This is a genomic window from Arthrobacter sp. AG367, from assembly GCF_007828995.1.
Lineage (GTDB): Bacteria > Actinomycetota > Actinomycetes > Actinomycetales > Micrococcaceae > Arthrobacter.
On record NZ_VIVE01000001.1, the window covers coordinates 115,344 to 173,014 of the forward strand.

Genomic DNA, 57,671 nt, shown 5'->3' on the forward strand with positions numbered 1-57,671 from the left:
CCGTCGTGCTGGTACTCCTGCTCCTGCAGGATGTCCCACCGGGGACCGAACGGCCGCACGCCCGGCAGGGGCTCAAGGCCACCGGCGCCTCACTGGCCCGTGCCTGGAGCCAGCCCGGAACCCGGCTGGGAATGTGGAGCCACTTCACCATCCAGTTCAGTGGCACCGTCTTTGCCATGACGTGGGGCTACCCGTTCCTGATCTCGGGCCAGGGCCTGGACGCAGCCACCGTCGCAGCGCTGATGGCCCTGTACGTTGCCGCAGCCATGGCAGTGGGCCCGTTCATCGGGCGCTTCGTTTCGCGCCATCCACTGCGCCGTTCCACCATGGTGCTGCTGATCGCCGGCGCCACCGCCACGGCATGGGCCGCGGTGCTGCTGCTGCCCGGGCGCGCTCCGCTGTGGCTGCTGGCAGGCCTGGTGGTGGTGCTCGCAATCGGCGGCCCCGGTTCCATGATCGGCTTCGACTTCGCGCGGACCTTCAACCCCGCGCACCGGATCGGCACTGCCACCGGCATTGTCAACGTTGGTGGCTTCATCGCTGCCCTGGTCTCCATCTTCCTGATTGGCCTTGTGCTCGACGTCCTGAACGCCACCGGGTTTTCACAGGGGGTGCTCTACGGCCTGGCACCCTTCCGGCTGGCTTTGAGCGTCCAGTTCCTGCTCCTGGGGATTGGTGCCGCAGCCATCCTGGCCTCCCGCCGGAAGGTCCGCCGGCAAATGGCCGCCCAGGGCATTGTGGTTCCGCCGCTGCGCAGCGCCATCGCCCGGCAGCGCCGTGAAAGTCTGGCCCGCCGCCGCCAGCCGACGCCCACGGACGACTGAGCCACTCCCGTTCGCGGGTTCCCCGCACTCTTCCTCCACGGCACCGGTTACCCACATAGCCGGACTGGCCACTGCCCGCGCCCCCGCCGGCGGCGAATGCTGGAGCCATGACAGGTTCAGAACGATTAATAGTGCGCGGCCCGGAAGACATCCTTGGCTTCATTCCGCATTCGCTCGGGTACTGGCCCGCTGCCAGCCTGGTGGCCATGACGCTGCACGGCACCACGCTCGGAGCCACACTCCGGCTTGACCTTCCGGGCCCGGCGAACCAGGCCGACCCCGCCGCGTTTGGCCGTGCCGTCCGGCGCTACCTTGAATCAGACCAGGACGCTGACGGCTCTTTGCTGGCTGTCTTCACCAGCGACGCCGGAATGGGACCGCCATCCGCCTACGACCTCCTGGTCGACACGGTGCGACGTGCCCTGGACCAGGCCGGGATGCCTGTCCGCGATGCCTGGTTGGTGGGCGATGAGTACTGGCGGGACGCCCTGTGCAGCGACGCCTCCTGCTGCCCGCTTCCGGGACGTCCCGTGCAGGAGATCAGGGACAGCATGCTGAATACGGAGATGGTGTACCGGGGCAGCAGCATTGGACCCGCGCCACGAGCGGGGAGCCAGCCGGAAGCCCCGGTCCCCGCCATGCACCTGGCGGCCGTCCTTGAGGCACAGGCCGGCTGGGAGGACGAGCTCGGCGGGCAGTCCCGCAGCAGGGCACAGTTCAACGCGGTGCTTGACTTCTGGGAGTTGCTGCTGGAGCGGAGCCATGACGGGCAGTGGATTCCGGACGTTGAACGGGACGCCTTCCTGCGCGCCACGCTGCTCGTTCCCACCTGGCGCGACGCCCTGCTCGTGATGGCTGCGGCGGGACGGGCCGCCGCGGAGGCAGGCGCAGAACAGTTCGGCGTCCTTTCCGAGGACGGGGGCGACGTTTCCGCAGTGGCGCTGCCGTTGCTGCCTCCGCCGGGATTCGCCGGCCGGCAGCAGCGCCGGGCGGGCGGTGCCGCTTCCGGCGCTGTTCCTGCCGGCTATGGCGAGGTCCTCATGGGCCTGGCGCCGGCCGCGCCGGACTGGGCCGGACTGGACGCGCTGGACCGGATTCTGGGGCACCTGGCAGTGTTGGGCGGACACCCGGCCGCAGCAGCGCTCACGCTCCGAGGATGGGTGGCCTGGTCCCGGGGACGCGGCTCCTACGCGGCTGCCCACTTGGGCCGGGCGCTTGAGCTCGAACCGGAGTACCGGCTTGCCGAGCTCCTGCTGGATATCGTGGGCAGGGGGACGCTTTGTGGCTGGGCCGCCCGGAAGGAGGCGGCCTGGCAAAAGTTCCCGAAGGATCCTGCTGGGGAGAAGGAGGCGCTGTGAGCCGGACCCGGGCGTCGTGAAGCCGGCCGGACATGCCCGGGCCGGGCCGGGCCCGCCGGGGCAGCCGTAACGGATGGCGGCAGGGGAGGTTGGATCCGGGCAAATCGTGAGACAATGGATGCCGAGACCCGGTTGGGTCCGTGTATCGAGTGCTTGTAAGCGTCCCCGCAAGGGAACATTACAGCCACTCCGGGAGTTGTCTTAAGTGACTCTGCCGGCCGTGGTGGTGCTTGGTTTCCACCACGGACTTGACAGGGTCATAGTGGTGTTGCCCGTATGGTGATTCCACAGACCACCGCTAGAAAGGTTTTCTGTGACCCCGTCTTCCACGAAGAAGGATTCCGCCGCCCAGGATGTCTTGTCCCCTGAGGAGAAGCAGGCCGCGACCAATGCCAAGCGGGCAGCTACGCGGGCAGCCAACAAGGCTTCGGCCGGCGAGGCTGCAGGCGACAGCAAGCGCGAGCCCAAGAAGCGTGGGCCCAAGCCCGGCGCCAAGGCCGCAGCCGAGGCTGCGGGAAAGTCCGCCGCCGGTGACGTTGACCCGGACGAGGTCGAAGACGTCGAGGAAGACCTCGACGACATCGTCCTCGAAGGTCCGGACGCAGCAGAGGACGTCGACGCCGACCCCGTCAAGGGTGCCGCCGGCAGCGGCAAGGGCTTCGTCTACTCCGATGCAGACGACGACGACGCGCCCGTGCAGCAGGTTATGTCTGCCGGCGCCACGGCCGACCCCGTCAAGGACTACCTGAAGCAGATCGGTAAGGTGGCGCTGCTCAACGCGGAGCAGGAAGTCGACCTTGCGCTGCGGATCGAGGCCGGGCTGTTCGCCGAGGAAAAGATCGCCGCGGACGACGGCTCCATGGATCCGAAGTACAAGCGTGAACTCGAATTCATCATCCACGACGGCAAGCGCGCCAAGAACCACCTGCTGGAAGCCAACCTCCGTCTGGTGGTCTCGCTGGCCAAGCGCTACACCGGCCGCGGCATGCTGTTCCTGGACCTGATCCAGGAAGGCAACCTTGGCCTGATCCGCGCCGTGGAGAAGTTCGACTACACCAAGGGCTTCAAGTTCTCCACCTACGCCACCTGGTGGATCCGCCAGGCCATCACCCGCGCCATGGCCGACCAGGCCCGCACCATCCGTATCCCGGTGCACATGGTCGAGGTCATCAACAAGCTGGCACGTGTACAGCGCCAGATGCTGCAGGACCTGGGCCGCGAACCCACGCCCGAAGAACTGGCACTGGAACTGGACATGACGCCGGAAAAGGTGGTCGAGGTCCAGAAGTACGGCCGCGAGCCGATTTCGCTGCACACCCCCCTGGGTGAGGACGGCGATTCCGAATTCGGCGACCTGATCGAGGACTCGGAAGCCGTTGTTCCGGCTGACGCCGTGAGCTTCACCCTCCTGCAGGAACAGCTGCACTCCGTCCTGGACACCCTTTCCGAACGCGAGGCCGGCGTGGTTGCCATGCGCTTTGGCCTGACTGACGGACAGCCGAAGACTTTAGACGAAATCGGAAAGGTCTACGGCGTCACCCGCGAGCGGATCCGCCAGATCGAGTCGAAGACCATGTCCAAGCTCCGGCACCCCTCCCGGTCGCAGGTGCTGCGGGACTACCTGGACTAACCTCTTCCGCACGACAAAACAGGGGCCGTTCGGGAACCCACTGCACGGTGGATTCCGGAACGGCCCCTGTTTGTTTATGAGCTCCCTCCGTGCGGCTAAAGGCCTGCGGGGCCCGTTAAACGCCTGCGGGGCCTTTCCGTGGTGGAAAGGCCCCGCAGGGTTCGTTGTTACCGATGCCTCATCTAGTCGATTTCCACGGCAGCTTTCTCGTGAAGCTTTCCCGTCTCGTCGTGCCAGCCAGAGCTCAACGGCTTGAGCGTCGCCTCCACTGCACGGGCGTGGTGGCCGCAGAACAACAGCTCACCGCCGGAGGACTCGAGTACAACCCGGACATATGCCTGAGCTCCGCAACGGTCGCACCGGTCGAGTGCGTTTAGTGTGCGGTCTGCCACTGCTGTTGTCATGTCGGCCTCCTTAGTAGATCAGTACATCTATATAACCAGTATTCGTATCCGATCCATCGCAAGGATGGGGCAAGTTCGCTGTCCGCGTATCCGCAAGGTTAGGTCAAGAATTTCCCAGTTCCGCGGATCACGGAGGCTGGTGGCGCGGCGCACAAGGCGCTGCGGGTGTGGCAGACGGCTGTCGCCGCTGCCGCCGACTACCCTAGAAGGTGCGGTCCCAGCGCCGCTTCCACGTCCCTGAAGGAGTTCATCACCAGTGGCACCAAGCTCTGAGTACACCGCCCGGCACCTTTCCGTACTGGAGGGCCTCGAAGCCGTCCGCAAGCGTCCGGGCATGTACATCGGCTCAACGGACTCGCGCGGCCTCATGCACTGCCTCTGGGAGATCATCGACAACTCCGTGGATGAGGCGCTTGCCGGGTTCGGCCACGACATCCGCATCATCCTCCACGCGGACAACTCCGTGGAGATCCACGACGACGGCCGCGGCATCCCCATCGACAAGGAACCCAAGACGGGGCTCACCGGCGTCGAAGTGGTGTTCACCAAGCTGCACGCCGGCGGCAAGTTCGGCGGCGGCTCCTATACCGCCTCCGGCGGCCTGCACGGCGTTGGAGCGTCAGTGGTCAACGCTCTCTCGTCGCGCCTGGACGTCGAGGTGGACCGCGGCGGCAAGACCTACCGGATGTCCTTCCGGCGCGGCGAGCCCGGACGCTTCAAGGACACCGGGTCCCGCCCGGACCCCGCAGCGCCGTTCACTCCGTTCGTCGATGACTCGGTACTGGACATTGTGGGCAAGGCCAAGCGCGGAGTCACCGGGACCCGGATCCGCTACTGGGCGGACCGGCAGATCTTTACCCCGGATGCCAAGTTCTCCTACGAGGACCTTGCTGCCCGCGCACGCCAGACCTCCTTCCTGGTGCCCGGCCTCAAGCTCACCGTGCGGGATGAGCGCAAGCTCCCCGGAACCCCGGGGGAAGCCGGCCCGCACGAGGAGGTCTTCCACCACGACGGCGGCATCTCCGAATTCGCCGAGTTCCTGGCCGCGGACCCGGCCGTGACCGACGTGTGGCGGCTGCATGGATCAGGGAAGTTCAAGGAGACCGTCCCGGTCCTTGACGAACGGGGGCACAGCCAGCTGGCCGAGGTCGAACGTGACTGCGAAGTGGACGTTGCACTGCGCTGGGGCATCGGCTACGACAGCACCGTGCGAAGCTTCGTCAACATCATCGCGACCCCCAAGGGCGGCACGCACCAGTCAGGGTTTGAGCAGGCGCTGGTCAAGACTTTCCGGAAAGCCGTGGAAACCAATGCCCGCAAACTCAAGGCCGGCAACGACAAGATCGAAAAGGACGACATCTTCGCCGGCTTGACCGCGGTCCTGACCGTACGGCTCGCCGAACCACAGTTCGAGGGCCAAACCAAGGAGATCCTGGGCACCAGCGCCGTGCGCGCCATCGTGGCCCGGGTGGTGGAGCGGGAGATCTCCGCCAAACTGTCCTCCAGCAACCGGAACGACAAGGCCCAGTCGGCCCTGCTGCTGGAAAAAATCGTCAACGAGATGAAGTCCCGCATCTCGGCCCGCGTGCACAAGGAGACCCAACGGCGCAAGAACGCGCTGGAAACGTCCTCGATGCCCACCAAGCTCGCTGACTGCCGGACGGACGACGTCGAACGTTCCGAACTGTTCATCGTGGAAGGCGACTCCGCGCTGGGCACCGCCAAGCTGGCCCGGTCCTCCGACTTCCAGGCCCTGCTGCCCATCCGCGGCAAGATCCTCAACGTGCAGAAGGCATCGGTGGGGGACATGCTCTCCAATGCCGAATGTGCAGCGCTCATCCAGGTGGTGGGCGCGGGGTCCGGCCGCAGCTTCGACATCAATGCGGCCCGGTACGGCAAGGTGATCCTCATGACTGACGCCGACGTTGACGGCGCCCACATCCGGACCCTGCTGCTGACCCTGTTCTTCCGCTACATGCGGCCCATGATCGTGGAGGGAAGGGTGTTTGCCGCGGTTCCGCCGCTGCACCGGGTGGAGGTCATCAACGCCGGCCAGAAGGCCAACGAGATGATCTACACCTACTCCGAGGCCGAACTGCACGTCCTGCTGGCCCGCCTGGCCAAGGAGGGCAAGCGGTACAAGGAGCCGATCCAGCGGTACAAGGGCCTTGGGGAGATGGACGCCGAGCAGCTGGCGGAGACCACTATGGACCCGCGGCACCGCACCCTGCGCAAGGTGGGGATCGAAAACGCGCAGCAGGCAGAGGAGATCTTCGACCTGCTGATGGGCTCCGACGTCTCCCCGCGCAAGGACTTCATCATCGCCGGCGCGTCCAGCCTGGACCGGGAGCGCATCGACGCCTGACCGGGCGCAGGGTCGCCGGGCGCTGGGATGGGTTCGGCGATCCCGGGGCTTTGACAAGCCCACCCGCCGGGTTGAAGCGCGACGGCGGCGTCAGCCCAGCAGCCCCGGAACCACCAGCAGTGCCGTGGGCAGCGCCAGCAGCAGGACGGACCCGGCCAACACGGCGCTGCGGACGGCCGCAGGAAGCTGGGGCTGGGGGGTCAGGAGGCGGCTGACCCGGGAGGCCGCGGTCCTGACCGCGTCCGAGCCCGGTCCGCCCGACGCCGACTCCAGCCCGGACAGGGCCAACGAGGGCGAGGACGGGCGGATGTCGCCGGCGCCCGCGTTTCCGGTCGACCCGCTGGCAACGATGGCTATCGCCTTGATGAGGGTGGCCTTGCTCTCCGTCCGCAGTGCGACGTCGTCGGCCAGCATCTCGATCAGGGAGTTGACCGATTCCTGTGCAAGCCGGGTGGTGGGCAGCCACGGGAGGGCCTGCCGCCAGGCGGCAAAGGCCCAGAGCAGCAGGTGGTGCCGCTGGCTGAGGTGCGCGTTCTCGTGAATCAGGACGGCCCGCAGCTCGTCCGGTTCGAGGGCGGCCATCAGGCCGTCCGACAGCACGGTCACGGAGCGGGCGCCCCCCGGGAGGCAGTACGCGACGGGGGAGTCGTGGCTGATCACCAGCGTCCCGGCATCCTGGGCCGATGGGGAGGCCAACAGTGCGAGCAGTTCACGGTGCCGGCGCCGCTGCCGCTGGATCTTGTAGTACGTCAGCAGCAGCGTGAACACCAGGTGGGCCGTCAGCAGGGCAGCAGTGGACAGTGCGAAGATATGCCAAAAGCCCAACGCCGTGGTGGGGGCATTGAACAGCACCATTCCCGCCAGCGCGCGAAGCCCTGCGATGAGGTTGTCACCGATTGGTTCCAGGCCATAGACCAGCATGGCGCCGATCATGGAGAGTCCACCCGCGAGCGCGATCGCCTGCCACAGCAGCATGGCCGTGAACGGCGACCTTGCCGGCCATTGGGCCCGTGACAGGAGAATTGGCACCGGCCAGGCCAGGATTATCGCCAGGACCGCCAGCAGGTATGAGGCCCAGAACATGGTGTGCTAGAGGTGGCCCAGCAGTTTACGCAGCGTCTCGGCTTCACCTTCGGAAACGGACCCGATGAAGCGGGCCAGGACGGCCTCGCGGTCCGGGGCTGATCCGAGGACCTCATGCATGAGTTCGGCGGTGTGGTCCGCGCGGCTGGACACGGCCTGGTACCGGTGCGGGCGGGTTCCGCGTTCGCGTTCCACCAGCCCCTTCTTTTCCAGGCGGGAGAGTACGGTGAGCACCGTGGTGACGGCCAGTTCCTTGCCTTCGTGGCCCGGTCCGCCCTGCGCCGCGGACGTGCGCGCCAGCTGATCCCTCAGGGTATTGGCCGTAGCCGCTTCCTGGCCCGCCCAGAGCAGGTCCATGACTGCCCGTTCCAGTTCACCAAGACTAGCCATTTCACTTTTCCTTTTGTTTCCCCGCACCGCGCATTCTAAGGCGCCCGGTGACGTCGCGCGGTTGTTCAACTACATAACCAAATCTACCCCGAAAACCGCCCGGGTTCTACATCGGGTAGAACATGTGGCGCGCCGGCCCCTGCCGCGCCATGCTAGGGGAGGGCGATTGGTTTTCGCCCGCCACTGCCAATGTTCTACACTTTGTAGAAGTTACAGTTCTACAAAGCGTAGAAAACTACATTGGCTAAACAGTAGGGACTGCCATGGACGCCTTGGAAATCGCACGCTGGCAATTCGGCATCACCACCGTCTACCACTTCATGATGGTGCCGCTGACCATTGGCCTGGGCCTGGTGGTGGCCGTCATCCAGACCGCCTGGTACCGCACCGGCAAACCCGAGTACCTGCGCATGACCAAGTTCTGGGGAAAGCTGTTCCTCATCAACTTCATCATGGGCGTGGCCACCGGAATCGTGCAGGAATTCCAGTTCGGCATGGCCTGGAGCGAGTACAGCCGGTTCGTGGGTGACGTCTTCGGAGCCCCGCTGGCCCTCGAGGCCCTCCTTGCCTTCTTCGTCGAGTCCACCTTCCTGGGACTGTGGATCTTTGGCTGGAAGCAGCTAAAGCCCGCCATCCACCTTGCCTGCCTCTGGGTGGCCGTTATTGGATCGGCCCTCTCCGCCTACTTCATCATCGTGGCCAACAGCTGGATGCAGCACCCAGTAGGGGTGGAAATGATCAACGGCCGGCCCGTCATGACCGACGCGTGGGCCGTCTTCACCAACAACACCGCGCTCGTGGCCGTCCCGCACACCCTGTTCGGCGCCCTGGCCGTGGCCGGCGGCTTCCTCCTGGGCATCGCCTGGTACCACCTGTGGCGGAGGCGGCACGACGGCGTTGACACGGTGGGTGCCGACGGCAAGGTCATCCCCGGTGAAGACGTCCGCATCCCCGGCCGTGACCGTACAGACCACAGCGTATGGATCCGGTCCCTGCGGATCGGCGCCGTGGTGGCCATGATCTCCTTCGCCGGCACCGCGGTCACCGGCGACCTGCAGGGCAAGCTGATGTTCCAGCAGCAGCCCATGAAGATGGCCGCCGCGGAGGCGGCCTGCCACGACGGCACCGGTTTCTCCGTCCTGAGCGTCGGAAACGTGGGGTCCAGGAACTGCGACGACGTCGTGGCCGTCATCGAGGTTCCGGGCATCCTGTCCTTCCTTGCCAAGGGCGACTTCACCACCGAGGTCAAGGGCGTCAACAGCCTGCTGCCCGAGTACAAGGCCAACTACGGGACCAACCTGCCGGACAACCCCATCTACGGTGAGCGGGCCGGCCAGGAAATCGAATACGTGCCCGTCATGGAAGTCACCTACTGGGGATTCCGGATGATGATCGGATTTGGCGGACTCGCCGCCCTGGCAGCATTTGTGGCGCTGTGGCTCACCCGCAAGGGGACCGTGCCGGAGTCGCACTGGATGATGCGGCTGGCAGTCTTTGGCATCCTGGCCCCCTTCGGCGCCAATGCCGCCGGCTGGATCTTCACCGAGATGGGCCGCCAGCCGTTCGTCGTGGCGCCCAACCCGGATCCCAGCGGCATCGACCAGGTGTTCATGTTTACCGCCGCCGCCGTATCGCCGGGTGTCTCCGCAGGGGAACTGATCGCCTCGCTGGTGGCCCTGACGGCCGTCTACGCAGTCCTGCTGGTGGTGGAGGTGAAGCTGCTGGTCAAGTACATCCGCGGCGGCGTGGTCTCCGCAATGCCCGAACTGGTCCACGCGCCGGTGGACGAGAACGAGGACGCCACCCCGGGACCCGGCGGCCCCGGGGACGCGAAACACGCAGACGACGTCCTGGCCTTCGCCTACTAGCCCGAAACCAAGCAGAGGAAACAAACAATGGAACTGCTTCCCACCATGTGGTTCATCGCCATCGCGGTGCTGTGGACCGGATACCTCTTCCTGGAGGGCTTCGACCTGGGCGTGGGGATGCTGATGAAGCTCTTCGCCCGCGACAATACCGAGCGCAGGGTGCTGCTGAACACCATCGGACCTGTCTGGGACGGCAATGAGGTGTGGCTGCTGACCGCCGGCGGCGCCACCTTCGCAGCCTTCCCGCTCTGGTACGCGTCGCTGTTCTCCGCGCTCTATCTCCCGCTGCTGGTCGTCCTCCTGGCACTGATCTTCCGGGCGGTGGCGTTCGAATACCGCGGCAAGGTGGACACGGACAGCTGGCGGAACCGGTGGGACTGGGCCATCGCGCTGGGTTCCTTTTTCGCCGCCTTCGGCGTGGGGGCTGCCCTGGCCCTCACTACAACCGGCCTTCCGTTGAACGCCAACGGCGACCGCGAAGGTGGGCCCATGGCCTGGTTCAGCGGATACGCCCTGCTGGGCGGTATCGCCGTGGTGGGGTTCGCGCTGCTCCACGCGCTGGCATTCCTTGCCCTCAAGACCGACGGGGAGGTGCGGCACCGCGCCCGCCAGTGGTTCGTGCGGCTCCTGCCGGTCCTGCTCCTGCCCATCGCGGCGTGGGCCCTCGCCATCCAGTTCATGGACGGCAAGCCGTGGACCTGGGCCGCCGTCGTCCTGGCAGTTGCTGCCGCCGTCACTGCCTGGCTGCTGGCCCGGAAAGGCTCCGAAGGCCGGTCGTTCCTGGCCCTGGGCGCCTTCCTCGTTCTGGGGACGGCTTCCATCTTCGGGGCCGTGTTCCCGGTGGTGCTGCCCTCCACGCTGGACAGCGCGTTTGACCTCACCATCTCCAACGCCTCTTCCTCCGACTACACCCTGGGTCTGATGAGCATTGTGGCAGCCTTTGGCCTTCCCCTGGTGATCGCCTACCAGGCCTGGACCTACTGGGTCTTCCGCCGCCGCGTCAGCGCAGCCCACATCCCCGAAGCCCACAGCTTCCTCCCGGCGGTGGCCGCCAGGGCGTTCACCACCAAGGGCTGACGTGCGGCCAACCTTCCCTGCCGGCCCGGCCACCCGTTCAGCGATCTACTGGCTGGGGCTGCTGGCCGCGCTCAAGGCACTGTCACTGGTGCTGATTGGCCAGGCCGTGGCCTCCATCCTGGCCGGACTCGCCGCCGGGAACCCCGCCTGGGCAACCCAGCTCGCTGCCGGGCTCGCCGGCGTCGTCCTCCGCTCCCTGACCGTCTGGGGCCAGGCCGTCGCGGCCCGCCGCGCAGCGCTGGGGGTCAAGGAAGAACTCCGGGGAGAACTGCTGGAGCGTGCCCTGCGCACGGGCGTCCGGTCCACCGGCCCGGGTGACGGCGGCCTGGCGGTGCTGGCCACCCGCGGCCTGGACGCCCTGGACAGCTACTACACCCAGTTCCTTCCCGCGCTGGTCAACTGCGCCGCCGTGCCGCTGCTGCTGGGGGCGCGGATCCTGTTCGCAGACTGGGTGAGCGCGCTGGTCATTGTACTCACCGTGCCCCTGATCCCGCTGTTCATGGTGCTGATCGGACGGTACACCGAGGACAGTGTCCGCCAGGCCCAGGCGTCGCTGGGCCGGCTGTCCGCACACATGCTGGAACTCGCCAAGGGCCTGCCGGTCCTGGTGGGACTGGGCAGGGCCACCGCGCAGCGCAAGGCCCTGGAGGAAATCTCCGAAGAGTACCGCTCCCGCACCATGGGCACCCTGCGGACGGCGTTCCTTTCCGCCCTGGCACTGGAACTCATCGCCACCATTTCGGTCGCCGTGGTGGCGGTCTTCATCGGCGTCCGGCTGGTCCACGGCGACATGCCGCTGGAAGCCGGGCTGCTGGCGCTGCTCCTGGCACCGGACTGCTACCTTCCGCTGCGGGAACTGGGCACCGCCCACCACGCCAGCGACGACGGCAGGGTGGCACTCGCGGAAACAGCCGCCGTGACCGGCGCAGCCGAGGCAACACCCCTGCCGGCGGCCAGGGCCGGCAGGCCCGGCGCTCCACTCGAGGTCACCGGACTCACGGTGACCTACGCCGGACGGTCAGGAGCCGCCGTCGGCCCCCTCACCTTCACCGCCCCCCAGGATCGGATCACCGCCCTGGACGGACCCAGCGGTGCCGGCAAGAGCACTGTCCTGGGCGTACTGGCCGGAACCATCGGCGCCGGTGACGGGACGGGCATCACCGGATCCATCAGCGGCCTGGACCGCAGTTCCGTAGCCTGGGTGCCGCAGCATCCCGTCATGGTGGCCGGAACCGTGCTGGAGGAGGTGCTGCTGTACCTCTCGCCGGACCCCACCCATGGCCCCGACCGCTTTACCGGCGAAGAGACTGCCCGCCGCTGCTTGGAGAGGGCCGGAGCCGCCCACCTGGCAGCGAAGCACCAGGCGGAGCTGAGCCCGGGCGAGCTGCGCCGCGTGGCACTGGCCCGCGGACTGGCCAGGATCGAGGCCGGTGCCACCCTCCTGCTGCTGGACGAGCCCACGGCACACCTGGACGACGCCTCCGCACTCATTGTGGAGGAGGCCATCCGGCGGCTCCGCGGCCAGGCCACCGTGATCCTGGTGGCCCACAACCAGCGCACCCGCCGGCTCGCAGACCTGCTGGTGCCCGTCGTGCCGGCGGTCCGGGCTGCCGCAGCACCGCACCACGGCGGCGGCGCAACCGGCATCCTGCCCGGCCCCGGCGGAAGCGGCTCCACCCAACCCGGCTCCGCAGACCCCGCTTCCACCGGCAATGACAGCGCATGCGTTGACGACGCGGCGGAAGCCGGCATCAGCGGGTCCGTCAGCCCAAGCGTTCGCGCTGCCCCAGGCGCGGCCCGCCTCCTGGCGGCACTCCTGGCGCCGGTGCGGGGCAGGTTCGCCGCCGCTGCTGTCGTGGGCACCCTGGCGGCCGTCTTCGCCGTCGCGCTTTCCGGCCTTTCCGGCTGGCTCATCATCCGGGCCAGCGAGCAGCCGCCCATTCTCTACCTGCTGACGGCGATCGTCGGCGTCCGGTTCTTCGGCATCGGCCGGGCCGTTTTCCGCTACTGGGAGCGGCTGCTGCTGCATGATGCCGTCTTCGCCGCGCTCACCCGCCTGCGCGGCCGGCTCTGGGAATCTCTGAGCCGCAGGGCGCTGTCGCTGCGCCGGCTCCTGCAGGGCGGCAACGTGCTGGGGACGGTCATCGACGATGTGGACACGGTCCGCGACCTCCTTCCACGCGTGGTCCTGCCACCCCTCACCGCGCTCGCGGTTTCCGTCCTGGCCGTGGCTGCCACCGGCGTGCTGGTGCCGGCGGCCCTTCCCGCAGTGGCCGGCGCGGCCATCAGCGGCCTGCTGCTGGCACCCGCGGCCGCCCTGTGGGGAGACCGCAAATCCGCCAACGCCGAGCAGTCCCTGCGCTCCGGGGTCCTGCGCCGCGTGACGGCAGCCCTGGACGCCAGGGCGGAACTGCACGCAAACGGCGTGGCAGCCCATGTGCTTGAGGCGCTGCTGGCGGAGGACCGCGACGCCACGCGCGCATCCCAGCGCTCAGCCTGGGCCGACGGGCTGGGACACGCTGTTGCCACCGCCGCCTGCGGCACCGCCGCACTGGCCGCCGCATGGCTGGCGGCTCCCGGGGTCCTTGCGGCCCAGGTTGCCCCGGCCACGGCAGCCGTGGTGGTCCTCCTGCTGCTGGCACTGGTGGAACCCTACGCAGCGATGACGACGGCGGTCCGCCAGTTCCCCGCGCTCCGTGCCGTGATGCGCCGGGTGGGGGAGTCGGGCGCCCTTGACGGCCGCCTCGACGTGTCTGCTGGGCTGCAGTCCGTTCCCGGCCGCGCCGGCGGCACTCCGGGCCTTGAACTGGTGGACCTGGCCGCGGCCTGGCCCGGAGACGTCCCGGTCTTCTCCGGCGTGTTCGCGGTGGCAGGTCCCGGGCGCTGGCTGGCGGTCACCGGACCATCGGGGTCGGGAAAGTCCACCCTGCTCTCGGTGCTGCTTGGCTTCCTGCCACCGGCCGCGGGACGGGCGCTGGTCACCGGCCGGGCGGCGTGGTGTCCGCAGGAGGCACACCTGTTCGACTCCACCATCCGCGGCAACCTCATGCTGGGCCGGCCGTCCGGGAACGGTGCACCAACCCTGGCGGACGACGAGCTGGAGTCTGTCCTGGCCGCCGTCGGACTTGCCGGCCTGGTGGCCCGGCTGCCGGCGGGCCTGGACACCCGGATCGGTCCCGGCGGTGCCTTCCTGAGCGGCGGCGAGCGCCAGCGGCTGGCCGTGGCGCGGACCCTGCTGACCGGTGCGGAGGTGATCCTGCTGGATGAGCCCACTGCCCACCTGGACGCCGAATCGGCGGCAGCCATGCTGGCGGACCTTCGCACGGGACTCCGGGACCGCACCGTGGTGCTGGTTACCCACAATCCCGCTGACATCAAGGCCGGCGACGCCAGGCTGGATCTTTCGGCCTTCGCCGGACAACCCCGGGAATCGTTGGCCGCTTCCCACTAAGGCGGGACGGTCCCCGGCGTGCCTGCGCCTTTAGCCGCTGACGTCGTGAAGGTGGTGGACGACGTCGTGCAGGAAGTACTGGGACAACGTGAGGACGGTGAACTGCGAGCCGTTGCTGCGCAGCCCCTTGCGTCCCCAGTCGTCCTCATGGACTCCGGCGAAAGACTCGGCGGCCTGGTGTCCTTCCGCCGCCAGTTCGCGGCCCACCTCGGCCGGATCGGCGTTGGCGTAGTCCTTCTCGATGGCGGTCCGGTCCTGGTCCCAATCCTCGAAGCGGGCGTCATCCTCTGCCAGCATCAGGTTCAGCCGCTGGTCGAACAGCGCGAAAACGTCCCGCACATGGCACGCGTACTCCAGCGCGGACCAGGTGTGGTCATCGGGGCGCTGCGCCGCGTCCGGCCGGCGCAGGACGGCGAGCCACCGGGGGATCAGGCTTTCGATGCTTCCCGGTACCGTTGCCGGGGTGGCGCTGGAAGCGTCGAAATGGCATTCCGGGCAGGGGCGGGACAGGACCCAGGTCCAGTCCTTTTCATCAGGAACGATAGGCATGGGAGCAGTCTAAGCGGTGGGCCGAAAGACTCTGGGACCCGTGCAGCGCCCGGCATAGCCTTGCCGCATGAGCCCGGAAGAGCGCGGGGGTGCGGAAAGCGGTGCGGAAAGCGGTGCCGAAAGCATGGTGCGGCTGGCGGGCCTGACCAAGCGGTTCGGCCGCAACACTGCGCTAGACGGCGTGACACTCACCATTGGGCCGGGCGAGGTGTTCGGCTACCTGGGCCCCAACGGGGCAGGCAAGACCACCACCATCCGGCTCCTGATGGGGCTGCTGCGGCCTACCTCCGGTACAGCGTCGGTGCTGGGACTGGACGCCTGGCGGCAGTCCCGGGACGTCCACCGCCTGGTGGGCTACGTGCCAGGTGAGCCGGCGCTTTACGACCGCCTCACCGGCAGCCAGCACGTGGCCTACTGCGCCCACCTCCGGCACCGGGACGACGGCAAACGGGCGGCCGAGGTGGCGGCCAGGCTGGAGCTGGACCTGGGCCGGCCCGTACGCACGTTGTCCCGCGGCAACCGCCAGAAGCTCGCCGTGGTCCTGGCGGTGATGTCGCGGCCGCGGCTGCTGGTGCTGGACGAGCCGACCAGCGGAATCGACCCGCTGGTGCAGCAGGTTTTCCATTCCATCCTGCGTGAACATACTGCCGAGGGCGGCTCCGCCTTGTTTTCCTCCCACGTGCTGGGCGAGGTGGAGCGCGTGGCAGACCGCATCGGGGTGGTGCGCCAGGGACAGCTGGTGGCGGTGGAGCGGCTGCAGGACCTCGCCGCACGTTCACTGCACCGGGTCCGGGCCCGCTTCGCGGCGGAGGTGTCCGCGGCGGAGTTCGCCGGCGTGCCCGGCGTGCGGGACCTGCTGGTGGATGGGACCACGTTGAGCTGCAATGCGCCGCAGGCGGCCCTGGATGCGCTGCTGAAGCTGGTCAGCGCCCGGGAGGTGGTGGACTTCGAATGCTCTGAAGCGCCGCTGGAAGAGACGTTCCTGAGCTACTACGGAATGGACGGACCCGGCAGCGCCAGCCTCGCCGGCGCGGGAACGGCGGCGCGCCATGCTGGCTAACGTCCTGCTGAAGACGCTCCGGGACCAGGGCAGGCTGCTGGTGGCGTGGGCCGTCTCCCTGGCACTCATCGTGGCAACGTACGCGGCCGTTTGGCCCGCGGTGAAGTCACAGCCCTCTATCAGCAGCTTCATCGAGCAGATGCCGGAGGCGTTCCGCTCGCTTTTCGCCACCTCCAGCGCCGACATGTCCACTCCCACCGGATACATCCAGGTGGAGCTGCTGTCCTTCATGGGGCCGATTGCGGTGCTGATCTATGCCATCAGTTCCGGCGCGGGCGCCATCGGCGGGGAAGAGGACCGGCACACGATGGACCTGCTGCTTTCCAACCCCGTGGGGCGGGGCCGGGTGGTGGTGGACAAGTTCCTGGCCATGGTGCTGGGCACCTTCCTGCTGGCCGCCGTGCTGGGAATATCGCTGGTGCTGGAGGGCAGCATGGTGGACCTGGTCCTTCCGGCCGGCAAGGTGGCTGCCGCCATGCTGCATTTAGCGCTGCTGGGCGTCGTTTTCGGTACCCTTGCCCTTGCCCTTTCAGCAGGGACCGGACGGACCGGCCTCAGCCGCGGTGTTCCGGCCGTGCTGGCCGTCCTCGCCTACATCGTCAACGCCCTCGCGCCGCTGGTGGATGCCTTCGACCGCATCCAGAAGGTGTCGCCGTTCTTCCAGTACGTTGCCCATGACCCCCTGCGGCAGGGCGTGGCCTGGGACAGCGTGCTGGTGTCCGCTGCCACCGTTGCCGTGCTGCTGGGGCTTGCCGTCGCCGGCTTCCGGCGCAGGGACATAGCGGGCTGAGCGCCGGACGCGCGGCATCGCCCGTGGCGCCCGGCTATTCCCCGGCTGCCGGTCCGTCCGTCCATGCCATCGCCGGGCCCACTGCTTCGACGGCCTGTGAGAGCGGGACGCCGGAGCCGTCGCGGCGGCCATGCTCCTGCGGCAGCGACCGGGCCACCCCGGCAGCGGATGAAGCCTTGGCCGGGCCGTGCCCTGCCCAGGCCAGCAGCAGCATGTCCTCACCCTTCAGGAACCGGTGCGACCGGACCCCGGCGGTGGCACGGCCCTTGGCCGGATACTCGGAGAAGGCTGTGACCTTGGCGGTGCCAGGGGCCGTGCCCGGCAGGGCGCCGTTGGTCCCGGCGATGGTGACCACGACGGCGGCCTCGTCCTTGGGCCGGACGGCGCCGAAGAAGATCACCTGGTCACCTGCGGCGAGCTTGATGCCCGCCATCCCGCCGGCGGTACGCCCCTGCGGGCGGACGGCGGCGGCGGGGAACTTCAGCAGCTGGGCCTCCCTGGTGAGGAACACCAGTTCGGTGGCATCGTCACCGGCAGGAGCCACGCCCACCACGGTGTCCTTGTCCTTGAGGGTGATGACTTCCCAGTCTTCCCGGTTCAGCGGGTAGTCCGGCTGGACGCGTTTCACCACGCCCTGGGCGGTGCCGATGGCCAGGACCTCATCCAGGCGCACGAACGCCACCAGGGTTTCGCCCTTCACCAGCGTGAGGAAATCCTTTGCGGGGACGCCGCCCGCCAGGTTGGGCAGTCCGGCCACCGGCGCCAGGACCGGCATGTCCATGACCTGCAGCCGGAGCATGCGGCCCAGCGACGTGACGGCGGCGATTTCGCCGCGGGCCGACGTCTTAACCACTGAGGTGTACACATCATGCTTGCTCCGTGGCCCTGCCTCGGCCAGCGGCTCCTGGTTGCCGGTGCGGGCTATCTGGCCGGACGCGGTGAGGATGGCCCAGCAGGGGTCGTCCGCGATCTCCAGTGCCAGCGGCACGGCCTTGCCCTTCTTCCCGTTGGCCCCGGCAAGTTCGGCGGACGCAACGGTGGGGGACACGGCCTCGGACTCCAGCAGCACGGTGCGGCGCGGGGTGCCGTGGTCTTCGGCAATGGCACCCAGTTCGTCGGAAACCACGGTGCGCAGCAGTTCCTCCGAGCCCAGGATCGCCTCCAGCTCCGCGATCTCGCGGCGAAGCTCGTCCTGCTCCTTCTCCAGCTCGATCCGGGAATACTTGGTCAGCTGCCGGAGGCGCAGTTCCAGGATGTAGTTGGCCTGGATTTCGGTGAGGTCGTAGATGGACATCAGCCGCTCGCGGGCCGCGGCGGCCTCGTCCGAGGACCGGATGATCTGGATGACCTCGTCAATGTCCACGATGGCGATGAGGAGGCCCTCCACCAGGTGCAGGCGGTCCTTCTTCTTCCCGAGCCGGAAGGCGGTCCGGCGCCGGACGACGTTGATGCGGTGGTCGACGTAGACACGCAACAGGTCCACCAGGCCCAGCGTCTGCGGCTGGCCGTCCACCAGGGTGACGTTGTTGATGCCGAAGGAGTCCTCCATCGGCGTGTAGCGGTACAGTTGCTGCAGCACCGCGTTCGGGTTGAAGCCGTTCTTGAGCTCGATGACCAGCCGCAGGCCGTGCTTGCGGTCCGTCAGGTCCACGATGTCGCTGATGCCGGTCAGCTTCTTGGCGTTGACGGCATCCTTGATCTTTTCGATCACCTTTTCCGGGCCCACCATGTACGGCAGTTCGGTGACCACCAGGCCGGTGCGGCGCGCGGAGAGCTGTTCCACCTCCACCTTGGCCCGGGTCTTGAACGAGCCGCGGCCGGTGGCATAGGCGTCGCGGATGCCGTCCAGGCCGACGATCCGGCCGCCGCTGGGCAGGTCCGGGCCCGGGACGAACCGCATGAGGTCATCCAGGGTTGCGTCAGGGTGCGCAATGAGGTGCCGGGCGGCGGAGATGACCTCGACCAGGTTGTGCGGGGCCATGTTGGTGGCCATGCCGACGGCGATGCCGGTGGCGCCGTTGACCAGCAGGTTGGGGAAGGCGGCGGGAAGGACGTCCGGCTGGGTCAGCTGGTTGTCATAGTTGGGGACGAAGTCCACCACGTCTTCGTCGAGGTGGTTGGTGAGGGTGAGGGCGGCCGCAGCCAGCCGGGCTTCCGTATAACGGGGTGCTGCCGGGCCGTCGTCGAGCGATCCGAAGTTGCCGTGCCCGTCGATCAGCGGCAGTCGCAGCGAGAAATCCTGCGCCATGCGCACCATGGCGTCGTAGATGGCGGCGTCGCCGTGGGGGTGCAGCTTTCCCATGACTTCGCCCACCACGCGGGCGCTCTTGACGTGGCCCCGGTCCGGGCGCAGCCCCATGTCGCTCATCATGTACAGGATGCGGCGCTGTACCGGCTTCAGCCCGTCGCGGGCATCCGGGAGGGCCCGGGAGTAGATCACCGAGTACGCGTACTCCAGGAAGGAGCCCTGCATTTCGGACGTGACATCGATATCGACGATGTTTTCCGTGTAGTCGCTCTCCACGATGGGCTTGGAACTTTGGCGGCGGGCCATGGGGTTTGGTGAATCCTTCTGGGGTTACTGTGCAGCCTTGGGGGTGTGCTGCGATAGTTTTTGGCTAGGCTAAGCCTATGGTGGATCAGCCCGGGGACGGCGAATATCCGGAACATTGGGAAGCCGATGTCGTCCTGCGTGACGGCGGGACAGCGCATCTCCGGCCCATCCATCCGTCGGACGCGGACGCCGTGCAGGCCTTCCACACCGGACAGTCGCAGAATTCAATCTACATGCGCTTCTTTGCGTTCAAGGCCAGGTTGTCGGCCAAGGAGCTCAAGCGCTTCACCGAAGTGGACTACAAGGACCGGGTGGCGTTCGTCATCACCATCCGCGGCGAAATCGTCGGCATCGGCCGCTACGACCGGCTTGCCGATCCCACGGAGGCCGAAGTTGCTTTCAACATCTCCGACGCCCACCAGGGCCGGGGAATCGGCTCCATCCTGCTGGAGCACCTTGCCGCCGCCGCGCATGAAAACGGGATCCGGAAGTTCACCGCCGAGGTGCTGCCGGAAAACCGCAAGATGCTGATGGTCTTCTCCGACGCCGGCTACGACGTCAAGCGCCATTTCGACGACGGCGTCGTCAGCCTCGAGTTCAACATCGACCCCACCGAAAAATCGCGCGCCGTCATGGAATCCCGCGAGCACCGCGCCGAGGCGAGGAGCGTCCGGGACCTGCTGGCGCCGTCGTCCGTTGCCGTCATCGGTGCCAGCCGCAAATGGGGCACCGTGGGGTACCAACTGCTGGAGCACATCATCGAGGGCGGCTTCCACGGGTCCGTGTACGCCATCAACCCGGAGGCGCTGGAACTGGCCGGGATGATGTCCTACGGCAAGCTCTCCGAAGTCCCCGAGCCCGTCCAGCTGGCAATCATCGCCGTTCCCTACGAGGAAGTGGCCGGCGTCGTGGCGGAGTGCGCGGCAGCGGGCGTCAAGGGCGTTGTGATCGCCTCGGCAGGTTTTGCCGACGACGGCGAGCGGGGCCTGCTGCGGCAGCGCGCCCTGGTGCGCCAGGCCCGGGCCAGCGGAATGCGGGTGATCGGCCCGGCGTCGCTGGGCATCGCCAACACTCACCCGGACGTGTCGCTGAACGCGTCGATGGCGCCCACCATGCCGCTGCGCGGCGGCCTGGGCCTGTTCAGCCAGTCGGCCGCCATCGGCGTCTCGCTCTACGCCGCCTCGGCCCGGCGCCGGCTGGGACTGTCCAGCCTGCTCTCGGCAGGCAACAGGGCGGATGTCTCCGGCAACGACATGATGCAGTACTGGGAAGACGATGCCGACACCTCCGCCGTAGGCCTCTACCTGGAGTCAATCGGCAACCCGCGCAAGTTCTCCCGGATCGCACGGCGCCTGGCCCGCACCAAGCCGGTCATCGTGGCCAAGTCGGACACCATGGGGCTCCGCCTGCCGCCCGGACATGCCGTCCGGACTACCCAGGCGCCGGCCGGGGCGCTGGATGCCATGCTGCGCCAGGCGGGCGTGATCCGCGTGGAAACCGTGGAACAGCTGGTGGATGTGGCGCAGGTGGTGTCCGGGCAGCCACTGCCCGCCGGAGCCGACGTCGCCATCTTCAGCAATTCCCAGGCGCTGGGCAACGTGGTGGCGGACAGTGCCGCCGCGCACGGGCTGGGCGTTGCCCGGGTGGTTTCGGGACTGGACCTCGACGCCGGCCAGTCGGTGGCCCTGCCCGCACTGCGGACCGCCCTCCTTGACGCCCTGGCCTCCGACGCCGTGCACGCCGCCGTCGCCGCGCTGCTGCCTGCCCGCGGGCTGACTGCCGACGCGGTGGCGCAGGTCCTGGCCGAATGTTCAGCCACTGCCGGGAAGCCGGTGGTGGCCGCCTTCACCGGCATCCTGGACCCCGCCATCAACGTGGAGGGCCTGGTGGGAGCGGAGGGCTGTACCGTCCCCTGCTTTTCCAACCCCGGGGCTGCCGTGGCCGCGCTCGCTGCCGTGGTCCGTTATGCGGAGCGGGCCGGCCGCGACCAGGGGCATTTCGTCGAACCCGCCGGCTGCGACCCCCGCAAGGCGGAGGCCGAGCTGGACGCCCTGCTCGGGGACGTCACGGGCGACCAGCTCAAGCAGCTGGACCCGGCCGCGGCTGCTTCGCTGCTGAAGCATTACGGCATCTCAGTCCTGCCCTCTGCAGGATTCACCACACCGGACGAGGCCGTGGCAGCGGCAGATGCGCTGGGCTGGCCGGTGGTGCTGAAAACCACCGACCCCGCGCTGCGGCACCGGCTTGACCTTGGCGGGGTCAGGCTTGGCATTGAGGACGCCGAATCACTGCGCCAAAACGTGGTGCAGATGCGGCGCGCGCTCGCGGCCTACGGTGATCCCGCCCTGGAAGTACAGGCGATGGCGCCGGTGGGACAGGCCTGCACCTTCCGTGCCATCGAGGATCCGTTGCTGGGCCCGGTCATTTCCTTCGGCCTCGCCGGCGACGCCGTCAACCTCCTGGACGACTGGTCACACCGGGTTCCGCCGCTCTCCGCGGCGGACGTGCACGACTTCATCCGAGCTCCGCGGGCGTCCCGGAAGCTCTTCGGCTACCAGGGCCTGCCGGCTGTCGACGTCCCTGCGCTGGAGGACCTGGCCGCCAGGCTGGCCTGGATGAAGGACAACCACCCGGAGATCGCGCTGGTGGAATTCAACCCGGTTTTGTGCGGCACCGCCGGGGCCACCATCCTCGCCGCTGACGTACGCATCGGCAACGCCGCGCAGCGCACGGACAGTGCCCGCCGCGCCATGCTGGGCTGACGCGGTTAGCAAGTGACCGGACGATCTGTGAAAATGGGGGCATGAGCTTCCAGCCTCCCGCTTCGGCGCCCGAAACGCCCGGCAATGAAAACCAGGCACTCCGCCAGCACAGCTCACACAACCACGGAACACAGGGCCAGAGCCTGGAAGACGCGCTGCAGAAGGCCGGCTTCTACCCCCGCCTGGTCTCCGACGTCGTCGACGACGCACTGGACGGCCGGGACTGCGTGGCCCACCTGGTGCACCTGGAAACCCACTTCGACCGGGCAGAGGTGCGCCGCCACATCACCGTGCTGGTCCTCACCGCGGACATGCTGGTGATCACCCACGTGGACGACCAGCAACTGGACGAGGCGGGGGAGCAGATCGTCGCCCAGATCTCCACCGAGTCCGTTCCCGTGGCCCAGATCCGGTCCGTGGTCCTGAGCTACATGTACGCCCAGCCGCAGAACTACAAGCCCTCCGACCCCGTCCGGGAACTCACGTTGTCCATTGCATGGTCCGGTGGCCAGCGACTGGACATGGGTCCGGCCAGCTGCGGCGATCCGCAGTGCGAAGCTGACCACGGCTACACCGGAACCATCGCCCAGGAAGACATCGTGCTCCGCATCAGCGCGGAGGCAGACGGGCTGCAGGCAGTGCAGGACGCCAAGCTCTTCGCCAGGGCCCTGCGGGCGGTCAACACCGGTTCCGCGGCTCCCGTAACCCACGCCCAGTCCATGGGTCCGCGGACGCGGTCCGGGGTGTTCGGAAACCGGCTCAGCCGCGGGCACCAGCAGCGCTGAGATGCCGGAAGACCGCCACCGCGCCATCCAGGAAACCCCAACCATCGGCCGCACGCCCGACCTTCCAGCCCCTCCCGCCTACGGACAGCGTTCCGTGGCTGAAGTCCTCACCAGCGCCGCGGCAAGCCTCGGCGTGGAGGGCTTTACCAATACGCTTGGGCTACCGGACGCGTCCCGGGTCTGCGTTGTACTGGCTGATGGCCTGGGCAGGAACCTGCTGAAGCAAAAAGCGGCCCACACGCCCTTCCTGCGGTCCGTGATGCAGGCGGGGCAGGGCGAGATCCCCGTGTGGCTGGATTCCGCCTTCCCTTCCACCACGGCGGCAGCGCTGTCCAGTTTTGGAACCGGACTTCCGCCGGGCCAGCACGGCATGGTGGGCTACGACGTCCTGGACCCTGACCAGGACAAGGTGGTCAATCTGCTGGGGAACTGGGATCCGGGCGTCGACCCGCCCACCTGGCAGCCTTTCCCCACGGTGTTTGAACAGATCGCCGAACAGGTGGACGTCAGCACCGTCAGCCTCTCCCAGTTCGACGGTTCGCCCATGACCCGCGCCGCGCTGCGGGGCGGCAGGTTCATCTCCGGGATAACCGCGCATGCGCGGACCGCGGCCGCGGCCGAGGCCATGGCGGCCTCCGGCCCGTCCCTCATGTACTTCTACGTCAACGAACTGGACAAGGCGGGCCACCGCCACGGCTGCCGTTCCGAGCAGTGGGAACACCAGCTGGAGGAGCTCGATTCCACCGTCAAACGGCTCAACTCCACACTTCCCGCCGGCACCACCATTGTGCTCACCGCAGACCACGGCATGCTGGACGTCCCGGAATCCCAGCGGATTGATTTCTCCACCGACCCCGGGTTGGTGGACGGGGTGCGCCATACGGCCGGTGAACCGCGGATGGTGCACCTGTACCTGGAGGAGGCGGACCTGGAAGCCGGTGCTGGGGCAGCGAAACGGCTGCTTACCGCCTGGAAGGCGCGGTTCGGCGACCGGGTATGGGCCTTTACGCGCCAGGAAGCCGTTGCCGGGGGACTTTTTGGTGACGTCCGTCCCGCTGTTGCGGGCAGGATCGGTGACGTGATGATCGCGGCGCGTGACGCCGTCGCACTTTATGACGGCCGGCGGATGCGGCCCACCGCCATGGAAGTGGTGGGCCAGCACGGCTCGCTGACGAAGGCGGAGCGGGAGGTCCCGCTGCTCTGCTTCACCGCCGAAGGAAGGAACCGCCGGCGTGGCTGAACTCATCTTCTTCTCCGGCACCATGGACTGCGGCAAATCGACGCTGGCGCTGCAGATGGACTACAACCACCGGGCCCGCGGCCGCGGCGGCGTCCGCTTCAGCCGCAACGACCGCGCCGGAGAGTCCCGGATCTCCAGCCGCCTGGGCCTGGAGACGGACGCCGTGGAGGTGCTGGACAGCACCGACTTCTGGGAAGAAGTCATGCTTCGCCGCACCCAGGGCCAGCGTGTGGATTACCTGATCTGCGACGAGGCCCAGTTCTACTCCCCGGAGCAGGTGGAGCAGCTGGCCAAGGTGGTGGACGAAATCGACGTCGACGTCTTTGCCTTCGGCATCACGGCCGACTTCCGCACCAGGCTGTTCCCGGGTTCGCAGCGGCTCATCGAGCTTGCCGACCGGGTTCAGGTGCTGCAGGTGGAGGCGCTGTGCTGGTGCGGGCGGCGTGCAACGCACAACGCCAGGACGGTCGACGGCGTCATGGTCACCGAGGGCGCGCAGGTGGTGGTGGGTGACGTGGACATGGTGGTTGAGGCTGCCGCCGCCCCGGACGCCGGGCATGTACCCGTAGTGGGCTACGAAACGCTGTGCCGGCGCCACTTCATGCGGCGGGTGACGGCCCACGGCGCCAACCTGATGGCCCAGCAGGACCAGTTGCTGCCGTTCGACGTCGACGCCTGCCTCTGGCGCGGTTCCGGCGGACCCGGCGGGAGCCGAGGGGCTTAGCCCCACCCTCTTCGTCAAAGAAACCCCTGAAGCGGGGCTGCCCTTGAAACTGAGGTGGCCAGCTCTGATTGTCGGACCCCCTTGCCATGATGGGTTTATGGGGAAGTCGGCGGTGGTGAGGGCGTTCGAGGAGATCCGTACTGCCCTTGCGGTGCTTCAGGCTGAGGTGGATGGGGCGGGTTCGTTGCCGTTCTCGGATATTGATCCGCTGGCCGGTCTGGCCGATGGCTGCCTGGATATTCTTGCCGGGGCCCGGGAGGTGGAGGCGCGGGTTGCGGGGGTGAAGGCGAAGGCTGCGGTGGGGTACGCGGAGGCTGCGCATGCTGTGGCGGGCCCGGGGGTGCCGGTGGTGGCGCAGGAGATGGCGGTCGCGGCGGAGATCGGGTGCGTGCTGGCGTTGGGTCCGCGGGCGGCGGCGTCGTTCCTGGCCACCTCCCATGCCCTGACCAGCAGCTTGCCGCGGACTTTGGAGGCGTTGCAGTCCGGGACCCTGTCGTGGCAGCACGCGATAGTGCTGGCAGATGAGACGGCGTCCCTTGATGCGGTGGGAGCGGCGGCGTTGGAGGCGCATTTCCTGGACCCTGAAGCACAGGATGCCGCCCGGGGCTGCCCGGTTGGGGAGCTGCCGGCGCACCGGTTCCGGGTCAAGGCCCGGACCTGGCGGGAGCGCCACCACGCCGAATCGATCGAGAAGCGGCATGCCAGGGGTGTGGCGGAGCGGCGGGTGGAGTTCCGGGCGGACCGGGACGGGATGGCGTGGCTGGGGGCGTACCTGCCCGCGGACCAGGCCCAGGCTGGGTGGAACCGGCTCACCGCTGCCGCACGGGGCCTGCAGGGGCCGGGCGAGGACAGGACCATGCCCCAGCTGCGGGCCGACAGTTTCGCCGCAGCGATCCTCGGCAGCGGCAACATCCGGGGCGGCAGCACCAGCCTCACCAGTGCCAGTGCCAGTGCCACTGCCGGCGCCCTGGCTGCTGCGCGGCCGGGCGCCGGTGCCGGTGGCACTGATAGCGCCGCATCCGGAACTGGCCACCAGCCGTCGCCGGTCCGCGCTGAGGTGCTGGTTACGGTTCCGGTGTTCGCGCTGATGGGCCTGACCGATGAGCCGGCGATGCTGGACGGGTATGGTCGGGTGCCGGCGTCGATGGCGCGGCGACTGGTCGCGGACGGGGCGGGCTCGTTTTACCGGGTGTTGGTGGACCCGCGGGACGGGGCGCCGTTGGAGATCGGCCGGAAGAGTTACCGGGTTCCCAGGGCCATGCGGGCCTGGCTGCGGATGCGGGACGGGAAATGCCCGTTCCCGGGCTGCAGCAACACCTCCCTGGACACGGAGGCCGACCATCTCCTCGCCTGGCACCACGGCGGCACCACCGGAATCAGCAACCTGGGACAGCCCTGCCCGAAACACCACAAACTCCGGCACACCACCGCCTGGAAACCCACCCCGGCCACCACGAACGAACCACCCGGCTGGACCTCGCCCACCGGCCGCCACTACACAAGCGAACACCAGGACTGGGAACCACCAAAGTGGCCACCCGGATTCCTGCCCGGCGAACGGAGCCTCCTCGAAGAGGCACTTCAGGAGTACCTCAGCGCTTGAGCCTTAGAAGCATGTCGCCGTACGGAGACGTTGAGGCCGTCAGTGCACGCGGCGATAGCGGATGTGCGTTGCCAGCGGCGAGTGGAGCACTTCGGCGGGTTCAAAGCCGAAGGATTCAACGCCGTCGAAAATCCGTTCCCCTGACCCGAGCAGCACCGGCGCGATGTCGAGGGTGAGTTCGTCGATTACTCCCGCGATCAGCGCCTGCCGGACGGTAGACGCCCCGCCGGCGATGTCCACGCCTTTGTCCCCGGCGGTGTCACGGGCGGCAGCGTAGGCGGCATCGAAGCCGTCGGTGATGAAATGGAAGGTCGTCCCGCCCTCCATCTGGAGGGAGTCGCGGGCATGATGCGTGAGGACGAACACTGGCGCGTGGTAGGGCGGTTCGGGTCCCCACCAACCGCTCCATTCCCCGTCCCAGTCTCCGCGGATAGGGCCGAACATGTTCCGCCCCATCACATAAGCGCCGCGCGGGCGCATAAGCCATTCGCTGGCCACCTTGTCGGCGTCGTTGGCCCGCGGGTCGCCCAGGTGCCACGCATGCAGTTCCATGCCCCGTCTACCCAAGGGGTTGTCGCGGCTTTGGTCCGGCCCGGCGACGAAACCGTCCAGGGAGATGGACATGTGGCAGGTTGTGTCCGGCACCGCAGACCTCCTGGTGATAGCGCTATGTGAAGCGGCCGTGTGGTGGGGAGCCTAGCACGCGCCCGTGCGTAACGCGGCCAATGCCATCATCGGTGCGGGGAGACAGCTTCTAGTCGCTCCGCGTGCCAAAAACGATTTCGTCCCAGGACGGCACGCTGGACCGCTTGGGCCGTGCGGGCCGTTCCGGCGCCTCAGTCTCCGGCAGCTGTCCGGTGGAGGGGGAAGCGTCTTCCTGCTTCGCCGCCGGGCGGCGGGGATTGCTGCCCAGCAGCTCGTCCAGCCCGGCGCCGCCGGAAGTTCCGGAACCAGCCCCGGGAGTCGGACCGGAGGGCTTCTGCGGGGACGCCGCAATGGTGATTTCCCTCGTGTCGGTGCTGACGCCGTCGTGAAGCCGCAGCGCATCATCGTGGCTGTCACGGTGCGGCGGAAGGATGCTGAGCCTCGACAGCATGGAAGGCCTGGTGTCCCTGCGCCTGATGAAGGAGTCGCCCTGGGCTGCCGGCGCATCCCGCTGGTCATCCTGTGGTTCCGTCTCCCCGGCCTCAGGTTCAGCCGCCACTTCGGAAGGGCGCGGGTGGGCAGCGGGCACGCCATGGGTCAGCAGCAGCGCCAGTGCGTCGTCGGAATCCTCATCCACGCCCAGGCGCTGGCCGCGGCGGGAGCGGAGCATGTCAAGGAGGCCGTCGGATTCCTTGCCGGAATCCTGCACGGGCACTCCCTGGCCGGCCGGCGACGTCCTGGACGCATCCGCGTCCGTCTCGAAATCAAAGGGGCGGTCGGAAACCGCGGTGAGGCGGCGGGCAGGAACGGGCCCGTCCAGCGGTTCAAGTTCGCTCAGCTGCTGCGCCCAGCGGTTGGTGTTCTGCAGGGACTTCCGTGCCGGGCTGAAGGTCCACAGTGCAGGAGGTTCTTCGCCAATTCCCGAGGTACCCCCGGGCTTGGCTTCGAAACTTGCTGAGACAGTCCAGGTACCGTCCTGGCGCCGCCACGAGTCCCACTCCACGGTTGAGGGGTCGATGCCGTGGGCGGACAGGCGGTGGGCCACCATGTCGTCCAGCGTTGCCGGGTTGTCGCCGAAGGCGGACCGGTAGACGTCGTGGCCGGGGGAAGGCGCCGCGACTTCAACTTTCCGCGCCTGCTGGGCAACATATTCGCGCTCCGCCAAGACAGGGCCCTCGTAACGCTCCACCTTGGCCAGCGGCATCCCGGACAGCTCGGCGACGTCCGCAGCCGTGGCACCGGCACGGATCCGTGCCTGGATGTCCCGGGGGGACATGGGAACGGCCGGCCTCTCCGTCCGCGGCCTGGCCGTGGACCGGCTGGCCGTCCTGAGGGCCTCATCGATCGGCAGCTGGAACATCTCGCCGCCGGGCCCGCTTAACAGGAGATGCGTCCCGTCGTCGTGCACGCCTACAAGCCGTAGATCCTGCATACAAATCCTCCACCCTGGCATTACTATCAATCGAAACTCTGCCACCCGGCGGCGGGGAATTGGCTCAAGGAGCAGGGCGCGCCGTCATTTTCCGCTGGAAGCAGGCCCGAAAGGTGCGTGCGGGCGCAAGGACCGGCGGCCCCGGCGGCGTCAGTGCCGCGTCAGGGCTGCCGTCAGCTGGTCCGGATGGCGGGTCGAGGCGAGCCAGTAGGGGGTCCGGTCGGCGGGGTCCGTGATCTCGATTTTTACGACGGGATCGATCCAGCCGCGGATGCACAGGTAGGCGAGCCCGTTGAGCCGGGTGCCCCGTTCCGCGGTCGCCTCCCCGGCCTTGAACTGCTGCACAGCGCCGACGAAACGGCGTTCGATGGTGGCCCTTCCAACGGTGAGGGTGTCAGCCGTGACCGAAATGACGGGGGTGGAAACAACCAGGAGGACCGCGATGATGGCGAAAAGCACCAATGCCGCGGTGTAGCCTGCCGCCATGCTGATGGGGGCGAAAACCAGGATGCCCGCTGCGGAGACGCCGGCCGCGATGATCCAGATCCAGGCGTTGGGCCACAGCTTCTCCCTGTAGACAACAGGTGTCCCGGCAGAGGGTGTGCTGGGAACGGACGCAGGCGAGCTTGAATCGGGCATAGCCCAAGCTTTCCACCTTTGGCCGGCTATTTCACCTTGGGACAGGCTCTGCGGCCCGGCCTCCCCGGGAGTCTCCCTAGGAGTGATTTGGGGGCGCGGGTTAGAGTGAGTGACTGTGACTGATCATCCCGCCACGGTAGACCTTGTCCCGGACGCAGCCTTGCCCGCCACCGCCGCTCCCACCCTGCAGGTCCAGTTGAAGATGCTGGATCCTGAGCTGGAAGCACCGTCCTACGCACATCCGGGCGACGCCGGCGCAGACCTCCGCGCCCGCGAGGACGTGGTCCTGATGCCCGGTGAGCGCAAATTGGTCCCCACCGGCGTGGCCATTGCCCTTCCTTATGGGTTCGTGGCGCTGATCCACCCCCGCTCCGGCCTGGCCACCAAGCATGGCCTGACGATCGTGAACGCCCCCGGGACCGTTGACGCGGGCTACCGGGGCGAGATTTCGGTAACACTGCTGAACACCGATTCGTCCCAGCCCATTGAGCTCCGGCGCGGCGATAGAATTGCCCAAATGGTTATCCAGCGGGTGGAGCACGCCCAATTCATTCCTGTCAGCGAACTGAGCGGATCCGTGCGGGGCACCGGAGGCTTCGGTTCCACCGGCGGGTTCAGCGTCCCCGGAGCCTGACCTTTAGGCTGCACCCGCAGCCACGCCGGCATGCACGACGGCGGAACCTCCAAAGTTTCGCCGGCAGGTTTCAGGACTGGCACTTTTCCAGAATTAAGGAGTCACCCATGGTCTTTGGGTTCGGCAGGAAAGCAAAGAGTGAAGAGCCGGCAGAGCCGGCCGACGAGCTCACGGTTGCGGACGGCGAAGAAAGCGGATCCGCCACCGCCGCCCGCCGCCAGGACGGCCCCTTCGATGAGGCCGAGATCAGCAGCCGCGACGGCTATGTGGATCTTGGTGCCTTGCTGATCACGCCCAGCGAGGGCCTTCAGCTCCGCCTCGAAGTCGAGGAGGCAACACAGCGCGTGGTGGCGGTGACGCTCGACCTGGACGGCTCCAGCCTCCAGCTGCAGGCCTTTGCAGCGCCCAAAACCGAGACCTTGTGGGATGAGATCCGCGAACAGATCGGCCAGTCGGTCGGTGCGCAGGGCGGCCAGGTTGAAGAGGTGGAAGGGGCTTTCGGTACCGAGCTGGTGGCCAAGCTGCCTGCCGGGCTCCCGGACGGGAGCCAGGGCTACCGCGTGGCCCGGTTCATCGGCGTCGATGGTCCCCGCTGGTTCCTGCGCGGCGTCCTGGGCGGACCTGCGGCGCTGGAACGCCCCGCCGCGGAACCGCTCGAAGCACTGTTCCGGCAGGTCGTAGTGGTCCGTGGCGACAGCCCCATGCCCCCGCGGGACCTCCTGCAGCTGAGGCTGCCGAAGGACGCCTCCGCCACTCCTCCGCCCGCCGCGCCCACCCTGGAGGAGCCCGAACGTGGTCCCGAAATTACCCAGATCGGCTGAGTCTCCCTACAACAACCCGGTCCATGCGTCCGGCCGGATCACCCCACTGGGGCAACTTCCTGACAAGGGACGCGTCATGTGCCAGGGGCACATTGAATCGGTGACCTTTGTTCCTGCCGACCGGACCCCGGAATTCAGTGCCATCCTGTCCGAGGATGACGCCGAACGTCCGGGCCCTGGTCCGAAGCGGGGCAGGCCGCCCCGGCTCCGTGTCGTCTGGGTGGGCCGCCGCCGCGTGCCGGGCATCGAAGCGGGCGCGCGGATCCGGGTTGAGGGGATGCTGGCCCGGGGCGAAGACATGCCCACCATATTCAATCCCCGCTACGAGATACTGTCCCGCCAGGAGAACGAATGACCGCGCAAGAGCCCGAACAGCCGTCCGGCCCTGCACATCCGGGCAGAGAACAGCAGGGCAGGCCGCAGGCTCCCGGTCCATCGCCCGTTGCCGGCCTCGCCGCCGGGTACGCCGCCAAAGCGGGACTCCACCGCACCCACGACGGGCAGGTGGACGTGCTGCGCAGCGCCGGGGGAGTGCAGGGAATTGCCGAGAGCATCGTTCCCGGCCTGGTGTTCCTGGTGGCGTTCACCATCACCCGCGAGCTCACGCTGTCACTGGTGGCCGCCCTGGCATCGGCAGCCGTGTTCACCGTTGTCCGCCTGATACAGCGGCGGCCTCTGACCCAGGCCCTGGCGGGGATTGTCGGCGTCGGCATCTCCGCCTGGCTGGCCAACACCACCGGCAAGGCCGAAGACTTCTACCTCCCCGGCTTCTTCACCAACGCCGCCTACATCCTGGCGATGGTCATCTCTATTGCCGTGAAGTGGCCCGTGGCCGGGCTCCTCTTTGGCTTCATCCGCAACGAGGGCGTGGAATGGCGTAAGGAACCTGACCGGGTCAAGGCGTACCGCCTGGGCACCTGGATCATCGTGGGCGTCCTGGCGCTCCGGCTCATTGTGCAGGTGCCCCTCTACCTGATGGGCACCGACGGCCTGGCCGCCCTCGCCACCACACGGCTCATTATGGGCGCCCCCCTGTACATCCTGGGCGTCTGGGTGGCCTGGCTGGTGACCCGGCCTGCCCCGGCGGAGCCTGAAGCCGGCACAGACCAGCCCGCCTGACAGACCAGGCCGCCTGACAGACCAGCCCGCCTGACGGCCAGGCCGCCCCGCCTCTCCCCGGGCAGCGGCGGACCTAGCCGTCGAAGCCGTCGTCCTCCGGGACCGGGCCGTATCCGCTGGCGGTGGCCGGCTGGGCGCTGCTGCCCGCCTGCTCTCCACCGTTGATCCCGGCGGTGTCGATGCTGCCGGGTGCGGAGGAAAGCAGCTCCCGCAGCCGGTCCTCGGCGGCGATGGTGGTGACGAAGAAGAGTTCATCGCCGCCGTCGATCACGTCGTCGCGGCTGGGGGTAATGGGTGCCTGGTCCCGCAGGATCGCCACCAGGGTGGCGTCCTCCGGCCAGTGGATGTCGCCCACGGTCATGCCGATCACGTGCGAATCATGCGGGACGGTGAATTCCACCAGCGACGCCACGCCCGTCTGAAGCGTCAGCAGCCGGACCAGGTCGCCGATCTCCACTGCCTCTTCCACCAGGGCCGTCATCAGCTGCGGGGTGTTCACGGCGACGTCGACACCCCATGAATCGTTGAACATCCAGTCGTTCTTGGGGTTGTTCACCCGGCCCACCGTCCGGCCAACCCCGAACTCGGTCTTGGCCAGCAGGGACACCACCAGGTTCACCTTGTCATCGCCCGTGGCGGAAACCACCACGTCGGCGTCTTCCACCTTCGCGCCCTGCAGGGTGGAGAGCTCGCAGGCGTCACCCACCAGCCAGTGGGCGCCCCGCAGGCCGCTGCGCCCGATCACTTCCGGTTTGAGGTCGATAAGGAGGATTTCGTGCTTGTGCGCCAGCAGTTCGCGGGCAATGGACGATCCGACGCTGCCGGCGCCGACAATAACGACTTTCACTGATACTCCTTGGCGGGGGCTTTGGCGAGGATCTGGGCGATCTGGGCGCTGCGGTCCACCTGCAGCATGGCGTGCACGGTGTCGCCATCCTGGTAGGCGGTTCCGGCGTCGGGCAGCAGGCCCTCGCCGAAGCGGGTCAGGTACGCCACGCGCACATCGGCAGCCTTCTCAATGCTGCTGATGCGGTGCCCGATCCAGCCGGCGTCGAGGTCCAGTTCGGCCAGGACCAGGCGTCCTGAGGGCTCCCGGAAGTCGCCCGCGAGGTGCTGTTCGGGAAGGATGCGGCGCAGCACCTGGTCGGCGCTCCAGCGGACGGCCGCCACGGTGGGAATGCCAAGGCGCTGGTAAATCTCGGCGCGACCCGGGTCATAGATCCTTGCGACGACGTGCGGGACGTGGAAGGTCTCACGGGCCACACGGGTGGCCAGGATGTTGGAGTTGTCCCCGCTGGAGACCGCGGCGAAGGCATAGGCCTCGCCCACCCCGGCCTGCTTGAGGGTGTCCCGGTCAAAGCCAATGCCCGTGACTTTCCGTCCGGTAAAGCCCTGGCGGAGCCGGCGGAAGGCGCGGTCGTCCTGGTCGATGATGGCCACGGAATGTCCGGCATCCTCCAGCGTGTGCGCCAGCGTTGCCCCCACCCGGCCACATCCCATGATCACGAAATGCGCCACCGTATCTCCTCCATATGTAAGTCAGGATCGTGCAGCTAGAACTCTACCGGCACGGCCCTGGTTAGGCCCGGCCGGGGCCCGTCATGACATCGTCCGCGATTCAGACTAGCTTTGTGGGGTGTTGACAATACTGAACGCCGTCAAACGCGTGCTGGTGGGCAGGCCGTTCCGGAACGACCGGCTGGCCCATACCCTGCTTCCCAAGAAGATCGCACTGCCGATCTTCGCCTCCGACGCCCTTTCCTCCGTAGCCTACGCGCCGGACGAGATCCTCCTGACCCTTGCCCTGGCAGGTGTGAGCGCCGTGGCGATCTCGCCCCTGGTGGGACTGGCGGTGATGGTGGTCCTGCTGACCGTTGTCGCTTCCTACCGGCAAAACGTCCACGCGTACCCGTCGGGCGGCGGCGACTACGAGATCGCCAACGTAAACCTCGGCAAGTACGCCGGGCTGACGGTAGCGTCGGCCCTCCTGGTGGACTATGTCCTGACCGTTGCCGTGTCCATGTCCTCGGCAGCGGCGTACCTCACCACTGCTGTACCGTCACTGCACGGTGAGCAGGCCGTCATCGCCACCATCGGCGTCGTCATCCTTGCCCTGGTCAACCTGCGCGGCATCAAGGAAGCGGGCAGCGTTTTCGCCGTCCCCACCTACATCTTCATGGCATCGATCCTGGGCATGACCGCGGTGGGCGTGTTCCAGGCCGCAACGGGGCAGCTGGGGGAGGCGCCGTCGGCGGCCTTCACCATCGTCCCCACGGAAGGCTTCGACCAGGGCCTGGTGGGCCTGGCCGGCGCGTTCCTGCTGCTCCGGGCCTTCTCCTCCGGCGCCGCAGCGCTTACGGGCGTGGAAGCGATCAGCAACGGCGTGCCGAACTTCAGGCACCCAAAGAGCAAGAATGCGGCCACCACCCTCCTGCTCCTGGGGGTGATCGGCGCCGCGATGCTGGCCGGCATCATCTACCTGGCCAACGCCACCAAGGTCCACATCGTGCTGGATCCGGCCACGGAATTCCTGCTCGACGGGAACCCGCTGCCGGAGGGATACGTCCAGAACCCGGCCATCAGCCAGATTGCCCAGACCATCTTCGGCCCGGGCAGCATCCCGTTCTACATCGTGGTGGCGGCCACCGGCGTCATCCTGGTGTTCGCGTCCAACACGGCCTTCAACGGCTTCCCGGTCCTCGGCTCCATCCTGGCCCAGGACGGCTACCTTCCCCGCCAGCTCCGGACCAGGGGCGACAGGCTTGCGTTCAGCAACGGTGTCCTTGCCCTCGCGGCAGGCGCCCTGGTGCTCATCATTTCGTTCGACGCGGACGTCACCAAGCTCATCCAGCTCTACATCGTGGGCGTCTTCATCTCCTTCACCCTCAGCCAGCTCGGCATGATCCGGCACTGGGGGCGCGAGCTGAAGCTTGCCAAGGACAAAGCCGTCCGGCGCCGGATGATGAAGTCCCGCACCATCAACAGCATCGGCTTCGGCATGACCGGGCTGGTGCTGGTCATCGTCCTCATCACCAAGTTCGAACAGGGCGCCTGGATCGCCCTCCTGGCCATGTTCGTCCTCTTCCTGATCATGTGGAGCATCCGGGCGCATTACGACAACGTGGCCAAGGAACTCGCGGTGGATGAGGACTCCTCACCCCGGGCCCTGCCCACCAGGGTGCACGCCGTCCTGCTGGTGTCCCACGTCCGCAAACCCGTCCTGCGTGCGCTGGCCTACGCCCGTGCGTCCCGGCCCTCCCGGCTGGACGCCATAACGGTGGACATCGACGCGGAGGAAACGGCCCACACCATCGCCGACTGGGAAAAGCTCGAAATCCCGGTCCCGCTGACCGTCCTGGCCAGCCCCTACCGCGAGACGGTCACGCCCATCATGGAGTACATCAAGCAAATGCGCCTGGACTCCCCGCGGGACCTGATCGTGGTCTACATCCCGGAATACGTGGTGGGCAAGTGGTGGGAGCAGCTGGTGCATAACCAGACCGCCCTGCGCATCAAGACCCGCCTGCACTTCGAACCCGGAGTCATGGTGGCCAGTGTTCCGTGGCAGCTCAAATCATCCGAAGAAGCAAAGAACCTCCAGGACGTCCAGTGACCGCAAGAACTTCAACAGCCGCGCCGCAGGCACCGGACGCTGCCGGGCATGCAGGCGAAGAGGCGGTCCTCGACGTCGGGCCCGTGGCCCATGGCGGGCACTGTGTTGCGCGGCATGAGGGCAGGGTCATCTTTGTCCGGCACGCCATCCCGGGAGAGAAAGTCCGGGTCCGGCTGACCGATGCAGCGGACGACGCCAAGTTTTGGCGGGCGGACGTCATCGAGGTGCTCGAGGCTTCCCCCGACCGGGTGGAGCACTTTTGGCATCCTGCGGATTCCCGCCGGGCATGGGGCCACGGCCACCCGCCTGTGGGGGGTGCGGAGTTCGGGCACATGACACTGGCCCGGCAGCGCAGCCTCAAGGCGGATGTCCTGGCCGAACAGCTCACTCGGCTGGCCGGCTTTGAGCAACTGCCCGCCGCCTGGGCGGGCAGCGTGGAGGCGGTAGGGGAAAAGTACGACGGCGGCACCGGCCTTGGGTGGCGCACACGGGCCAGCTTTTCGGTCACCCCCGGCGGCAGGCTGGGAATGCACGCTCACCGTTCCAACCAGATCATCCCGGTGCGGGAGATGCCCCTGGCCAGCGACGCCATCAACGCGCTGCGCTTGTGGGACTTGGACCTCCAGGGCATCGAGCGGGTTGAGGTGGCCGCTCCGGCCAACGCTTCCCGGCCCCTGGTGCTCCTTGCGCCCGCGCCCGGGACAAAGGACAAACGGCTGAGGGCAATTGCTGCGGAAGTGCCGGGGGACGTTTCCGTGGCGGCCTTTGATGCGCTGACCGGTGACGTGACACAGCTCCGCGGCCGGACCTGGGTGCAGGAGTCCGCCGAGGGACACGATTTCCGCGTTACCGGAGAGGGCTTCTGGCAGATCCACCGCGACGCGCCCGGGACACTTGTGGGGGCTGTCACAGAATTCCTCCGGCATGGAGACTTCCTCCACCCCGGAGCCGTGGTGGCCGACCTCTACGCAGGAGCCGGGCTCTTCACCGCTGTCCTGGCCGACGCAGTGGGGGAGACCGGGTCCGTGCTCTCGGTCGAAGGGGCGCCCGGCGCCAGCCGCGACGCCCGGAAAAACCTGCACTCCGCGCCGCAGGTGGAGGTGGTCCAGGGCCGCGTGGAACGGGTCCTGCGCCAGAAGCCGCGGAATTTCGACGCCCTGGTCCTTGACCCGCCCAGGGCCGGAGCCGGGAAAGCCGTCGTCGGCCAACTCGTTGCCTCGCAGCCCCGGGCCATTGCCTACGTGTCCTGCGACCCGGCGTCGTTCGCCCGTGACCTGGGTTACTTCCGCCGCTCAGGGTGGGACCTCGCCGGCCTCCGGGCCTTCGACCTGTACCCCCACACCCACCACCTTGAGACCGTGGCACTGCTGGCTCCGGCTCCGTGATGCGGCCGCGGTTTTGGACTACGATGACCGTAGTAGTCCCACGTCGCGCCCGAATTCTCGGCCGGCCGTGTGCAATTTTCGGGCCCTGTAACTACTTAGGGCGTCCTAACTAGCAGGCGGTCAACCGCGCGACAAAGATGAAACTGTTGCGAGAGGAGTCCTGCGATGAGCACTGTGGACAGCTTCGGTTCAAAAGGCAAACTTAATGTAGCCGGAACCGAATACGAAATTTTCCGGTTGAACTCCGTTGAAGGTGCAGAAGCCCTTCCGTTCAGCCTCAAGGTATTGCTTGAAAACCTGCTGAGGACCGAGGACGGCGCGAACATCACTGCCGATCACGTTCGCGCTTTGGCAGGCTGGGATCCGAATGCGGAGCCCGATACAGAAATCCAGTTCACGCCGGCACGCGTGATCATGCAGGACTTCACCGGCGTTCCCTGCGTGGTTGACCTGGCGACGATGCGTGAAGCCGTCAAGGAACTGGGCGGCGACCCCAAGCGGGTCAACCCGCTGGCGCCGGCCGAGATGGTCATCGACCACTCGGTCCAGATCGATGCCTTCGGCAACTCCGGCGCGCTGGAGCGCAACATGGAGATCGAATACCAGCGCAACGGTGAGCGCTACCAGTTCCTGCGCTGGGGCCAGACCGCGTTCGACGACTTCAAGGTGGTTCCCCCGGGAACCGGCATTGTGCACCAGGTCAACATCGAGTACCTGGCCCGCACCGTCATGACCCGCGAAGTGGGCGGCGTCCTGCGCGCCTACCCTGACACCTGCGTAGGCACCGACTCCCACACCACCATGGTCAACGGCCTGGGCGTGCTGGGCTGGGGCGTGGGCGGCATCGAAGCCGAGGCCGCCATGCTCGGCCAGCCCGTCTCCATGCTGATCCCGCGCGTCGTGGGCTTCAAGCTCAGCGGCAGCATCCCCGCCGGCGCCACCGCAACCGACGTAGTGCTGACCATCACCGAGATGCTCCGCAAGCACGGCGTGGTGGGCAAGTTCGTGGAGTTCTACGGCGAGGGTGTCGCAGCGGTGCCGCTGGCCAACCGCGCCACCATCGGCAACATGAGCCCGGAGTTCGGCTCCACGGCTGCCATGTTCCCGATCGACGACGTCACCCTGGACTACCTGCGCCTCACCGGCCGCTCCGAGCAGAACGTCGCCCTCGTGGAGGCGTACGCGAAGGAACAGGGCCTGTGGCACGACGCGTCGCGCGACATCAAGTTCTCCGAGTACCTGGAACTGGACCTGTCCACCGTTGTCCCGTCCATTGCAGGCCCCAAGCGCCCGCAGGACCGCATCGAGTTGACCGAGGCCAAGGACGAGTTCCGCCACGACCTCAAGAACTACGTGTCCCATGACGCCAACGCGGGCACCCTGGACGAGTCCCTCGAAGAGAGCTTCCCGGCCTCCGACGCCCCGTCCTTCACCTCCGGCGGAACCCACGTCTCCGACACCGACCGCGAACCGCCGAAGTATTCGGCGGCCCACGGCGGCGCCGGGCGGATCACCAGCCCGGTTCCCGTGAAGATGGCTGACGGACGCGAGTTCGAGCTGGACCACGGCGCGGTCACCATCGCGTCCATCACGTCCTGCACCAACACGTCCAACCCCTCGGTCATGCTGGCCGCCGCCGTCCTGGCGCGCAACGCCGTCGAAAAGGGCCTCACCGCCAAGCCGTGGGTAAAGACCTCAGTCGCCCCGGGTTCGAAGGTTGTCACCGACTACTACGAAAAGTCCGGCCTGACCCCCTACCTGGAGAAGCTCGGCTTCTACATCGTGGGCTACGGCTGCGCCACCTGCATCGGCAACTCCGGCCCGCTGGAACCCGAGATCTCCGAGGCCATCCAGGCCAACGACCTCGCCGTCAGCGCCGTCCTGTCGGGCAACCGCAACTTCGAAGGCCGGATCAACCCGGACGTCAAGATGAACTACCTGGCGTCCCCGCCGCTGGTCATCGCCTACGCCCTGGCCGGTTCCATGGACTTCGACTTCGAGACCGACGCGCTCGGCAAGGACGAGGCCGGCAACGACGTCTTCCTGAAGGACATCTGGCCCAACCCCGTTGAGGTCCAGCAGGTCATCGATTCCTCGATCGACAAGGAAATGTTCGCCAAGGGCTACGAGGGCGTCTTCGACGGCGACGACCGCTGGAAGGCACTGGACACCCCGGCTGGCGACACCTTCGCCTGGGATCCGAACTCCACCTACGTCCGGAAGCCCCCGTACTTCGAGGGCATGCAGGCGACGCCGGAACCGGTCAAGGACATCACCGGCGCCCGCGTGCTGCTGAAGCTCGGCGACTCCGTCACCACCGACCACATCTCCCCGGCCGGTTCGTTCAAGTCCGACACCCCCGCCGGCCAGTACCTGCTGGCCAACGGCGTGGAGCGCAAGGACTTCAACTCCTACGGCTCGCGTCGTGGCAACCACGAGGTGATGATCCGCGGTACGTTCGCGAACATCCGCATCAAGAACCAGCTCCTGGACGGTGTTGAGGGTGGCTTCACCCGCGACTTCACCCAGGCTGACGGCCCGCAGGCCTACGTCTACGACGCCGCGCAGAACTACCAGGCAGCCGGCACCCCGCTGGTGGTCCTGGCCGGCAAGGAGTACGGCTCCGGTTCGTCCCGTGACTGGGCCGCCAAGGGTACCGCCCTGCTGGGTGTCAAGGCTGTCATCGCCGAAAGCTACGAGCGCATCCACCGCTCCAACCTGATCGGCATGGGCGTCCTGCCGCTGCAGTTCCCGGCCGGCGAGAACGCTGCCAGCCTGGGCCTGACCGGCACGGAAACCTTCTCGGTGGAGGGCGTCACTGCCCTGAACGAGGGCACCACGCCCAAGACCCTGAAGGTCACCGCCACCGCCGAGGACGGCTCCTCGAAGTCGTTCGACGCCGTCCTGCGCATCGATACGCCGGGTGAAGCGGACTACTACCGCAACGGCGGCATCCTGCAGTACGTGCTGCGCCAGATCTCCGCCAACTAGCGGTACTGCCAGCAGGCACCATCCTCCCGAAGCCCCGGCCGGTCACCGACCAGCCGGGGCTTCGGCTTTGCAGCCAAGCCAAGGCGTTAGAGTTAAACGGCACGTCTACCACCCGAAGGAGGGGTCATTGGGAATCTTGGACACCATCCGGAATCCGCAGGACCTGAACGAGTTGACCGAGGAACAGCTGGAACAGCTGGCCTCGGAGATCAGGGAATTCCTGATCACTAACGTTTCCCAGACGGGCGGCCACCTCGGACCCAACCTCGGCGTCGTGGAGCTGACGCTGGCCGTGCACCGCATTTTCGAATCGCCCCGCGACAGCATCGTCTTCGACACGGGCCACCAGTCCTACGTCCATAAGCTGCTGACCGGACGCCAGGACTTCAGCACCCTTCGCCAGGAAGGCGGACTCTCCGGCTACCCCGCGCGGGCCGAATCGGAGCACGACATCGTCGAAAGCTCCCACGCATCCTCCTCCCTGTCTTGGGCCGACGGCATCTCCCGCGCCCGCCAGCTCACGGGAGAAGGCGACAGGCACGTCGTCGCCATCGTGGGCGACGGCGCCCTCACCGGAGGGATGGCCTGGGAAGCCATCAACAACATCGCCGCGGACAAGAAGCGCCGCGTGGTCATCGTGGTCAACGACAACGGCCGCTCCTACGCACCCACCGTCGGCGGATTCGCCGACTACCTTGCCTCCCTGCGCCCCACCATCGACTCCTTCCGCGCCGCGCCGGCGTATGAGGGCGCACTGGACTGGTGGAAGAAGAAGCTCCAGAACGGTGGCCCGGTGGGCCAGTTCACCTACAAGAGCCTGCATGCCATGAAGAAGGGCATCAAGGACTGGTGGGCCCCGCAGGGCATGTTCGAGGACCTGGGCATGAAATACATCGGTCCGGTGGACGGGCACAACCTCCAGGCCATGGAACACGCGCTCTCCACCGCCAGGAATTACGGCGGCCCCGTCATCGTCCACGCCATGACGGAGAAGGGCCACGGCTACGCTCCTGCCCGGGCCCATGAAGCAGACCAGTTCCACGCCGTCGGCATCATCGACCCCGAGACCGGCGAACCAACCGGCAGTGGGGGCGCCCAGTCCTGGACCTCCGTCTTCGCCGATGAGATCGCCGCCATCGCCGACGAGCGCGAGGACATTGTCGGCATCACCGGCGCCATGCTGATCCCGGTGGGCCTGCACAAATTTGCGGCCAAGCACCCCGAGCGCGTCATCGACGTCGGGATCGCCGAACAGCATGCGCTCACCGCGGCCGCCGGCATGGCCTTTGGCGGGCTGCGTCCGGTGGTTGCCGTCTATGCCACTTTCCTGAACCGTGCCTTCGACCAACTGCTGATGGACGTGGCCCTGCACAAGGCAGGCGTCACCATTGTCCTGGACCGTGCAGGGGTCACCGGCCCGGACGGTGCCAGCCACCACGGCATGTGGGACATGGCCATGGTCCAGATCGTCCCCGGCCTCCACCTGGCCGCGCCCCGCGACGCCACCCGGCTCCGGGAGGAACTGCGCGAAGCGGTGGCCATCAGCGACGCCCCCAGCGTGGTCCGCTTCTCCAAGGGCTCCGTTGGTCCGGCGGTCGAGGCGCTGGAGCGGCTGAGCGACGGCGTGGACATCCTTGCCCGCCGCCCCTCCGGCTCCACCGAGAACGACGTCCTGATCGTCAGCGTCGGCGCGATGTCCGAGCTGGCCCTCGACGTTTCCAACCGGCTCGGGGCGCAGGGCATCAGCACCACCGTAGTGGATCCGCGCTGGGTCCTCCCGGTCCGCCGTTCCATCATCGCGCTGGCCTCGCACCACCGGCTGGTGATCTGCATCGAAGACGGCGTCCGCGCCGGTGGCGTGGGATCGCGCATCCGGCAGGAGATGCGGGCGGCAGGCGTGGACACCGCCCTGAACGAGGTTGGCCTGCCCGTCGAATTCCTGGAGCATGGCACCCGCAACCAGGTGCTGGAGCGCGTTGGGCTGACCGCCCAGCAGATCACTCACGACGTCGTTGCGCAGGTCCTGGGAACCAAGGTTCCGTTTGCGCGGCCCCTGCCCGGGCAGCAGCACCCCACCACCGGCAGCCTCCCGATCCTGTGAGGGACGAGGACGAGCTGAAGTATCCCGGCCCCGCCGGGGAGTCCGGACCGGTCCTGCACACCACCACCACGCGCGTTCCCAACGGCCTAAAGCCGGGACAGCTGGTGGTCTCCCGGAACCGGAAGTGGAACGGCAAGGCCCACTGGGTGGTGCCGGGCCGGTACCTGGGCGAAGACCGGCACGGGTGGTGGATTTTCCAGGGCACCAACGAGTTCTGTTCCCGCCCCGGCGCCGCGTTCTACACGCGCTCCGACGCCGTCCTGCTGGTGCCGCGCGAGGGTGACTGGGTGGCCACGTTCTACGACTCCGCGCATCCGGCGGGAGTACGGGTCTACATCGACCTGGCGGTGGGCCACGAATGGACACACATCCGGCCGGCGGTGACCGAGTTCCACGTGATCGACATGGACCTGGACGTCATCCGGACGGCTGACCGCGGCGTCTTCATCGACGACCAGGACGAGTTCGCCGAACACAGCGTCTCCATGCGCTACCCGCAGCAACTGATTGAGGACATCCAAGCCGCAGCGGACGGGCTCTACCACGCCGTGAAGGCACAGCAGGCGCCATTCGACGGCACCGACGTCGAATGGTTTACAGAAGGACGTAAATGAGCGGCATTGTCAGGGTCTACAAGCGCGACGACGAGGGCACCCTCCACTTCCGGGAGGCCTGGTTCGACGATGAGTACTCCCAGTTCGTCATGAACTTCGGCGCCGTGGGGCACCAGAGCAAAACCGAGGAAACCGACGTCCCGGATGCTGCTGCCGCGGAGGGCCTCCTGGACGCCTTCGCAGCCCAGTGCGCGGAGGACGGCTACGCCGAGATCCCCACCGAGGAACAGTTCTGGGTGGTGGCGCAGTTCGCGCTCAAGACCAAGGAGGGCACCGACCGGGACCGCTACCTGGAGCAGAAGGCCACGGACGCCCTGATCAGCCACCTCGCCTGGCGCGGCCTGGGCACGGTGGAGCGGTCCGAATTCACTGACTACAAGCTCAACATCTTCTGCCTCTGCCCGGACGTGAACAAGGCCGTCAACGCCATCAAAGTCTGCGCCCGCGGCGAGGACCTTGACTTCACCAAGCTCAGCATCGGCGCCGCCCCCTACGGCGACCCTGACCACTTCAAGCTCAAGCACTCAGCCAAGCCCGCCAGCAACTTCACCCTCTAGGAGGCGTCCTTGACCAGTTACAGCCGCGTTGGAAAATCCGGCCTGACCGTCTCCACCGTGGGCCTTGGCTGCAACAACCTTGGCCGGGCCAATACCGCCACCGAGACGCAGGACGCCACGGACGCCGTCGTCCACGCAGCGGTGGATGCCGGCATCACCCTCTTCGACGTTGCCGACACCTATGGGCGGGAGCCCGGATTGAGCGAAACCATGCTCGGCAAGGCCCTCGGAAACAAGCGCTCCGGCGTCGTCCTGGCCACCAAATTCGGCATGGACATGAAGGGCGGCAGCGGGCCGGACTTCGGCGCCCGCGGGTCGCGGCGCTACATCATCCAGGCGGTGGAGGCCTCGCTGCGGCGCCTCGGCACGGACTGGATCGACCTCTACCAGTTCCACACCCCGGATCCGCTGACCCCCATCGATGAGACCCTCGCGGCGCTGGACACCCTGGTCCGCAGCGGCAAGGTCCGCTACATCGGCCACTCCAACCGTTCCGGCTGGCAGATCGCCCAGGCGGAGTACGTGGCCCGCGAACTGGGCACGGCCCGCTTCATCTCCACCCAGAACCACTACAACCTCCTGGACCGCCGTGCCGAGCTTGAGGTGACGCCCGCCGCGGAGGAGTTCGGGCTCGGTGTCCTGCCGTATTTCCCGCTGGCCAACGGACTCCTCACCGGCAAGTACTCACCGGGCCATGCCCCGGAGGGGTCCCGGCTCAGCCACACCCGCACCAACATGGTGGACGACGCCGACTGGGACCAGTTGGGCCGGTTCAGCGCCTTCGCGAAGGAACGCGGGCTGACTGAAATCGAGGTGGCCTTCTCCTGGCTTGCCGCCCAGCCCTCGGTGGCCAGCGTCATCGCCGGGGCCACCAGGCCGGAGCAGGTCAGGCAGAACGCGGAAGCGGCGAACTGGGTCCCCACGCCCGAAGACCTGGCTGACCTGGACGGGATCTTCCCGGCAGTGCCCAAGGTCGCGCTCTTCTAGGCCGCCGTGCCCGCCTACCTCCTGGATGTTGACACCGGGATCGACGACGCCCTGGCCCTTGCCTACCTGGCCGCCCTCCCGGACACGGAGATCGTGGCGGTCACGGCCTCTCCCGGCAACGTGGACGCGGACCAGGTTGCCCGCAACACCCTGGCCCTGCTGGAACTGTGCGGCAGGTCCGGGGTCCAGGTGGCGGTTGGTGCCCGCCAGCCCCTGTCCATCCCGCTGCTCACCACCCCTGAGACCCACGGACCGCAAGGGATCGGGTACGCCGTGCTGCCCGAACCCGCCGGGCGGCTCTGCGACCGGGACGCCGTGGACCTCTGGATCGAACATGCCAGGGCCAGGCCAGGCGAGCTCACCGCGCTCATCACCGCACCGCTGACCAACTTCGCCCTGGCCCTGCGCAAGGAACCGGAACTGCCCAACCTCCTGGCCAAGGCAGTAATCATGGGCGGCGCCTTCTACCACCAGGGCAACACCACCCCCACCGCCGAGTGGAACACGCACGTGGATCCGCACGCCGCCAAGGAGGTCTACGCCGCGTACCGGGGAAGGCCGCTGGAGAAACTCCCCATCGTCTGCTCCCTTGACACCACCGAACGCATGGAACTGCACCCGGCCCACGTCACGGCGCTGGCCCGGGCCGCGGGTGCCGGCGTTCCCGAACTGCTGCTCCCGGAACAGCCGGAAGGGCGGCGCAGCACCTCCGACAACACCCTCATCAGGCACCTTTCAGATGCCCTGCGGTTCTACTTTGAATTCCACCGGCTCTACGACCAGGGATACCTGGCCCACGTCCACGACTTCTTCGCCGCAGGAGTCGCGGCAGGCACGCTCGAGTACACGGCGCGGACCGCCACCGTGGACGTCGAAACGGATTCGCCGCTCCTGGCGGGAACCACTGTGGCCGACTTCCGCGGGCTCTGGGGCACACCCCCAAACGCCAGGATTGTCGACAGCAACAACCCGGAGCAGGCGTTCCGCGAACTCGTGTCCGCCATCGGAAGCCTGGCCCGCCGGGTTGGCTGACAGGGCAGGGACGGACCCGTCATGACCGGGCCACCCGGCACGGGACGCTGCCGGACGATGGCCGGTAGAATGGGCCACGGACCGGCCAGGCGCAGTTGCCGCCGGCTGCTGCCGAGGTGACATAGGCAGCCACACTCCGGCCCGGCACTGCCGGGCCACTGCCTGCACCCAAAGGAACATTCCCCATGTCATCGCCCTCTTTGACGCTTCCGTCCCAGGAACGCCCGGCGGCCCGCCGCCGGCTGCTGGAGATCCTCGGCGCCCTGGCCATCGCGGCCACCTATGTCTACCTGGTGCTCAACCAGCCGGCAGACATCACCGGAGGTCCGGGCAGCGCATCGGCCCTGATCGCCCTCACCGGCTTCCTGGCAGGCGCAGTCCTGCTGATCGTCGCCGTCCTGCCCACGCTGCCCGCGTCCACCCTGGTGCTCATTCCGGTGGCCCTGGTCCTGAACATCGTGCTCGGCCAGTTCGTTGGCAGCACCCTGGTTCCCTTCTACCTCGACGCCATCGGCACGGTGTTGATCGCGGTCCTGGCCGGCCCGGCCGCCGGTGCCGCCACCGGAGCTCTCAGCAGCATCGTCTGGTCCTTCTTCAACCCCACGGTGCTTCCGTTCGCAGCCGGCGCCGCGCTCATTGGCTGCCTCGCCGGGCTGGCAGCACGCTACGGCCTCTTCCGCCGCTTCTACCTGGCTCCCGTGGCCGGTTTCGCCACCGGAATCATCGCCGGCGTGGCGTCCGCCCCGGTGGCCGCCTTCGTCTTCGGGGGCACCTCCGGCGTGGCCACGGGGGCCATCGTCAGCGCCTTCCGGGCCATGGGGGACACCCTCCTGGCCGCGATCACCAAGCAGGCACTGATCTCCGACCCTATGGACAAGGCCATCGTGTTCACAGTCGTGGCCATCCTGGTCTATGCGCTGCCCCGCAGGGCACGCCTGCAGTTCCCTTTCGTGCGGCGCCACCGGGTCCTGGCCGGCAACACCCCCGTGGAGGCCGCGGCTGACGCTCCCGCACAGGGGCCCGGGCACGGTCCCGCGCAGGGCACCTCCCCGGATTCTGCACGGAAGGGCTGACCGCAACGCTGTGACGGCACCATCGGCAGGCAGGACGGCAGCGCCGGCCAGGCGGGAACGCCTTAACCCGCTGACGTCGCTGACGGCTGCCGCGGCCACGGCGGCCATTACGACGGCGGCCGGCACCTGGCCGCTGTCCCTCGCCGTGGTTGCCGCCTGCCTTGGCCTGTCCGTGGCGGGCGGCACGGCCCGGCGGGTGCTCCCGGCGGCTGCGGCAGTCCTGGTCCCGCTTGGCCTGTCGCTGCTGTGGCTGCACGGACTGTTCTTCCCGGAGGGCAGGACCGTCCTGGCAGAGTGGGGACCTGCCCGTATCACCCAGGAGGGCCTGGCCTTCGCCGGGCAGCGGTTCCTGCAGCTGGCGGCCGTGGTCCTGGCCCTCCTGCTGTTCTCCTTCAGCGTCCGCGTGCCCGACCTCGTGGCGGCCTTGTCCGCCCGCGGCGTACAGGGCCGGTTCGCCTTCGTCCTGGCGTCCACCCTGACCCTGCTGCCGGCCATCGCCGCCCGGGCGCAGCGGATCCGGCAGGCCCAGGAATCACGCGGCCTGGTGGTCTCCCGCAGCCTGGTGTCCAGGTTGGGCGCGTTCCGGCTGCAGGCCGTTCCGCTGGTCCTCTCCCTGATCGATGATGCCGGCACCCGTACTGCCGCCCTGGAAGCCCGGGGACTCAGCAACACCGGGCCGCGGACCAGCTACCGCGAGGTGGCTGATTCCGGCCGGCAGCGGACAGTACGCATCGTGCTGGTGCTCGCTGCCCTGGCGGCAGTGGTTCTCCGGGTAGTGCAGGCGGGCGCAGGTGGCTGAGCCCATGGTGTCCCGCGGCCAAGGCAATGCCAGTGATGCGGGCAATGACAGTAATGCCAGTAATGCAGGCAATGCCAGTAATGCCAGTAATGCGGCCACGTCAGGCAAGCCGGTGCTGGCCGCCGGGATCCGGCACTTCACCTTCCACGACGGGCAGGTCCCGGCCCTGCAGGATGTCGCCATATCTCTTGCACCGGGCTCCTTCACGGCCATCCTGGGCGCCTCCGGAAGCGGGAAGTCCACCCTGGGCCGCCTGCTGGCCGGGTGGCTGCCTCCGGGCGGCCACGGATCGCTGGCAGGGTTCCTTGAGTTGTCCGGCACGCGCCTGGAGTTTGCCGGCGGCGCGGGGGACCCGCGGATCGATCCCGCCCAGTGGGGCCGCCACGTGGGCTTTGTCCCCCAGGACCCCGGCGCCGTGCTGTCCACCGTCCGCGCCACGGTGGCGGAGGAACTCGCGTTTGGACTGGAGAATGCCGGTACGGGGCGTGGTGACATGCAGGCGGCGGTGCAGCGCACGGCCGGGCTGCTGGGACTTCAGGGCCTGCTGGACCAGGACCCCGGGACGCTTTCCGGTGGCCAGCTCCGCCGGCTGGCCATCGGCTGCGCCATCATCGCCGGACCTCCTGTGCTGGTCATGGACGAGCCCTTCGCCTCCCTGGACGCGGCAGGGGCGGAGGATCTTGCCACCCTGGTCCTGGACCTGCTGAAGCGGGGTACCGCCGTCGTAATCCTCAGCCAGGTGGTCGACCCCCTGCTCCTGGACGCAGACACATGGGTGGTACTCGCTGGGGGCATGGTCACGGCAGCGGGGCATCCCGCCGGTATGGGAGCGGGGCATGCCAACGATGGCGGTGTCCCGCCAGTGCTGCCCCGGGCAATCAGGCGTCCTGCCGTGCCGGAGTCCGCGGTACCGCCAAGGCGGCCTGCAGCCCGGCAGGCGGGGCCGGCTGCCCTGCAGCTCCGCGGCGTCTCCTTCGCGTACCCGGACCCGCAGGTTCGCGGAAAAGAAAGCCGCAGAAGATGGGGCAGGGCGGCACCGGCGGGGGGCCTGAACACAGGCACCCCAGTGCTGCAGGACATCAGCCTGCAGGTCCACCCGGGGGAGATCGTGGCGGTCACCGGGCCCAACGGCGCCGGAAAATCGACGCTCCTGCGGCACTTCAACGGGCTGCTGCGACCCACCGCGGGAACTGTCCTGGTCAGCGGCAGCGACATCTCAAGCGACCCCGTCGGACGGACCGCTGCATCCGTGGGCCTGTTGTTCCAGCAGCCGCGCGACCAGCTGTTTGAACGGACCGTACTGCGGGAGGTCCGCTTCGGGCTGGAGCGATTGGTGGGCCGGGACATGGTTGCCGGCCGCGCCGCCGCGGCGCTTCAGGCCGTCGGGCTGGCGGAGGCCGCCGACGAGCACCCCGCCGAGCTGCCGGCATCCGCCCAGCGCCTCCTGGCGCTGGCCACCGTCCTGGCGCGCAGGCCCGCCGTCCTGGCGCTGGACGAACCTACCGTGGCACTGGACGGGGACGGGCTGGCCCTGCTGGACGCCGCCGTCGGATCGGCAGCAGCGGCGGGCGCCGCCGTCGTGCTGGTCACCCATGACCTGGGCTACGCACGGACGGCGGCGCACCGGCTCCTGACGCTCGACGGCGGCCGGCTGACCCCGGCCTGACAGGCAGCACCCACCGTCCTGGCTGCCGGCCTGGTGCCGGTTACCCTGCGGCGGGGGACGCGACGCCCGGTGCCAGGAAACGCCTGCCGTTGACCCGCTCCGCGGCCCCCACCCGGTCCAGGTACGGCGTGATGCCACCCAGGAACATGGGCCAGCCCGCGCCCAGGATCATGCACAGGTCGATGTCCTCGGGTCCGGCGACGACGCCCTCGTCCAGCATGAGGCCGATTTCCTCAGCCAGGGCATCCTGGACGCGGTGCAGCACCTGCTCCGCCGTGGACGGGCTGGAGCCAAAGGACAGCAGCTCAAGCGTGGACTGGGGGATGGTCCGCGAACCGTCCGGGGCGGTCTCCCACAGTGCTTTGACGTTGTTGTCGATGAGCTTCTTGAGGTTATCGGAGACCGGGAAGCGGTCGCCGAAGGCGGCGTTCAGGGACTCCTGGACATGCTGCGCAACGGGCAGGCCCACCATGGCCAGCAGCGTGAACGGCGTCATGGGCAGCCCCATGGGCCGCAACGCGGCGTCCGCCACCTCCGCCGGGGTGCCCTCGTCGAAGGCCGCCGTGACTTCCCCCATGAGCCTCAGCAGGATGCGGTTGACCACGAACGCGGCCGCATCCTTGACCAGCACGCCGTTCTTCTTCAGCGCCTTGGCCAGCTCGAAGGCGGTGGCCAGCACGGCATCGTCCGTGCGCGGGGCGCGGACGATTTCCAGCAGCGGCATCACAGCCACGGGATTGAAGAAGTGGAAGCCCACCAGCCGTTCGGGATGCTGCAGGTCCGCGGCCATTTCCGTCACGGAGAGCGAGGACGTGTTCGTGGCCAGGATGCACTCCGGCGCCACGATGCCTTCCAGCTCGGCGAAGACCTGCTTCTTGATGTGCAGTTCCTCGAAGACGGCCTCGATCACGAAGTCGGCGTCAGCGAAGGCGTCCTTTGACACCGAGCCCGTCACCAGCGCCTTGGTCCGGTTGGCCGCGTCCTGGCTTAGGCGCTGCTTGGCCAGCAGCTTGTCCACCTCGGCGTGGACGTACGCAACGCCTTTGTCCACGCGCGCCTGGTCGATGTCGGTCAGGACCACGGGCACCTTCAGCTGGCGGGCAAAAAGCAGGGCCAGTTGGCCGGCCATCAGTCCGGCGCCCACCACGCCCACCTTGGTGACGGGCCGGGCCAGCTTGCGGTCAGGGGCGCCGGCCGGGCGTTTGGCACGCTTCTGCACCAGGTCGAGGAAGGCGTAGACGGTGGAGCGGAACTCATCCGTCTGCATCAGCCCGGCCAGTGTTTCGCATTCCAGCGCGGCGGACTCCGCCGCTGTCATGGTGCGGTTTGCCTCGAGGATGTCCAGGACCTTGGCTGGGGCTGGGGAGGCGTTGGAGGTCTTGGCCTCGACGAAGGCCCGCCCCGCGTCCACCGCGGCGGCCCAGCGGGTTGCCGCGTCAGGGGAGGAAGGGTCGACGGCGTTGGCCCGCTCCGGGACCACCTCACCGGAGATGACACCGGCCGCCCAGGCCAGCGACTGTTCCAGGAAGTCGGCAGGCTCGAAGAGGGCGTCGGCGATGCCCATGCCGAATGCCTGCGCACCGGTGAGGGGGCGGTTGTTGCTGAGCGGGTTTTCGATCATGACCTTTACGGCATTTTCCGGGCCCACCAGGCGGGGAAGGATGTAGACGCCGCCCCAGCCGGGCACCAGGCCAAGGAAGGCTTCCGGAAGCGCCAGGGCACCCGCCCCCGCGGACACCGTGCGGTAGGTGGACTGCAGGGCGATTTCCAGGCCGCCGCCCAGCGCGGCGCCGTTGATGAAGGCGAAGCTGGGGACGCCAAGGTTTGCCAGGGTTGCATAGACGTCGTGGCCCAGCTGTGCCATCCACAGCCCGTGCTCACGCTTTTCCAGCGACTTCACGGCGGAGAGGTCCGCGCCCGCCACCAGGTAATGCGGCTTGCCGGTCACCCCGACGCCAACAATCTCGCCACGGGCCGCACGGTCGCGCAGGCCCTCCAGGACGGTGCCGAGCCCCACCAGGGTGTTGGGGCCCAGGGTGGTGGGTTTGGTGTGGTCCAGGTCGTTGTCCAGGGTGACGAGGGCAAAGGTGCCCGGGCTGGGCCTGCCCGCCGTGCCTGGCAGGGCGATGTCCTGCACATAGGAGTGGGTCACGGTTTCGTTGGGGAAAAGGTCCGCCAACTTGCGGTAATCTGCGGCGCTCATGCCATGGCTCCTTCGGAAACGGCGGCGGTCTTCCCGGAGGGGGTTCCGCTGTAGTCGGGGTGGTGCGGGTTCTCCCAGATCACGGTGCCGCCCATGCCAAGGCCCACGCACATGGTGGTGATCCCGTACCGCACGGAGGGGTCCTCTTCGAACTGGCGGGCCAGCTGGATCATCAGCCGGACACCGGAGGAGGCAAGGGGGTGCCCCACGGCGATGGCGCCGCCGTACCGGTTGACCCGGGGGTCGTCGTCGGCGATGCCGTAGTGGTCAAGGAAGCTCAGGACCTGGACGGCGAACGCCTCGTTGATCTCGAACAGGCCGATGTCCCCGATGGTCAGCCCGGCGTTCTTCAGTGCTTTCTCGGTGGCCGGGACGGGGCCGATGCCCATCACCTCGGGCTCCACCCCCGCATAGGCGTAGCTCACCAGCCGCATCTTCACGGGCAGCCCCAGCTCTGCGGCGGCCTCGGAGGAGGCAAGGACAGCGGCGGTTGCGCCGTCGTTCAGGCCGGCGGCGTTTCCGGCAGTAACCCGGCCGTGGGCCCGGAACGGCGCGCGCAGGACGGCCAGGTCGTCCATGGTGGTGCCCGGGCGCGGCGGTTCGTCCTTGCTGTGGACGGTCCAGCCCTCGCCCGGCTTCCGGGCGGCAACGGGAACCAGGTCCGGCTGGATCCTGCCGTCCCGGTAGGCGGCTGCCAGCTTGTCCTGCGAGGCCACCGCGTAGGCATCGGTGCGCTGCTTGGTGATGGCGGGGAAGCGGTCGTGCAGGTTCTCGGCCGTGTTTCCCATGTTCAGGGCTGCCGGGTCCACCAGCCGCTCGGACATGAACCGGGGGTTGGGGTCGGCGCCGGAGCCCATGGGGTGGTGGCCCATGTGTTCCACTCCGCCGGCAACCACCACGTCGTAGGCGCCGAATCCGATGCCGCCGGCCGTGGTGGTGACGGCCGTCATGGCACCGGCGCACATCCGGTCGATGGCGAAGCCGGGGACCGTCCGGGGGAGACCGGCCAGCAGCGCGGCGGTCCGGCCCAGGGTGAGGCCCTGGTCGCCGGTCTGGGTGGTGGCGGCAATGGCCACCTCATCGATCCGCTCCGAAGGCAGGGACGGGTTGCGGCGAAGGAGGCCGCGGATGCACCTCACGATCAGGTCGTCGGCCCGGGTTCCGGCGTAAATTCCTTTCTCGCCGGCCCTGCCGAAGGGTGTGCGGATGCCGTCCACAAAGACGACGTCGCGGACAGTGCGCGGGGATGCGCCGCTTCCGTGCTGGCTCACGTGTAACTCCTCATCGAGACGTAGCGCCGGGCGCATGCCGGAGTGCGGCACTCACCTGGCGTCGGTACACCGATGTTACTCGTGAGTAACTTAGCCTGCAAGGGCTGACGCGAAAAGGTTATTGGCCGGCCGCCGCAGCGGCCTGTTTGGGTTCCTTGGGTGGAAGCGGCTGCGGGTCCAGGAAGGCGGCGGAGATCAGCGGAGCCGTGAGTTCCACCTGCCACGGGCGGGCACCCAGGGTCCGCAATTCCGCGGAAATCGAGTCTTCAGTGACGTCCGCGGGCGGCCGCCAGGCCACGCGCCGGAGGTAGTCGGGCGTCAGGAGGTTCTCCAGCGGGAGGTTCAATTCCTCGGCTTTCGCCTGGAGCAGGGGCCGGGCCGTGGCCAGGCGGGCAGCGGCTTCCGGATCGCGGTCGGCCCAGACCCGCGGCGGCGGCGGGGCGTTGGTGGCCAGGTGCAGGGGTGGCAGGTCCTCCAGGTCCCGGGCGGCCGCGATGCAGCGCAGCCACCGCGGCGCTTCGCGCTGGGCAGCGCGCCCGTGGAACCCCTTGGTGGTGAGCAGCTGTGGGACGGTGGCGGGCATGGCCTTCGCCGCGGCGACGAGGGCCGAGTCGGGGAGCAGCCGGCCCGGTGCCACATCGCGTTTTTGCGCCAGCGAGTCGCGTTCCAGCCACAGTTCGCGGACTGCGGCCAGCTGGCGGCGGTCCCGGATCTGGTGCAGGCCCGAGGTCTTCCGCCACGGGTCAACGCGCGGGGGAGCGATGCCCGCTGCGAGGATTGCCGCAAATTCCTGCTGGGCGTACTCCAGTTTCCCGTCCGCCTCCAGCAGCTCGATAAGTTCCTCGCGCAGTTCGGTCAGGACTTCCACGTCCAGGGCGGCATAGCGCAGCCAGGGCTCCGGCAGGGGCCGGGTGGACCAGTCGGCCGCGGAGTGTTCCTTGGCAAGCCCGAATCCCAGTAGCTGCTCGATGACGGCGGCCAGGCCTACCCGGGGCAGCCCGGCCAGGCGCGCGGCGAGTTCGGTGTCAAAGAGCTTGTCCGGCCACATCCCGAGCTCGGAAAGGCAGGGCAGGTCCTGGGTGGCGGCGTGCAGGATCCATTCGACGCCCCGTAGGGCGTCGTTGATGATGTCCAGGTTCTCGAACGGTTCGGGATCGATCAGCCAGGTTCCGGCGCCCTCGCGGCGGATCTGGACCAGGAAGGCGCGCTGTCCGTAGCGGAAACCTGATGCGCGCTCGGCGTCCACGCCGGCGGGTCCGGTGCCGGCGGCAATGGCCGCGGCACACCGCTCCAGGCCGGACGCAGTTTCGATGACCAGCGGAACGCCGTCCCGGGGGGAGTCAAGGTCGATGATTTCGGGGATGGGGCTGTCAAAGCCCTCCACCGTGATGTGGGATGCGGCAGCAGCAGCCGGGACGCCGGCCGTGGTGTTTTCCGGAATGTTTGGGGTCATGATGCCCCCAGTTTACCGGGCTGCCCCGTAACCGTTCTGCTGGCTTCGCCGACGGGGTGGGAGTGCGGTGACGCCGTCGGGGAGCGGCGGCAGGCCGGCGAACGTGCACACCATGTCGGACCAGGCCTCAAGGTGGGCCTGTACGTCGGAGGAAGCGGGCGTCCAGGAGGCCCGGAGTTCGATGTCGATGGACCCGGGCCGCCCGGCCAGTGTCCCGAAGCTTTCGGAGAGGACGCGGGTGGCGGTGCCGCCGGCGGCCCGGTATGCCGCCTTGTGGTTTTCCAACGCCTCCACCAGCCAGGTCCACGCCACGGTTCCCAGCATCTGGTCGTTGCCCATTTCCGGTTCCAGCTCTGCACGGATGTAGGTGACAATCCGGAACTCGCCGTCCCAGACCGCCGAGCCATCCGGATCGTGCAGCAGGATGAAGCGTCCGGTAGCCAGCTCCGTTTCGTCCTCGTCCGCCGGTCCCGGGGCGGCCGTTCCGGATGCGGCGGCAAACGCCATGGCCGCAGGTCCGTGGACCGGCGTGGCCGGGGTTGCGGCGCCCGGTGCCATCACCTCTGCGCCCAGCGCGACGGCGAAGGGTGCCAGCCGCGCAGGGGCTGGGATCTCCGCGAGGCGAAGTTCCTTCCGGCAGCGGGCTTTCCTGAGGGTTCCCAAGGCGTGGAGAAAATCCGGGGGAACCTGGTCCAGTGCGTTCACCTTGGCAGATTACGGGGCGGGACGGGCCGGGGCAGGAAGGCTCGCCGTCGGGGCCGCTCACCCGGCCTGGCCGGCGCGGTATTCCCGGAGCTCATGGCGGATCGCGGCAGCAAAGGTATCGACGTCCTCCTCCGTGGTGTCAAAGGAACACATCCACCGGACTTCCCCTTTCGCCTCATCCCAGTCGTAGAACCGGAAGGACTTGCGCAGACGGTCCGCCGTGCCGGGGGGAAGGATGGCGAAGACTCCGTTGGATTCGGTTTCCTGGGTGGGCCGGACGCCCTCAATGGTGTCGACGGCGGCACGCAGCCGGGTGGCCATGGCGTTGGCGTGTGCGGCCGAGCGCAGCCACAGGTCGCCTTCCAGCAGGGCGATGAACTGGGCGGACATGAAACGCATCTTGGAGGCCAGCTGCATGTCCATCTTGCGCAGGTAGACCAGGCCATGGGCGGCTTCCGGGTTCAGTGCCACCACTACTTCGCCGAAGAGCAGCCCGTTCTTGGTGCCGCCGAAGGACAGGATATCGACGCCGGCGTCCCGGGTGAAGGCGCGCAGGGGCACGCCCAGGTGGGCTGCCGCGTTGGCCAGCCGCGCCCCGTCCATGTGCAGCTTCATGCCCCTGGCGTGCGCGTGGTCGGCGATGGCACGGACTTCTTCCGGCGTGTAGCAGGTGCCCAGTTCCGTGGTCTGGGTGATGGAGACGGCGAGCGGCTGGGCTCGGTGCTCGTCACCCCAGCCCCAGGCCTCCCGGTCGATCAGTTCAGGAGTCAGTTTCCCGTCCGGCGTGGGTACGTGCAGGAGTTTTAGGCCGCCGATGCGTTCCGGTGCCCCGTTCTCGTCCATGTTGATGTGGGCGGTGGAGGCGCATACCACGGCACCCCAGCGGGGGAGCAGGGACTGCAGCGACAGGACGTTGGCGCCGGTGCCGTTGAAGACGGGGAAGCATTCGATGCCTGGGCCGAAGTGGTCAACCATCAGTTCCTGCAGCCGCGCGGTGTAGTCGTCTTCGCCGTAGGAGACCTGGTGTCCGCCATTGGCTGCGGCAAGGGCTGCCAGGACTTCCGGGTGGACCCCGGAGTAGTTGTCGGAGGCAAATCCGCGCACGTTGGGATCATGCAGCCGCAGCGCCGCACGGGTTTCTGCTGTGGTGGTCATAGGGTTGCTCACGCTTTCAGTTTAGGTACTGCCACGCCAGGCAAAGCCAGACAGGCGGTCAGTCCGCCAGCCGGAGCCGGGCGCCGTTGAGTTCGGCGGACGGAGTGGTGAAAAGCCGGACGACGGCGGCAGCCAGGTCAGTTACGTCCGTTGTCCCCGGGAATTTCCGCTGGGGATGGGCGCGGCGCAGGTCATCGTCCACCAGCGCCTTGACCACCAGGATGGTGGCGGCCGCCGGGCTCCCGCTGCTCCCTGAGGCCTGGCGGAAGCCATCGGCCATGGCCATGGTCCAGGTTTCCGCGGCGGCCTTCGCCGCCACGTAGCTGGCGACCGCTGCGGCGGGCTGATCCAGGGCAGTGGATGAAACCATCGCAAACCTTCCCGACGTGGAGGCGGCGATGTCGTCGAAAAAGACGCGTGACACGTTGCGCAGCGTGGTGATGGCGCCGCGTTCCAGGAAGTCCCAGTCGTCGTCGGACTGGTCCGCGATGCCCTTGGCCCCGCGCCAGCCGCCCACCAGGTGGATCACGCCGTCCACCGCCCCCAAGGCGCCGGTGACGTCGTCGCGAAGCCGCCGGACGTCCGCCAAAACCGCCAGGTCGCACGCAAATGGACTGACGCCGTCGCCCGCTTTCCGCGCTGCCTCCGTGATCCGGGCCTGGTCGGAGCCCGCCGTGGCCACCCGGTGCCCCGCGGCAGCCAGTGCCCGCGCCACGGCGATTCCCGACGCGCCGCTGCCGCCGGCCACCAGGACAGTGAGCGGCCGGGCGGAGGGCGCGCCCCCGGCCGGACCGGCGCTGCTCACAGCGCGGAGCGGCCGGTGATCCCGGCGGTGGACTCAATGACGGGGCGCATCTTCTTCTCCAGTGCCTCGTAGAACATGGACAGCGGGAACTCGTCGTCCAGCACCTGGTCCGTGAGTCCGCGGGGCGTCCCCGCCAACGGCAGCGCGTCCGGGCCCTTGGCCCAGACGGAGGCGGGGTTGGGCGTGACGGTGGCCGAAACCAGCTGGTAGGCCGCCAGCCAGTGGGCGGTCTTGGGACGGTCAATGGACCGCCAGTAGAGTTCGTCGATGCTGGCACCCAGGGCGATCACGGCGTCCGCCACCTCATCCCAGTCGATGGTAAGCCGGGTATCCGTCCAGTGCAGCACGTGGTGCTGGTGCAGCCAGGCAAAGAGGAGCTGGCCGCCCAGGCCATCGTAGTTGCGGACCCGGCTGCCGGTGATGGCGAAGCGGAAAATGCGGTCGAAGATGATTGCGTACTGTACGAGCTTCGCGTGCCGCCGTGCGTCGGGGTCGGCGTCGTCGTCCCTTTCGATCCGCACCGATTCGCGGAAGGCCGTGAGGTCGCAGCGCAGTTCTTCCAGCGAATACAGGAAGTAGGGCATCCGCTGCTTGATCATGAACGGATCGAACGGCAGGTCCCCGCGCATATGCGTCCGGTCGTGGATCAGGTCCCACATCACGAAGGTGGCCTCGGTGAGGTCCTGGTCCGCGAGCAGTTCCGCGGCGGCCTCCGGCAGCTCCAGGGCCGTGATCTCCGCGGCGGCCTTCAGCACGCGGCGGAACCGGGCGGCTTCACGGTCGGCAAAGATGGCGCCCCATGTGAACGTGGGGGTCTGGCTGACGGCCACAGTCTCGGGGAAGAGGACGGCCGAGTTCGTGTCGTAGCCAGGAGTGAAGTCGACGAACCGGATGGGGACGAACAGCTTGTTCGAGTAGTCCCCGGCCTCCAGTCCGGCGATGAATTCGGGCCAGATGACCTCCACCAGCACAGCCTCCACCAGCCTGTTGCTGCTGCCGTTCTGGGTGTACATCGGGAACACCACAAGGTGCTGCAGCCCGTCGCGGCGGTGCTCCTGCGGCTGGAAGGCCAGGAGCGAGGAGAGGAAGTCGGGGACAGGAAAGCCGCCGGCGGCCCATGCCTCGAAGTCTTTGCAGGCGGCGTCCAGGTAGTCGGCGTCGTGCGGAAAGGCGGGGGCCAGGGCCCGGATGGCGGCCACAATGGCATCCACGTACTGCGCTGCCTCCCCGTGGTCCGCGGGGTTGGGGACGGACCCGTCCTGGACCTGGAGCGCCTGCAGTGCGGTGGCGGCGGCCTTGAGCCGGAGCCAGTCGTGGTCCTGTGCGGAAATCCCGGTGACGGCGGTGGTCAGGGTCTCTGTCATCGTCGGCTGCCTTTCTGGTTGCTTGCTTCTCCGGTGAGCGTAACAAGCAACCAGCAGGACTTATGCCAAAACGACTCATTCGTAAGAAAC

Annotated in this window: 46 protein-coding genes (1 of these 46 only partly in view); 29 read left to right on the forward strand and 17 right to left on the reverse strand. The window is 68.0% G+C overall.

What is annotated here, in order from left to right; all coding sequences use genetic code 11:
- The 3 genes from FB478_RS00505 to FB478_RS00515 all read left to right on the forward strand — a co-directional run.
- Nucleotides 1-824, forward strand: the 3' portion of a protein-coding gene (locus tag FB478_RS00505) for a nitrate/nitrite transporter (protein WP_134164382.1). It extends 523 nt beyond the left edge of the window; 824 of the gene's 1,347 nt are visible here — the last part of the coding sequence; its start codon lies off the left edge, out of view; the stop codon is at nucleotides 822-824.
- 107 nt (nucleotides 825-931) lie between these two features.
- Nucleotides 932-2,182, forward strand: coding sequence for a DUF4192 domain-containing protein (locus FB478_RS00510; protein WP_186447702.1), 1,251 nt, complete (start codon nucleotides 932-934; stop codon nucleotides 2,180-2,182).
- 313 nt (nucleotides 2,183-2,495) lie between these two features.
- Nucleotides 2,496-3,812, forward strand: coding sequence for an RNA polymerase sigma factor (locus tag FB478_RS00515; protein WP_018769677.1), 1,317 nt, complete (start codon nucleotides 2,496-2,498; stop codon nucleotides 3,810-3,812).
- Nucleotides 3,813-3,994: 182 nt separating this feature from the next.
- Here FB478_RS00515 and FB478_RS00520 read toward each other — a convergent pair whose 3' ends face one another.
- Nucleotides 3,995-4,216, reverse strand: a complete 222-nt coding sequence (locus tag FB478_RS00520; protein WP_018769678.1) for a hypothetical protein — start codon at nucleotides 4,214-4,216, stop codon at nucleotides 3,995-3,997.
- A gap of 256 nt (nucleotides 4,217-4,472) precedes the next feature.
- Between FB478_RS00520 and FB478_RS00525 the strand changes: the two genes are divergently transcribed.
- Nucleotides 4,473-6,581: a type IIA DNA topoisomerase subunit B gene (locus FB478_RS00525; protein ID WP_056389822.1), complete on the forward strand. Its 2,109-nt coding sequence runs from the start codon at nucleotides 4,473-4,475 to the stop codon at nucleotides 6,579-6,581.
- 90 nt (nucleotides 6,582-6,671) lie between these two features.
- Here the strand turns inward: FB478_RS00525 and FB478_RS00530 are convergent, their stop codons facing one another.
- The gene (locus FB478_RS00530; RefSeq protein ID WP_026265832.1) at nucleotides 6,672-7,664 is read right to left on the reverse strand and encodes a M56 family metallopeptidase; all 993 of its coding nucleotides are present in this window, start codon (nucleotides 7,662-7,664) and stop codon (nucleotides 6,672-6,674) included.
- Between the two features lie 6 nt (nucleotides 7,665-7,670).
- A complete protein-coding gene (locus FB478_RS00535; RefSeq protein WP_018769682.1) occupies nucleotides 7,671-8,054 on the reverse strand; it encodes a BlaI/MecI/CopY family transcriptional regulator in 384 nt (127 codons plus the stop codon).
- Nucleotides 8,055-8,317: 263 nt separating this feature from the next.
- On the opposite strand from FB478_RS00535, the gene FB478_RS00540 reads away from it, so the two are divergent.
- From FB478_RS00540 to cydD, 3 genes are read left to right on the forward strand one after another with little or no spacing between them, the layout of a single operon-like run.
- A complete protein-coding gene (locus FB478_RS00540; protein ID WP_144599621.1) occupies nucleotides 8,318-9,922 on the forward strand; it encodes a cytochrome ubiquinol oxidase subunit I in 1,605 nt (534 codons plus the stop codon).
- A 27-nt stretch (nucleotides 9,923-9,949) separates the two neighbouring features.
- Nucleotides 9,950-10,999, forward strand: a complete 1,050-nt coding sequence (gene cydB, locus FB478_RS00545) for a cytochrome d ubiquinol oxidase subunit II (RefSeq protein WP_144599623.1) — start codon at nucleotides 9,950-9,952, stop codon at nucleotides 10,997-10,999.
- 1 nt (nucleotide 11,000) lies between these two features.
- Nucleotides 11,001-14,450 carry a thiol reductant ABC exporter subunit CydD gene (cydD, locus tag FB478_RS00550; RefSeq protein WP_144599625.1) on the forward strand — a complete coding sequence of 1,150 codons (3,450 nt, stop codon included), beginning with the start codon at nucleotides 11,001-11,003 and terminating at the stop codon, nucleotides 14,448-14,450.
- Between the two features lie 30 nt (nucleotides 14,451-14,480).
- Here cydD and FB478_RS00555 read toward each other — a convergent pair whose 3' ends face one another.
- Nucleotides 14,481-14,999, reverse strand: coding sequence for a DinB family protein (locus tag FB478_RS00555; protein ID WP_018769686.1), 519 nt, complete (start codon nucleotides 14,997-14,999; stop codon nucleotides 14,481-14,483).
- A 67-nt stretch (nucleotides 15,000-15,066) separates the two neighbouring features.
- Between FB478_RS00555 and FB478_RS00560 the strand changes: the two genes are divergently transcribed.
- Complete coding sequence (locus FB478_RS00560) at nucleotides 15,067-16,059, forward strand: ABC transporter ATP-binding protein (RefSeq protein ID WP_144599627.1); 993 nt, start codon at nucleotides 15,067-15,069, stop codon at nucleotides 16,057-16,059.
- On the forward strand, nucleotides 16,049-16,849 hold the full coding sequence (locus FB478_RS00565) for an ABC transporter permease subunit (protein WP_134164378.1): 801 nt from the start codon (nucleotides 16,049-16,051) through the stop codon (nucleotides 16,847-16,849). Before FB478_RS00560 ends, FB478_RS00565 begins: the two co-directional genes overlap by 11 nt.
- 34 nt (nucleotides 16,850-16,883) lie before the next feature.
- Here the strand turns inward: FB478_RS00565 and FB478_RS00570 are convergent, their stop codons facing one another.
- On the reverse strand, nucleotides 16,884-19,403 hold the full coding sequence (locus tag FB478_RS00570) for a DNA topoisomerase (ATP-hydrolyzing) subunit A (protein WP_144599629.1): 2,520 nt from the start codon (nucleotides 19,401-19,403) through the stop codon (nucleotides 16,884-16,886).
- Nucleotides 19,404-19,480: 77 nt separating this feature from the next.
- Here FB478_RS00570 and FB478_RS00575 point away from each other — a divergent pair, with 77 nt between their 5' ends.
- The 5 genes from FB478_RS00575 (at nucleotide 19,481) to FB478_RS00595 (ending at nucleotide 26,517) form a co-directional block, all read left to right on the forward strand.
- A complete protein-coding gene (locus tag FB478_RS00575; RefSeq protein ID WP_144599631.1) occupies nucleotides 19,481-22,165 on the forward strand; it encodes a bifunctional GNAT family N-acetyltransferase/acetate--CoA ligase family protein in 2,685 nt (894 codons plus the stop codon).
- Between the two features lie 41 nt (nucleotides 22,166-22,206).
- The gene (locus FB478_RS00580; protein WP_018769691.1) at nucleotides 22,207-22,950 is read left to right on the forward strand and encodes a DUF5998 family protein; all 744 of its coding nucleotides are present in this window, start codon (nucleotides 22,207-22,209) and stop codon (nucleotides 22,948-22,950) included.
- A gap of 1 nt (nucleotide 22,951) precedes the next feature.
- Nucleotides 22,952-24,190 carry an alkaline phosphatase family protein gene (locus FB478_RS00585; RefSeq protein WP_144599633.1) on the forward strand — a complete coding sequence of 413 codons (1,239 nt, stop codon included), beginning with the start codon at nucleotides 22,952-22,954 and terminating at the stop codon, nucleotides 24,188-24,190.
- Complete coding sequence (locus FB478_RS00590; protein WP_018769693.1) at nucleotides 24,183-24,914, forward strand: thymidine kinase; 732 nt, start codon at nucleotides 24,183-24,185, stop codon at nucleotides 24,912-24,914. The genes FB478_RS00585 and FB478_RS00590 overlap by 8 nt, the downstream gene beginning before the upstream one ends.
- 97 nt (nucleotides 24,915-25,011) lie before the next feature.
- Complete coding sequence (locus FB478_RS00595) at nucleotides 25,012-26,517, forward strand: HNH endonuclease signature motif containing protein (RefSeq protein ID WP_144599635.1); 1,506 nt, start codon at nucleotides 25,012-25,014, stop codon at nucleotides 26,515-26,517.
- 39 nt (nucleotides 26,518-26,556) lie between these two features.
- Here FB478_RS00595 and FB478_RS00600 read toward each other — a convergent pair whose 3' ends face one another.
- The 3 genes from FB478_RS00600 to FB478_RS00610 all read right to left on the reverse strand — a co-directional run bounded on the left by FB478_RS00600 (nucleotide 26,557) and on the right by FB478_RS00610 (nucleotide 29,233).
- Entirely contained in the window at nucleotides 26,557-27,162 is a 606-nt protein-coding gene (locus tag FB478_RS00600; RefSeq protein ID WP_026265995.1) for a dihydrofolate reductase family protein, read from the reverse strand.
- A 109-nt stretch (nucleotides 27,163-27,271) separates the two neighbouring features.
- Entirely contained in the window at nucleotides 27,272-28,594 is a 1,323-nt protein-coding gene (gene sepH / locus FB478_RS00605) for a septation protein SepH (RefSeq protein WP_056393619.1), read from the reverse strand.
- A 150-nt stretch (nucleotides 28,595-28,744) separates the two neighbouring features.
- The gene (locus tag FB478_RS00610; protein ID WP_018770730.1) at nucleotides 28,745-29,233 is read right to left on the reverse strand and encodes a DUF3093 domain-containing protein; all 489 of its coding nucleotides are present in this window, start codon (nucleotides 29,231-29,233) and stop codon (nucleotides 28,745-28,747) included.
- A gap of 115 nt (nucleotides 29,234-29,348) precedes the next feature.
- Between FB478_RS00610 and dut the strand changes: the two genes are divergently transcribed.
- The 4 genes from dut (at nucleotide 29,349) to FB478_RS00630 (ending at nucleotide 31,807) form a co-directional block, all read left to right on the forward strand.
- Complete coding sequence (gene dut, locus FB478_RS00615; protein WP_018770731.1) at nucleotides 29,349-29,867, forward strand: dUTP diphosphatase; 519 nt, start codon at nucleotides 29,349-29,351, stop codon at nucleotides 29,865-29,867.
- Nucleotides 29,868-29,974: 107 nt separating this feature from the next.
- Nucleotides 29,975-30,688 carry a DUF3710 domain-containing protein gene (locus tag FB478_RS00620; RefSeq protein ID WP_018770732.1) on the forward strand — a complete coding sequence of 238 codons (714 nt, stop codon included), beginning with the start codon at nucleotides 29,975-29,977 and terminating at the stop codon, nucleotides 30,686-30,688.
- 76 nt (nucleotides 30,689-30,764) lie between these two features.
- On the forward strand, nucleotides 30,765-31,043 hold the full coding sequence (locus tag FB478_RS00625) for a hypothetical protein (protein ID WP_018770733.1): 279 nt from the start codon (nucleotides 30,765-30,767) through the stop codon (nucleotides 31,041-31,043).
- Entirely contained in the window at nucleotides 31,040-31,807 is a 768-nt protein-coding gene (locus FB478_RS00630) for a DUF3159 domain-containing protein (RefSeq protein ID WP_018770734.1), read from the forward strand. Before FB478_RS00625 ends, FB478_RS00630 begins: the two co-directional genes overlap by 4 nt.
- A 73-nt stretch (nucleotides 31,808-31,880) precedes the next feature.
- Here FB478_RS00630 and FB478_RS00635 read toward each other — a convergent pair whose 3' ends face one another.
- Nucleotides 31,881-32,654 carry a TrkA family potassium uptake protein gene (locus FB478_RS00635; RefSeq protein WP_144599637.1) on the reverse strand — a complete coding sequence of 258 codons (774 nt, stop codon included), beginning with the start codon at nucleotides 32,652-32,654 and terminating at the stop codon, nucleotides 31,881-31,883.
- Nucleotides 32,651-33,325: a TrkA family potassium uptake protein gene (locus tag FB478_RS00640; RefSeq protein ID WP_018770736.1), complete on the reverse strand. Its 675-nt coding sequence runs from the start codon at nucleotides 33,323-33,325 to the stop codon at nucleotides 32,651-32,653. The genes FB478_RS00635 and FB478_RS00640 overlap by 4 nt, the downstream gene beginning before the upstream one ends.
- A gap of 118 nt (nucleotides 33,326-33,443) precedes the next feature.
- Here FB478_RS00640 and FB478_RS00645 point away from each other — a divergent pair, with 118 nt between their 5' ends.
- The 11 genes from FB478_RS00645 to FB478_RS00695 all read left to right on the forward strand — a co-directional run bounded on the left by FB478_RS00645 (nucleotide 33,444) and on the right by FB478_RS00695 (nucleotide 48,625).
- A complete protein-coding gene (locus FB478_RS00645) occupies nucleotides 33,444-35,420 on the forward strand; it encodes an APC family permease (protein ID WP_043425214.1) in 1,977 nt (658 codons plus the stop codon).
- Complete coding sequence (locus FB478_RS00650) at nucleotides 35,417-36,805, forward strand: class I SAM-dependent RNA methyltransferase (RefSeq protein WP_144599639.1); 1,389 nt, start codon at nucleotides 35,417-35,419, stop codon at nucleotides 36,803-36,805. Before FB478_RS00645 ends, FB478_RS00650 begins: the two co-directional genes overlap by 4 nt.
- A gap of 165 nt (nucleotides 36,806-36,970) precedes the next feature.
- Complete coding sequence (locus FB478_RS00655; RefSeq protein WP_056393627.1) at nucleotides 36,971-39,796, forward strand: aconitate hydratase; 2,826 nt, start codon at nucleotides 36,971-36,973, stop codon at nucleotides 39,794-39,796.
- Nucleotides 39,797-39,923: 127 nt separating this feature from the next.
- A complete protein-coding gene (dxs, locus tag FB478_RS00660) occupies nucleotides 39,924-41,897 on the forward strand; it encodes a 1-deoxy-D-xylulose-5-phosphate synthase (RefSeq protein WP_144599640.1) in 1,974 nt (657 codons plus the stop codon).
- Nucleotides 41,894-42,511: a DUF402 domain-containing protein gene (locus tag FB478_RS00665; RefSeq protein WP_018770741.1), complete on the forward strand. Its 618-nt coding sequence runs from the start codon at nucleotides 41,894-41,896 to the stop codon at nucleotides 42,509-42,511. The genes dxs and FB478_RS00665 overlap by 4 nt, the downstream gene beginning before the upstream one ends.
- Nucleotides 42,508-43,068, forward strand: a complete 561-nt coding sequence (locus tag FB478_RS00670) for a hypothetical protein (protein WP_144599641.1) — start codon at nucleotides 42,508-42,510, stop codon at nucleotides 43,066-43,068. Before FB478_RS00665 ends, FB478_RS00670 begins: the two co-directional genes overlap by 4 nt.
- A gap of 9 nt (nucleotides 43,069-43,077) precedes the next feature.
- Nucleotides 43,078-44,055 (forward strand): aldo/keto reductase, encoded by a 978-nt coding sequence (locus tag FB478_RS00675; RefSeq protein WP_144599642.1) that lies wholly within the window; start codon nucleotides 43,078-43,080, stop codon nucleotides 44,053-44,055.
- 6 nt (nucleotides 44,056-44,061) lie between these two features.
- Nucleotides 44,062-45,087, forward strand: coding sequence for a nucleoside hydrolase (locus FB478_RS00680; RefSeq protein WP_134164365.1), 1,026 nt, complete (start codon nucleotides 44,062-44,064; stop codon nucleotides 45,085-45,087).
- A gap of 185 nt (nucleotides 45,088-45,272) precedes the next feature.
- Nucleotides 45,273-46,160, forward strand: a complete 888-nt coding sequence (locus tag FB478_RS00685) for an ECF transporter S component (protein ID WP_144599643.1) — start codon at nucleotides 45,273-45,275, stop codon at nucleotides 46,158-46,160.
- A gap of 10 nt (nucleotides 46,161-46,170) precedes the next feature.
- Nucleotides 46,171-46,959, forward strand: a complete 789-nt coding sequence (locus FB478_RS00690) for an energy-coupling factor transporter transmembrane component T (RefSeq protein ID WP_144599644.1) — start codon at nucleotides 46,171-46,173, stop codon at nucleotides 46,957-46,959.
- Nucleotides 46,952-48,625: an ABC transporter ATP-binding protein gene (locus FB478_RS00695; protein WP_144599645.1), complete on the forward strand. Its 1,674-nt coding sequence runs from the start codon at nucleotides 46,952-46,954 to the stop codon at nucleotides 48,623-48,625. Before FB478_RS00690 ends, FB478_RS00695 begins: the two co-directional genes overlap by 8 nt.
- A 40-nt stretch (nucleotides 48,626-48,665) precedes the next feature.
- Here the strand turns inward: FB478_RS00695 and FB478_RS00700 are convergent, their stop codons facing one another.
- From FB478_RS00700 to FB478_RS00730, 7 genes are all read right to left on the reverse strand, one after another.
- On the reverse strand, nucleotides 48,666-50,828 hold the full coding sequence (locus FB478_RS00700) for a 3-hydroxyacyl-CoA dehydrogenase NAD-binding domain-containing protein (protein WP_144599646.1): 2,163 nt from the start codon (nucleotides 50,826-50,828) through the stop codon (nucleotides 48,666-48,668).
- Nucleotides 50,825-52,099, reverse strand: coding sequence for an acetyl-CoA C-acyltransferase (locus tag FB478_RS00705; protein ID WP_186447703.1), 1,275 nt, complete (start codon nucleotides 52,097-52,099; stop codon nucleotides 50,825-50,827). Before FB478_RS00705 ends, FB478_RS00700 begins: the two co-directional genes overlap by 4 nt.
- A gap of 118 nt (nucleotides 52,100-52,217) precedes the next feature.
- Nucleotides 52,218-53,552: an HRDC domain-containing protein gene (locus tag FB478_RS00710; RefSeq protein WP_144599647.1), complete on the reverse strand. Its 1,335-nt coding sequence runs from the start codon at nucleotides 53,550-53,552 to the stop codon at nucleotides 52,218-52,220.
- 12 nt (nucleotides 53,553-53,564) lie between these two features.
- On the reverse strand, nucleotides 53,565-54,257 hold the full coding sequence (locus FB478_RS00715; protein WP_056393644.1) for a DUF3000 domain-containing protein: 693 nt from the start codon (nucleotides 54,255-54,257) through the stop codon (nucleotides 53,565-53,567).
- Between the two features lie 57 nt (nucleotides 54,258-54,314).
- The gene (locus FB478_RS00720) at nucleotides 54,315-55,412 is read right to left on the reverse strand and encodes a low specificity L-threonine aldolase (RefSeq protein WP_018770752.1); all 1,098 of its coding nucleotides are present in this window, start codon (nucleotides 55,410-55,412) and stop codon (nucleotides 54,315-54,317) included.
- 58 nt (nucleotides 55,413-55,470) lie between these two features.
- Entirely contained in the window at nucleotides 55,471-56,217 is a 747-nt protein-coding gene (locus FB478_RS00725) for an SDR family NAD(P)-dependent oxidoreductase (protein WP_144599648.1), read from the reverse strand.
- Complete coding sequence (locus FB478_RS00730) at nucleotides 56,214-57,581, reverse strand: DUF6421 family protein (protein ID WP_018770754.1); 1,368 nt, start codon at nucleotides 57,579-57,581, stop codon at nucleotides 56,214-56,216. Before FB478_RS00730 ends, FB478_RS00725 begins: the two co-directional genes overlap by 4 nt.
- Nucleotides 57,582-57,671: the final 90 nt, after the last annotated feature.

Coding starts and splice junctions, on each gene's coding strand:
- FB478_RS00560 (WP_144599627.1), top strand. CDS start 15,067: ATGAGCCCGGAAGAGCGCGGGGGTGCGGAAAGCGGTGCGGAAAGCGGT.
- FB478_RS00540 (WP_144599621.1), top strand. CDS start 8,318: ATGGACGCCTTGGAAATCGCACGCTGGCAATTCGGCATCACCACCGTC.
- FB478_RS00620 (WP_018770732.1), top strand. CDS start 29,975: ATGGTCTTTGGGTTCGGCAGGAAAGCAAAGAGTGAAGAGCCGGCAGAG.
- FB478_RS00710 (WP_144599647.1), bottom strand. CDS start 53,552: ATGACCCCAAACATTCCGGAAAACACCACGGCCGGCGTCCCGGCTGCT.
- FB478_RS00555 (WP_018769686.1), bottom strand. CDS start 14,999: ATGCCTATCGTTCCTGATGAAAAGGACTGGACCTGGGTCCTGTCCCGC.
- FB478_RS00700 (WP_144599646.1), bottom strand. CDS start 50,828: ATGAGCGCCGCAGATTACCGCAAGTTGGCGGACCTTTTCCCCAACGAA.
- FB478_RS00670 (WP_144599641.1), top strand. CDS start 42,508: ATGAGCGGCATTGTCAGGGTCTACAAGCGCGACGACGAGGGCACCCTC.
- FB478_RS00570 (WP_144599629.1), bottom strand. CDS start 19,403: ATGGCCCGCCGCCAAAGTTCCAAGCCCATCGTGGAGAGCGACTACACG.
- FB478_RS00685 (WP_144599643.1), top strand. CDS start 45,273: ATGTCATCGCCCTCTTTGACGCTTCCGTCCCAGGAACGCCCGGCGGCC.
- FB478_RS00575 (WP_144599631.1), top strand. CDS start 19,481: ATGGTGGATCAGCCCGGGGACGGCGAATATCCGGAACATTGGGAAGCC.
- FB478_RS00630 (WP_018770734.1), top strand. CDS start 31,040: ATGACCGCGCAAGAGCCCGAACAGCCGTCCGGCCCTGCACATCCGGGC.
- FB478_RS00730 (WP_018770754.1), bottom strand. CDS start 57,581: ATGACAGAGACCCTGACCACCGCCGTCACCGGGATTTCCGCACAGGAC.
- FB478_RS00655 (WP_056393627.1), top strand. CDS start 36,971: ATGAGCACTGTGGACAGCTTCGGTTCAAAAGGCAAACTTAATGTAGCC.
- cydB (WP_144599623.1), top strand. CDS start 9,950: ATGGAACTGCTTCCCACCATGTGGTTCATCGCCATCGCGGTGCTGTGG.
- FB478_RS00580 (WP_018769691.1), top strand. CDS start 22,207: ATGAGCTTCCAGCCTCCCGCTTCGGCGCCCGAAACGCCCGGCAATGAA.
- FB478_RS00565 (WP_134164378.1), top strand. CDS start 16,049: ATGCTGGCTAACGTCCTGCTGAAGACGCTCCGGGACCAGGGCAGGCTG.
- sepH (WP_056393619.1), bottom strand. CDS start 28,594: ATGCAGGATCTACGGCTTGTAGGCGTGCACGACGACGGGACGCATCTC.
- FB478_RS00530 (WP_026265832.1), bottom strand. CDS start 7,664: ATGTTCTGGGCCTCATACCTGCTGGCGGTCCTGGCGATAATCCTGGCC.
- FB478_RS00585 (WP_144599633.1), top strand. CDS start 22,952: ATGCCGGAAGACCGCCACCGCGCCATCCAGGAAACCCCAACCATCGGC.
- FB478_RS00610 (WP_018770730.1), bottom strand. CDS start 29,233: ATGCCCGATTCAAGCTCGCCTGCGTCCGTTCCCAGCACACCCTCTGCC.
- FB478_RS00625 (WP_018770733.1), top strand. CDS start 30,765: ATGTGCCAGGGGCACATTGAATCGGTGACCTTTGTTCCTGCCGACCGG.
- FB478_RS00720 (WP_018770752.1), bottom strand. CDS start 55,412: ATGACCACCACAGCAGAAACCCGTGCGGCGCTGCGGCTGCATGATCCC.
- FB478_RS00510 (WP_186447702.1), top strand. CDS start 932: ATGACAGGTTCAGAACGATTAATAGTGCGCGGCCCGGAAGACATCCTT.
- FB478_RS00520 (WP_018769678.1), bottom strand. CDS start 4,216: ATGACAACAGCAGTGGCAGACCGCACACTAAACGCACTCGACCGGTGC.
- FB478_RS00535 (WP_018769682.1), bottom strand. CDS start 8,054: ATGGCTAGTCTTGGTGAACTGGAACGGGCAGTCATGGACCTGCTCTGG.
- FB478_RS00595 (WP_144599635.1), top strand. CDS start 25,012: ATGGGGAAGTCGGCGGTGGTGAGGGCGTTCGAGGAGATCCGTACTGCC.